The sequence below is a fragment of the Nocardioides aurantiacus genome, from assembly GCF_003752505.1.
GTDB lineage: Bacteria > Actinomycetota > Actinomycetes > Propionibacteriales > Nocardioidaceae > Marmoricola > Marmoricola aurantiacus.
Genome location: NZ_RKHO01000001.1, coordinates 113,548 through 167,327 on the forward strand (window position 1 = coordinate 113,548; position 53,780 = coordinate 167,327).

61 protein-coding genes and 1 tRNA gene (2 of these 62 only partly in view) are annotated in these 53,780 nt (G+C 72.2%); 33 read left to right on the forward strand and 29 right to left on the reverse strand.

All coding sequences use genetic code 11. The annotated features are described in order from the left end of the window. Positions 1–203, forward strand: the 3' end of a protein-coding gene (locus EDD33_RS00525) for an aspartate-semialdehyde dehydrogenase (RefSeq protein WP_246003624.1). Its footprint begins 784 nt before the window's first position; only the last 203 of its 987 coding nucleotides appear in the window; its start codon lies off the left edge, out of view; it ends in the stop codon at positions 201–203. Here the strand turns inward: EDD33_RS00525 and EDD33_RS20220 are convergent. The 3 genes from EDD33_RS20220 to EDD33_RS00540 form a co-directional block, all read right to left on the reverse strand. Beyond that, positions 200–1,273, reverse strand: coding sequence for a hypothetical protein (locus EDD33_RS20220; RefSeq protein ID WP_211332363.1), 1,074 nt, complete (start codon positions 1,271–1,273; stop codon positions 200–202). The two genes, EDD33_RS00525 and EDD33_RS20220, sit on opposite strands and share 4 nt — an antisense overlap. A 138-nt stretch (positions 1,274–1,411) precedes the next feature. After that, positions 1,412–1,488 (reverse strand) — tRNA-Pro (locus EDD33_RS00535). A 70-nt stretch (positions 1,489–1,558) separates the two neighbouring features. After that, positions 1,559–2,533, reverse strand: a complete 975-nt coding sequence (locus tag EDD33_RS00540) for a metallophosphoesterase (protein WP_123388679.1) — start codon at positions 2,531–2,533, stop codon at positions 1,559–1,561. 26 nt (positions 2,534–2,559) lie between these two features. Between EDD33_RS00540 and EDD33_RS00545 the strand changes: the two genes are divergently transcribed. Continuing rightward, positions 2,560–3,021 (forward strand): GatB/YqeY domain-containing protein, encoded by a 462-nt coding sequence (locus EDD33_RS00545; protein WP_342773571.1) that lies wholly within the window; start codon positions 2,560–2,562, stop codon positions 3,019–3,021. A 57-nt stretch (positions 3,022–3,078) separates the two neighbouring features. On the opposite strand, the gene EDD33_RS00550 is transcribed toward EDD33_RS00545, so the two are convergent. Continuing rightward, a complete protein-coding gene (locus EDD33_RS00550) occupies positions 3,079–5,337 on the reverse strand; it encodes a transglycosylase domain-containing protein (RefSeq protein WP_123388681.1) in 2,259 nt (752 codons plus the stop codon). 193 nt (positions 5,338–5,530) lie between these two features. Here EDD33_RS00550 and EDD33_RS00555 point away from each other — a divergent pair, with 193 nt between their 5' ends. Next, positions 5,531–5,836, forward strand: coding sequence for a WhiB family transcriptional regulator (locus EDD33_RS00555; RefSeq protein WP_123388682.1), 306 nt, complete (start codon positions 5,531–5,533; stop codon positions 5,834–5,836). Positions 5,837–5,889: 53 nt separating this feature from the next. On the opposite strand, the gene bagB is transcribed toward EDD33_RS00555, so the two are convergent. After that, on the reverse strand, positions 5,890–7,128 hold the full coding sequence (bagB, locus tag EDD33_RS20225; RefSeq protein ID WP_123388683.1) for an ArsA family ATPase: 1,239 nt from the start codon (positions 7,126–7,128) through the stop codon (positions 5,890–5,892). Beyond that, positions 7,125–8,141: an ATPase BagA gene (gene bagA / locus EDD33_RS20230; RefSeq protein WP_246003284.1), complete on the reverse strand. Its 1,017-nt coding sequence runs from the start codon at positions 8,139–8,141 to the stop codon at positions 7,125–7,127. The genes bagB and bagA overlap by 4 nt, the downstream gene beginning before the upstream one ends. A 140-nt stretch (positions 8,142–8,281) precedes the next feature. On the opposite strand from bagA, the gene EDD33_RS00570 reads away from it, so the two are divergent. From EDD33_RS00570 to EDD33_RS00580, 3 genes are all read left to right on the forward strand, one after another. After that, positions 8,282–9,052, forward strand: a complete 771-nt coding sequence (locus tag EDD33_RS00570) for a CoA transferase subunit A (protein ID WP_123388685.1) — start codon at positions 8,282–8,284, stop codon at positions 9,050–9,052. Continuing rightward, positions 9,049–9,675, forward strand: coding sequence for a CoA transferase subunit B (locus tag EDD33_RS00575; RefSeq protein ID WP_123388686.1), 627 nt, complete (start codon positions 9,049–9,051; stop codon positions 9,673–9,675). Before EDD33_RS00570 ends, EDD33_RS00575 begins: the two co-directional genes overlap by 4 nt. Before the next feature lie 99 nt (positions 9,676–9,774). Then, entirely contained in the window at positions 9,775–10,863 is a 1,089-nt protein-coding gene (locus tag EDD33_RS00580; protein ID WP_123388687.1) for an alkene reductase, read from the forward strand. 78 nt (positions 10,864–10,941) lie between these two features. Here EDD33_RS00580 and EDD33_RS00585 read toward each other — a convergent pair whose 3' ends face one another. After that, positions 10,942–11,658 (reverse strand): alpha/beta hydrolase, encoded by a 717-nt coding sequence (locus tag EDD33_RS00585; RefSeq protein WP_123388688.1) that lies wholly within the window; start codon positions 11,656–11,658, stop codon positions 10,942–10,944. A 46-nt stretch (positions 11,659–11,704) separates the two neighbouring features. Between EDD33_RS00585 and sp36 the strand changes: the two genes are divergently transcribed. From sp36 to EDD33_RS00605, 4 genes are read left to right on the forward strand one after another with little or no spacing between them, the layout of a single operon-like run. Then, positions 11,705–11,860, forward strand: a complete 156-nt coding sequence (gene sp36, locus EDD33_RS00590; RefSeq protein WP_123388689.1) for a Sp36 family protein — start codon at positions 11,705–11,707, stop codon at positions 11,858–11,860. Next, positions 11,857–12,327, forward strand: coding sequence for a RidA family protein (locus EDD33_RS00595; protein WP_123388690.1), 471 nt, complete (start codon positions 11,857–11,859; stop codon positions 12,325–12,327). Before sp36 ends, EDD33_RS00595 begins: the two co-directional genes overlap by 4 nt. Positions 12,328–12,329: 2 nt before the next feature. After that, positions 12,330–13,196, forward strand: a complete 867-nt coding sequence (locus EDD33_RS00600; RefSeq protein ID WP_170169661.1) for an NUDIX hydrolase — start codon at positions 12,330–12,332, stop codon at positions 13,194–13,196. Next, a complete protein-coding gene (locus EDD33_RS00605; RefSeq protein WP_246003285.1) occupies positions 13,193–13,996 on the forward strand; it encodes an MBL fold metallo-hydrolase in 804 nt (267 codons plus the stop codon). The genes EDD33_RS00600 and EDD33_RS00605 overlap by 4 nt, the downstream gene beginning before the upstream one ends. A 28-nt stretch (positions 13,997–14,024) precedes the next feature. On the opposite strand, the gene EDD33_RS00610 is transcribed toward EDD33_RS00605, so the two are convergent. After that, complete coding sequence (locus EDD33_RS00610; protein ID WP_056542524.1) at positions 14,025–14,702, reverse strand: Crp/Fnr family transcriptional regulator; 678 nt, start codon at positions 14,700–14,702, stop codon at positions 14,025–14,027. 197 nt (positions 14,703–14,899) lie between these two features. Here EDD33_RS00610 and nth point away from each other — a divergent pair, with 197 nt between their 5' ends. From nth to EDD33_RS00630, 4 genes are all read left to right on the forward strand, one after another. Next, the gene (gene nth / locus EDD33_RS00615; RefSeq protein ID WP_123388691.1) at positions 14,900–15,622 is read left to right on the forward strand and encodes an endonuclease III; all 723 of its coding nucleotides are present in this window, start codon (positions 14,900–14,902) and stop codon (positions 15,620–15,622) included. Continuing rightward, complete coding sequence (locus tag EDD33_RS00620) at positions 15,619–16,161, forward strand: TlpA family protein disulfide reductase (protein WP_170169662.1); 543 nt, start codon at positions 15,619–15,621, stop codon at positions 16,159–16,161. The genes nth and EDD33_RS00620 overlap by 4 nt, the downstream gene beginning before the upstream one ends. Further along, positions 16,158–16,817, forward strand: coding sequence for an NUDIX hydrolase (locus EDD33_RS00625; RefSeq protein WP_246003286.1), 660 nt, complete (start codon positions 16,158–16,160; stop codon positions 16,815–16,817). The genes EDD33_RS00620 and EDD33_RS00625 overlap by 4 nt, the downstream gene beginning before the upstream one ends. Positions 16,818–16,891: 74 nt before the next feature. After that, positions 16,892–18,067, forward strand: a complete 1,176-nt coding sequence (locus tag EDD33_RS00630) for a MarP family serine protease (protein WP_123388692.1) — start codon at positions 16,892–16,894, stop codon at positions 18,065–18,067. Positions 18,068–18,076: 9 nt separating this feature from the next. Here EDD33_RS00630 and EDD33_RS00635 read toward each other — a convergent pair whose 3' ends face one another. After that, positions 18,077–18,478 (reverse strand): phage holin family protein, encoded by a 402-nt coding sequence (locus EDD33_RS00635; RefSeq protein ID WP_056542511.1) that lies wholly within the window; start codon positions 18,476–18,478, stop codon positions 18,077–18,079. Between the two features lie 274 nt (positions 18,479–18,752). Here EDD33_RS00635 and EDD33_RS00640 point away from each other — a divergent pair, with 274 nt between their 5' ends. Continuing rightward, positions 18,753–19,757 carry a TerC family protein gene (locus EDD33_RS00640; RefSeq protein WP_123388693.1) on the forward strand — a complete coding sequence of 335 codons (1,005 nt, stop codon included), beginning with the start codon at positions 18,753–18,755 and terminating at the stop codon, positions 19,755–19,757. A 105-nt stretch (positions 19,758–19,862) separates the two neighbouring features. Further along, positions 19,863–20,411 (forward strand): NADPH-dependent FMN reductase, encoded by a 549-nt coding sequence (locus tag EDD33_RS00645; RefSeq protein ID WP_123388694.1) that lies wholly within the window; start codon positions 19,863–19,865, stop codon positions 20,409–20,411. 85 nt (positions 20,412–20,496) lie between these two features. Here EDD33_RS00645 and acs read toward each other — a convergent pair whose 3' ends face one another. The 8 genes from acs to EDD33_RS00685 all read right to left on the reverse strand — a co-directional run bounded on the left by acs (position 20,497) and on the right by EDD33_RS00685 (position 29,659). Beyond that, a complete protein-coding gene (acs, locus tag EDD33_RS00650) occupies positions 20,497–22,494 on the reverse strand; it encodes an acetate--CoA ligase (RefSeq protein ID WP_123388695.1) in 1,998 nt (665 codons plus the stop codon). A gap of 131 nt (positions 22,495–22,625) precedes the next feature. Beyond that, positions 22,626–24,254, reverse strand: coding sequence for a solute symporter family protein (locus EDD33_RS00655; RefSeq protein WP_123388696.1), 1,629 nt, complete (start codon positions 24,252–24,254; stop codon positions 22,626–22,628). Further along, on the reverse strand, positions 24,251–24,703 hold the full coding sequence (locus tag EDD33_RS00660; RefSeq protein ID WP_211332365.1) for a DUF485 domain-containing protein: 453 nt from the start codon (positions 24,701–24,703) through the stop codon (positions 24,251–24,253). The genes EDD33_RS00655 and EDD33_RS00660 overlap by 4 nt, the downstream gene beginning before the upstream one ends. Before the next feature lie 229 nt (positions 24,704–24,932). After that, positions 24,933–26,459: a sodium/solute symporter gene (locus EDD33_RS00665; RefSeq protein WP_246003287.1), complete on the reverse strand. Its 1,527-nt coding sequence runs from the start codon at positions 26,457–26,459 to the stop codon at positions 24,933–24,935. A gap of 3 nt (positions 26,460–26,462) precedes the next feature. Beyond that, positions 26,463–26,855: a hypothetical protein gene (locus EDD33_RS00670; RefSeq protein ID WP_123388697.1), complete on the reverse strand. Its 393-nt coding sequence runs from the start codon at positions 26,853–26,855 to the stop codon at positions 26,463–26,465. Next, positions 26,852–27,649 (reverse strand): LytR/AlgR family response regulator transcription factor, encoded by a 798-nt coding sequence (locus EDD33_RS00675; protein WP_123388698.1) that lies wholly within the window; start codon positions 27,647–27,649, stop codon positions 26,852–26,854. The genes EDD33_RS00670 and EDD33_RS00675 overlap by 4 nt, the downstream gene beginning before the upstream one ends. Beyond that, the gene (locus EDD33_RS00680; protein ID WP_211332366.1) at positions 27,646–28,773 is read right to left on the reverse strand and encodes a sensor histidine kinase; all 1,128 of its coding nucleotides are present in this window, start codon (positions 28,771–28,773) and stop codon (positions 27,646–27,648) included. The genes EDD33_RS00675 and EDD33_RS00680 overlap by 4 nt, the downstream gene beginning before the upstream one ends. 10 nt (positions 28,774–28,783) lie before the next feature. Beyond that, positions 28,784–29,659 (reverse strand): class I SAM-dependent methyltransferase, encoded by an 876-nt coding sequence (locus EDD33_RS00685; RefSeq protein ID WP_123388700.1) that lies wholly within the window; start codon positions 29,657–29,659, stop codon positions 28,784–28,786. 26 nt (positions 29,660–29,685) lie between these two features. Here EDD33_RS00685 and EDD33_RS00690 point away from each other — a divergent pair, with 26 nt between their 5' ends. Further along, positions 29,686–30,438, forward strand: coding sequence for a Fic family protein (locus EDD33_RS00690; protein ID WP_246003288.1), 753 nt, complete (start codon positions 29,686–29,688; stop codon positions 30,436–30,438). A 308-nt stretch (positions 30,439–30,746) separates the two neighbouring features. Here EDD33_RS00690 and EDD33_RS00695 read toward each other — a convergent pair whose 3' ends face one another. After that, positions 30,747–31,541 (reverse strand): HAD family hydrolase, encoded by a 795-nt coding sequence (locus EDD33_RS00695; protein ID WP_123388701.1) that lies wholly within the window; start codon positions 31,539–31,541, stop codon positions 30,747–30,749. 139 nt (positions 31,542–31,680) lie between these two features. Here EDD33_RS00695 and ssd point away from each other — a divergent pair, with 139 nt between their 5' ends. Together ssd and EDD33_RS00705 are read left to right on the forward strand one after the other, a co-directional pair. Next, positions 31,681–32,790: a septum site-determining protein Ssd gene (ssd, locus tag EDD33_RS00700; RefSeq protein WP_123388702.1), complete on the forward strand. Its 1,110-nt coding sequence runs from the start codon at positions 31,681–31,683 to the stop codon at positions 32,788–32,790. Between the two features lie 7 nt (positions 32,791–32,797). Next, positions 32,798–33,439 carry an ATPase, T2SS/T4P/T4SS family gene (locus tag EDD33_RS00705; RefSeq protein ID WP_342773572.1) on the forward strand — a complete coding sequence of 214 codons (642 nt, stop codon included), beginning with the start codon at positions 32,798–32,800 and terminating at the stop codon, positions 33,437–33,439. 385 nt (positions 33,440–33,824) lie between these two features. Here the strand turns inward: EDD33_RS00705 and EDD33_RS00710 are convergent, their stop codons facing one another. Next, on the reverse strand, positions 33,825–34,565 hold the full coding sequence (locus tag EDD33_RS00710) for an NYN domain-containing protein (RefSeq protein WP_123392839.1): 741 nt from the start codon (positions 34,563–34,565) through the stop codon (positions 33,825–33,827). A gap of 418 nt (positions 34,566–34,983) precedes the next feature. Here EDD33_RS00710 and EDD33_RS00720 point away from each other — a divergent pair, with 418 nt between their 5' ends. Next, the gene (locus tag EDD33_RS00720) at positions 34,984–35,400 is read left to right on the forward strand and encodes a hypothetical protein (protein WP_123388704.1); all 417 of its coding nucleotides are present in this window, start codon (positions 34,984–34,986) and stop codon (positions 35,398–35,400) included. Here the strand turns inward: EDD33_RS00720 and EDD33_RS00725 are convergent. The 4 genes from EDD33_RS00725 to EDD33_RS00740 form a co-directional block, all read right to left on the reverse strand. Further along, positions 35,397–36,041, reverse strand: coding sequence for a hypothetical protein (locus tag EDD33_RS00725; RefSeq protein WP_123388705.1), 645 nt, complete (start codon positions 36,039–36,041; stop codon positions 35,397–35,399). The genes EDD33_RS00720 and EDD33_RS00725 overlap by 4 nt on opposite strands. A gap of 2 nt (positions 36,042–36,043) precedes the next feature. Next, a complete protein-coding gene (locus tag EDD33_RS00730; RefSeq protein ID WP_123388706.1) occupies positions 36,044–36,433 on the reverse strand; it encodes a hypothetical protein in 390 nt (129 codons plus the stop codon). Positions 36,434–36,511: 78 nt separating this feature from the next. After that, positions 36,512–37,612: a hypothetical protein gene (locus tag EDD33_RS00735; RefSeq protein WP_123388707.1), complete on the reverse strand. Its 1,101-nt coding sequence runs from the start codon at positions 37,610–37,612 to the stop codon at positions 36,512–36,514. 320 nt (positions 37,613–37,932) lie between these two features. Next, complete coding sequence (locus EDD33_RS00740) at positions 37,933–38,415, reverse strand: hypothetical protein (protein ID WP_123388708.1); 483 nt, start codon at positions 38,413–38,415, stop codon at positions 37,933–37,935. A gap of 658 nt (positions 38,416–39,073) precedes the next feature. On the opposite strand from EDD33_RS00740, the gene EDD33_RS00745 reads away from it, so the two are divergent. Genes EDD33_RS00745 through EDD33_RS00755 form a run of 3 tightly spaced genes read left to right on the forward strand, consistent with a single transcriptional unit; the run spans position 39,074 to position 40,918 of the window. Continuing rightward, on the forward strand, positions 39,074–39,448 hold the full coding sequence (locus EDD33_RS00745) for a hypothetical protein (RefSeq protein ID WP_123388709.1): 375 nt from the start codon (positions 39,074–39,076) through the stop codon (positions 39,446–39,448). Beyond that, complete coding sequence (locus EDD33_RS00750; protein WP_123388710.1) at positions 39,445–39,633, forward strand: hypothetical protein; 189 nt, start codon at positions 39,445–39,447, stop codon at positions 39,631–39,633. The genes EDD33_RS00745 and EDD33_RS00750 overlap by 4 nt, the downstream gene beginning before the upstream one ends. Further along, complete coding sequence (locus EDD33_RS00755; RefSeq protein WP_123388711.1) at positions 39,626–40,918, forward strand: AAA family ATPase; 1,293 nt, start codon at positions 39,626–39,628, stop codon at positions 40,916–40,918. Before EDD33_RS00750 ends, EDD33_RS00755 begins: the two co-directional genes overlap by 8 nt. A 306-nt stretch (positions 40,919–41,224) precedes the next feature. Here EDD33_RS00755 and EDD33_RS19615 read toward each other — a convergent pair whose 3' ends face one another. Next, complete coding sequence (locus EDD33_RS19615) at positions 41,225–41,653, reverse strand: hypothetical protein (protein WP_148076901.1); 429 nt, start codon at positions 41,651–41,653, stop codon at positions 41,225–41,227. Positions 41,654–41,828: 175 nt separating this feature from the next. On the opposite strand from EDD33_RS19615, the gene EDD33_RS00760 reads away from it, so the two are divergent. After that, entirely contained in the window at positions 41,829–42,512 is a 684-nt protein-coding gene (locus EDD33_RS00760) for a recombinase family protein (protein WP_123388712.1), read from the forward strand. Here EDD33_RS00760 and EDD33_RS00765 read toward each other — a convergent pair. Continuing rightward, positions 42,501–42,938, reverse strand: coding sequence for a hypothetical protein (locus EDD33_RS00765; RefSeq protein ID WP_148076902.1), 438 nt, complete (start codon positions 42,936–42,938; stop codon positions 42,501–42,503). The two genes, EDD33_RS00760 and EDD33_RS00765, sit on opposite strands and share 12 nt — an antisense overlap. A gap of 121 nt (positions 42,939–43,059) precedes the next feature. On the opposite strand from EDD33_RS00765, the gene EDD33_RS00770 reads away from it, so the two are divergent. Continuing rightward, complete coding sequence (locus tag EDD33_RS00770; protein WP_123388714.1) at positions 43,060–43,281, forward strand: helix-turn-helix domain-containing protein; 222 nt, start codon at positions 43,060–43,062, stop codon at positions 43,279–43,281. Between the two features lie 6 nt (positions 43,282–43,287). On the opposite strand, the gene EDD33_RS00775 is transcribed toward EDD33_RS00770, so the two are convergent. The 3 genes from EDD33_RS00775 to EDD33_RS20430 all read right to left on the reverse strand — a co-directional run bounded on the left by EDD33_RS00775 (position 43,288) and on the right by EDD33_RS20430 (position 45,318). Continuing rightward, positions 43,288–43,557 carry a hypothetical protein gene (locus EDD33_RS00775; RefSeq protein WP_123388715.1) on the reverse strand — a complete coding sequence of 90 codons (270 nt, stop codon included), beginning with the start codon at positions 43,555–43,557 and terminating at the stop codon, positions 43,288–43,290. 79 nt (positions 43,558–43,636) lie between these two features. Next, positions 43,637–45,157 (reverse strand): recombinase family protein, encoded by a 1,521-nt coding sequence (locus EDD33_RS00780; RefSeq protein WP_123388716.1) that lies wholly within the window; start codon positions 45,155–45,157, stop codon positions 43,637–43,639. Then, the gene (locus tag EDD33_RS20430) at positions 45,157–45,318 is read right to left on the reverse strand and encodes a hypothetical protein (RefSeq protein WP_246003704.1); all 162 of its coding nucleotides are present in this window, start codon (positions 45,316–45,318) and stop codon (positions 45,157–45,159) included. The genes EDD33_RS00780 and EDD33_RS20430 overlap by 1 nt, the downstream gene beginning before the upstream one ends. A gap of 129 nt (positions 45,319–45,447) precedes the next feature. On the opposite strand from EDD33_RS20430, the gene EDD33_RS00785 reads away from it, so the two are divergent. The 6 genes from EDD33_RS00785 (at position 45,448) to EDD33_RS00810 (ending at position 48,808) form a co-directional block, all read left to right on the forward strand. Beyond that, entirely contained in the window at positions 45,448–45,978 is a 531-nt protein-coding gene (locus EDD33_RS00785) for an ATPase, T2SS/T4P/T4SS family (RefSeq protein WP_425463828.1), read from the forward strand. Beyond that, positions 45,975–46,805: a type II secretion system F family protein gene (locus EDD33_RS00790; RefSeq protein WP_123388717.1), complete on the forward strand. Its 831-nt coding sequence runs from the start codon at positions 45,975–45,977 to the stop codon at positions 46,803–46,805. The genes EDD33_RS00785 and EDD33_RS00790 overlap by 4 nt, the downstream gene beginning before the upstream one ends. Continuing rightward, positions 46,802–47,554, forward strand: a complete 753-nt coding sequence (locus EDD33_RS00795; protein ID WP_123388718.1) for a type II secretion system F family protein — start codon at positions 46,802–46,804, stop codon at positions 47,552–47,554. Before EDD33_RS00790 ends, EDD33_RS00795 begins: the two co-directional genes overlap by 4 nt. Before the next feature lie 149 nt (positions 47,555–47,703). Beyond that, on the forward strand, positions 47,704–47,931 hold the full coding sequence (locus tag EDD33_RS00800) for a DUF4244 domain-containing protein (protein ID WP_123388719.1): 228 nt from the start codon (positions 47,704–47,706) through the stop codon (positions 47,929–47,931). A gap of 110 nt (positions 47,932–48,041) precedes the next feature. Then, positions 48,042–48,443 carry a TadE family type IV pilus minor pilin gene (locus EDD33_RS00805; protein ID WP_123388720.1) on the forward strand — a complete coding sequence of 134 codons (402 nt, stop codon included), beginning with the start codon at positions 48,042–48,044 and terminating at the stop codon, positions 48,441–48,443. Then, positions 48,440–48,808, forward strand: a complete 369-nt coding sequence (locus EDD33_RS00810) for an Rv3654c family TadE-like protein (RefSeq protein WP_123388721.1) — start codon at positions 48,440–48,442, stop codon at positions 48,806–48,808. Before EDD33_RS00805 ends, EDD33_RS00810 begins: the two co-directional genes overlap by 4 nt. On the opposite strand, the gene EDD33_RS00815 is transcribed toward EDD33_RS00810, so the two are convergent. Further along, positions 48,805–51,168 (reverse strand): DEAD/DEAH box helicase, encoded by a 2,364-nt coding sequence (locus EDD33_RS00815; RefSeq protein WP_246003289.1) that lies wholly within the window; start codon positions 51,166–51,168, stop codon positions 48,805–48,807. The two genes, EDD33_RS00810 and EDD33_RS00815, sit on opposite strands and share 4 nt — an antisense overlap. A gap of 127 nt (positions 51,169–51,295) precedes the next feature. Here EDD33_RS00815 and EDD33_RS00820 point away from each other — a divergent pair, with 127 nt between their 5' ends. Both EDD33_RS00820 and EDD33_RS00825 read left to right on the forward strand, forming a co-directional pair. Next, on the forward strand, positions 51,296–51,631 hold the full coding sequence (locus EDD33_RS00820; protein ID WP_056542486.1) for an STAS domain-containing protein: 336 nt from the start codon (positions 51,296–51,298) through the stop codon (positions 51,629–51,631). A 170-nt stretch (positions 51,632–51,801) separates the two neighbouring features. Continuing rightward, on the forward strand, positions 51,802–53,780 hold the 5' portion of the coding sequence (locus EDD33_RS00825; protein ID WP_123388722.1) for a sodium-translocating pyrophosphatase. The gene runs 322 nt beyond the window's last position; 1,979 of the gene's 2,301 nt are visible here — the first part of the coding sequence; it begins with the start codon at positions 51,802–51,804; the stop codon falls past the right edge of the window.

Consider the following 53,780-nt stretch of genomic DNA (forward strand, 5'->3'; position numbering starts at 1 on the left):
CCGGCGCCCCGGGTGTCGAGCTCAGCGACATCCCCAACCCGCTCCAGGCGGCCGGCCGCGACCCGTCGTACGTCGGACGGCTGCGCCACGACCCGGGCGTGCCCGACGAGCGCGGTCTCGCGCTCTTCGTCAGCAACGACAACCTCCGCAAGGGCGCGGCGCTCAACACCGTGCAGATCGCGGAGCTGCTGGCCGCGCGCTAGTCGCCGAGGTCGACCACGGCGGTCGCCGCGAAGTGCGCCAGCACGAAGGTGATGGCCGTGGCCACTGGCAGCACCACCGCCGCCGCGGCCGAGGTCACCGCGGTCGCGGGGAAGAACATCGCCGCGACGACGACGAGGCCCACCCCCACCAGGGCTGTGCCGGCCGGCTGCACCACGCCGAGGACACGCAGCAGGGCGGCCCCGAGGAGCACCTCGGCGACCAGGACCAGCAGCAGGGCCAGCAGTCCCGGTCCGCCGCCACAGCTGGAGACCCCACGCACGACGTCGCAGCCCTGCAGCGCCAGCCACGCCAGCCCGACGCCCGCCAGGGCCGTCACGGCTCCGGCGACCGCCGCAGCCAGCCGGGACGCGACCTGCGGCACACGCAGCGACGGGCGCCTCCGCCGACCCTCCTCGGTCGTGTCGCCGTCGGATCCCCCGGAGCGGTCCCGGTCGAGGTCCTCGGTGACGGGCGGCGTCGCGGTCAGCACGCTGGTCGCGTCGTCGTCGTAGGTCATCTCGGGGCCGCGCGACGCCCGCGGCGGTGGGGGTGTCACCGTCCGGGCCACGGGCTGGGGCGACGGCCGGCGCGTGGGCGCCGCGGCCGGCGCGGGAGCCGGGGCGGACCGGGGAGCGGGCTCGGCCGCCGGGCGGTCGGCGACGGGAGCGGGTTCGACCACCGGGGCCGTGCGGGCCGCGGGAGCGGGCTCGGCGACAGGGGCAGGAGCCGCGGGGGCCGGACGGGAGACCGGCTGGGTCGGGGCCGGCTCGGCCGGGGCGGCGGTCTCCCGCCCGGGGGGCGCCCCGGGCGGGAGCCGCTTGGCGCGGGCAGCGGGCCGCAGCCCGGGAGCGGGCTGAGAAGTGGGCCCCTCGGTGTCGTGAGCGCCGGAGCCAGAGCCGGGCGGTGCCTCGGTGGGTGCCTCCGTGGGTGCCTTCGTGGGTGTCTCCGTGGCCGCCTTCGTGGGCGTCGGGGTGTCGGCGTCCTGGTCCCGGCGCTTCTTGCGCCGCCCGAAGAAGGAGGGGAGCTCGAGGTTGGGCTCGTTGCGCTCGTCGCGACCTGCACCTGCCATGGGGGCATCGTGCCACGGCAGGGCCGTGGTGCACCGGGTTCGCCGAGCATCGTCCCGGCGTCGGGTCGCGAGGCCCCACAACGGCCCGGGAAGCGATCGACCCCGGCCCTCACAGGGTGAGGACCGGGGTCGTGCTGCTGGTCGGGGTGACAGGATTTGAACCTGCGGCCTCGTCGTCCCGAACGACGCGCGCTACCAAGCTGCGCCACACCCCGAAGGCCCGGCGAGTCTATACAGAGCCCGCCGGCGGCGCCGAACCGGGTCCGCGACGTCCGGACCCCGGGCTCAGTGGTCCCGGGCCGTCCAGGTCATCAGGGTCGCCTCGGGCCGGCAGCACAGCCGCACCGGGGCGTACGGCGAGGTGCCGGCGCCCGCCGACACGTGCAGCCACGAGGTGCCCACCTGGCCGGGTCGGGAGTCGGCCGGGTGCCGGTGCAGGCCCTTGGCCCGGGCGGGCTCGAGGTCGCAGTTGGTGACCAGGGCGCCCTTGAACGGCAGGCACACCTGGCCGCCGTGGGTGTGGCCGGCGATGGTGACGTCCCAGCCGTCGCGGGCGTACTGGTCGAGCACCCGGAGGTACGGCGCGTGCGCGACCGCCACGCGCACGTCGGCGTCACGGGGGGCCGGTCCGGAGACGGCGGTCAGGTCGTCGTACTCCAGGTGCGGGTCGTCGACGCCGACGAAGGCCAGGTCGAGGTCGTCGACCCGGAGCCGCCCGGAGGTGTTGGTCAGGTCGAGCCAGCCGGCGCCGGTGAAGGCGTCGCGCAGGTCGCCCCACGGCAGCCGCGGGGTGTGGGTGTTGCGCCGGCCGTCGTCGGGCAGGAGGTACCACAGCGGGTTGCGCGGCTTCGGCGCGAAGTAGTCGTTGGAGCCGGGCACGAAGACCCCCGGCACGTCGAGGAGCCGACCCAGTCCCTCGAGCACCGGACCGACGGACTCGGCGTGGGCGAGGTTGTCGCCGGTGTTGACGACCAGGTCCGGCTCGAGGTCGGCCAGCGAGGCCAGCCATCGACGCTTGCGGCCCTGCGAGGGGGTCAGGTGCAGGTCGCTGACGTGGAGCACCTTCAGCGGCCGGTGCCCGGGCGGGAGGAGCGGCACCTCGACCCGGCGTACGACGAAGCTGCGCACCTCGATGCCGGCGGCGTAGGCGAGGGTCGCGGCGCCGGTGAGCGCACCCGCGCCGAGGACGGCCCCGGTCAGGCGGAGCGCCCGGGCTGCTGCCGCGGGCTCGACGGGGCCGGAAATGCGGTGCGGCTGCATGGAGCCAGGCTGCCACAATGGTCTCCATGACCCTCAAGGAGCGACTGCGCAGCGACCTCACCACCGCCATCAAGGCCCGTGACGAGCTCCGCTCCTCCACGCTGCGGATGGTGCTCACCGCCGTCACCACCGAGGAGGTGGCCGGCAAGGAGCACCGTGAGCTGACCGACGAGGACGTCCTGACCGTGCTGACGCGCGAGGGCAAGAAGCGTCGCGAGGCCGCCGAGGCCTTCGGCGACGCCGGGCGCGAGGAGCAGGCGGCCAAGGAGCGTGCCGAGTCGGCCGTGATCGCGGAGTACCTCCCCCAGCAGCTCGACCAGGCCGAGATCGAGGCGCTGGTGACGCAGACCATCGACGAGCTGGGCGTGCGCGCCGACGGCCCGCGTGCCATCGGACGCGTCATGGGCGTGCTCACCCCCCGCACCAAGGGCCGTGCCGACGGCGGGGCGGTGGCGGCCGTGGTCAAGGCCCAGCTCACCGCCGGCTGAGCACCCCGACGGGCAGTCCCTCGCCGCCCGCGGGCGGAGCAGGACCGTCCGCGCGGCCTACCGCGACGGGTAGAGCGTCACCGTGGTGCCGCGCTCGAGCTGGGTGCCTGCGGCCGGCTCGGTGGCCGCGACGGTGCCGCGGCGTCCCTCGCCGTCGCGCGGGTCGCCGATGGAGACCTGGAAGCCCTGGCCCGACAACGTGTCCAGCGCGCGCTTCTCACGCATGCCGGAGACGTCCTCGACCGGCACCGTGACCGGGGCGTCGCCGAAGGAGGGGGAGGTGAAGTCCTCGTAGGGCAGCTCCTCCTGCACCCCCCGCATCGCGTCGGCCCACATCGGTCCGGCCAGCGTCGAGCCCGCGGCGGAGTAGACGTAGCTGCCGCCCACGACCTGACCGTTGAGGCTGACCCAGTTGCCGTCCTGGTCGGCGCCGGCGATCATCGCGGCGGTCGCCATGGTGGGGGTGTAGCCCGCGAACCACACGGCCATGTTGCCGTTGATCGTGCCGGTCTTGCCGGCCGAGGGCACCGTGAGCGCCAGCGCCTGCCCGAAGCCGCCGGGCTCCAGGACGCCGCGCAGGATCTGGTTGACCGCGTCGGCGGTGGACTCCTTCATCACTCGCTGGCAGCGCGACGGGTAGTCCTTGAACACCTCGCCCTCGGCGTTGAGGATCTGCGACACCGGACGCGCGTCGCAGTGGATGCCGCGGGCCGCGAAGGTGGCGTACGCCGAGGCCATCTCCAGCGGGCTGACGTCGGCGATGCCGAGGGTGAACGAGGGCACCCGCTCGCGGTCGGGGTCGGCGAGGTCGACGCCCATGGCCTTGGCCAGTGCGTAGGGCTCGCACAGGCCGGTGCGGCGCTCGAGCTGGGCGTAGAAGGTGTTGACCGACTCCCGGGTGCCGGTGGTCATGTCCTTGCGGCCGCTGGTGGTGCTGTTGCCCGGCTCCCACGGCGTGGTGACCGGGTAGGAGCCCTCGCAGGACATGAAGTCGCTCTGCGGGATCGAGATCTTCTCGGGGGAGTTGAACGACGTCGAGAGCGGCAGCCCCTGCTCGAGGGCGGCGGCGAGCACGAAGACCTTGAACGTCGACCCCGCCTGGAAGCCGTTGGAGTCGCCGTACTTGGAGTCCACGACGTAGTTGAGGTAGGTCTGGCCCTTGCCCTTCTCGCGGCCCATCGGGCGGCTCTGGGAGACCGCCCGCACCTCGCCGGTGCCGGGCTGCACCATCGCCAGACCGCCGATGGCGGTGTCGGTGGGGTCGACCGCCTCGCTCGTCGCCTCGTCGGCGGAGCGCTGGTAGTCGAGGTCGAGGGTGGTCTTGATGGTGAGCCCGCCCGCGTTGAGCAGCTGCGCGCGGTCCTGCTGGGTGCGGCCCAGCGCCGGGTCCTCGAGGAGGTAGCGGCGCACGTAGTCGCAGAAGAAGGGTGCCGAGGTGCCCAGGCAGCCGTTGCGGGTCCGGGAGACCTTGAGGCCGAGCTCGCGGTCGCTCAGCGTGTCGGCGCGCTCCTGGGGGATCACGTCGAGCTCGGCCATCCGGGCCAGCACCACGTTGCGGCGGGCCTCCGCGCGCTCGGGGAAGCGGGTGGGGTCGAAGCCGACGGGGTTCTTCACCAGGCCGGCCAGCGTCGCGGCCTGCTTGATGTTGAGCTTCGAGGCCGGGACGGAGAAGTAGTGGCGGGCGGCCGCCTGGACGCCGTAGGCGCCGTCACCGAAGTAGGCGAGGTTGAGGTAGCGCTCGAGGATCCACGTCTTGGAATAGTTCTCCTCGAAGGCGATCGCGTGCCGGAGCTCCTGGATCTTGCGCTGGTAGGTGTTCTCGGTCGCCGCCGCGCGCTCCTCGTCGGTCGTCGCCTGCGTCACCAGCGTCATCTTGGCCATCTGCTGGGTGATCGAGGAGCCGCCCTGGGTGCTGCCGCTCGCGGTCTGGTTGTTGACGAAGGCGCGTGCGGTGCCCTTGAGGTCGAGCGCGCCGTGCTGGAAGAAGCGGTAGTCCTCGATGGCCACGATCGCCCGGCGCATCACCGGGGAGACCTTCTCCAGCGGGACGTTGACGCGGTTCTCGTCGTAGAAGGTGGCGACGAGGTCACCGTCGGCGTCGAGCACGCGGGTCCGCTCGGCGAGCGGGTCGGCCTTCAGCTCCTCGGGCAGGTTGTTCATCGAGGCCGAGGTCGCCTTGGCGCCGGCACCGAGGGCGCCGACCAGCGGGACGGCCAGCCCGGCGGTGAGCACACCGAGGACGACGGAGACGGCGACGATGACTCCGAGGTGGGAGACGACCGTGCCGAACGAGACGTGGGGACGGCGTCGAGACATACCACAAGGGTACGGGAGCGCGGTGACGATCCGACCGAGCGGCGCAGCCGATCTAGTCCGAACGGACTATGCAGATCTGCCCTCTCCGTGTCTGTTTCGATCCTCTCAGTCTCTTTAGTCTGATTCCTGGGTGAAAACGGACGTATCGGTACGAGCCGTGAAAATGCCCGGGACTTGGACTCTGGAGGGAACTATGTCCTGGAACGAGATGTGGGCCAACGTGGCGCTGTGCAAGACGTCGCGGCCTGACGAGCTGTTCGTGCGTGGCGCGGAGCAGCACAAGGCCAAGGTGGTGTGCGGGGCGTGCCCCGTGCGCGCCGAGTGCCTCGCCGAGGCGCTGGACAACGAGATCGAGTGGGGCGTCTGGGGCGGCCTGACCGAGCGCGAGCGGCGGGCGCTGCTGCGCAAGCGGCCCAACGTCACCTCGTGGCGACAGCTGCTCGAGACGGCCAAGACCGAGCACGAGGCCACCGTGGGTGGCGGGATCCAGGCGGTCTGACCGACCGGTGCGTGCCGCGGGTCGGGTCGGGGAGGGCGCGACCCGCGGTGTGATCAGCGCGGTCGGGTGTCGCGGCGGGCTGCGGGCTGGGCGCCCAGCAGGTCGCCGATGCGGCGCAGGCCGTCGAGGTCGTGCACGTCGGTCGACAGCGCCGGCAGCACCGCCGTCGGCACGTCGGGGTGCGAGGTCGCGAACCGCCCCGTGAGCCCCCGTTCGCGCTCGACCAGCGTCAACCGGTCGGCGTGCAGCCGCAGCAGGCCCGCGGCGAGGTCGTGCTCCTCGGCGTCCCCGTCCGCACCCGCGCGCAGTCGCTCGACCGCGGCCAGGGCGGCATGGGCGGTCAGCCCGCCCGCCGGCGCGCTGCTGGCCCGGTTGACCACCAGGCCGGCCAGGGGCATGTCCTCGGAGCGCAGCCGCTCCACGAAGTACGCCGCCTCGCGCAGCGCGTCCGGCTCGGGCGCGGCGACCACCAGGAACGCCGTACGCCGGTCCTGGAGCAGCTCGAAGGTGCGCTGCGCCCGTGCCCGGAACCCGCCGAAGAGGGTGTCGAAGGCGGCGACGAAGGCCTTCATGTCCTGCAGCACCTGGGCGCCGATGATCTTGGTGACCGCGTTGGTGACCATCCCGAACCCGGCCGTCATCAGCCGGGCCGGACCCCGTGCCGGGGCCAGCAGCAGCCGCATGAACTTGCCGTCGAGGAAGCTGGAGAGCCGCTCGGGGGCGTCGAGGAAGTCCAGGGCGCTGCGCGAGGGCGGGGTGTCGACGACGATCAGGTCGTGGGCACCCGTACGCCGCGCCTCGGCGTCGAGCTGTCCGAGCTTCTCCATCGCCATGTACTCCTGGGTCCCGGCGAAGGAGCTGGACACCGCGACGTAGAACGGGTTGGCCAGGATCTGGGCCGCCTTCTCGGGGCTGGCCTGGCTCTGCACGACCTCGTCGAAGGTGCGCTTCATGTCGAGCATCATCGCGTCGAGCGAGCCGCCGGCGGCGGTGTCGATGTCGGACACCGGGCGGGGGGTGTTGTCGAGGGCCTCGATGCCCATCGACTGCGCGAGCCGCCGTGCCGGGTCGATGGTCAGCACCACGACCTTGCGGCCGCGCTCGGCGGCACGCAGCGCCAGGGCGGCGGACGTGGTCGTCTTGCCGACGCCGCCGGAGCCGCAGCACACGATGATGCTCCGCGAGCGGTCGTCGAGCAGCGCGTCGACGTCGAGCACGCGGGCGGGGTCGTGGGTGGCCACGAGCGGGCCCACCCGGGCGCGGGCGCGACGGGCGCGGGGTGCGGCGCTCATGCGAGGCCCTGGGTGCACAGCTGCTCGGCCAGCTCGTAGAGCCCGCCGAGGTCCCGGCCGCCCACGCCGGAGGCCAGTCGGGTCAGCTCGACCACCGGCACCCCGAGGTCGTGGACCAGCGCGCGCTGGCCGTCCTCGAGCTCGCGTCGCTCGGCGTGCTGCACGCCCTCGTCGAGCAGGCCCGCGAGCAGGTCGTCGGTGACCTCGACGCCGGCCGCGGTGAGGACGCCGCCGAGCCGGGAGCGGTCGACCGACCCGGAGACCAGGGCGGCGCGGTCGTCGTGGTCGAGGTCCTGCGGGCGGACCTGGTTGACCACCACCGCGCCGACGGGCAGTCCCGTGCCGCGGAGCTCCTCGATGCCGTCGGCGGTCTCCTGCACGGGCATCTCCTCCAGCACGGTGACGAGGTGGATCACGGTGCGCTCGGAGCGCAGCAGCGTGGTGACGGTGTCGGCCTGCGACTTGATCGGGCCGACCTTGGCCAGCCCGGCCAGCTCGTCGTTGACGTTGAGGAACTGGGCGATCCGACCGGTGGGCGGGGCGTCGAGCACGATCGCGTCGTAGCTCCGCGCGCCCTTGTTGCGGCTGTTGCGGTGGGCCGCCTCGTAGACCTTGCCGGTGAGCAGCACGTCGCGCACGCCGGGGGCGATGGTGGTGGCGAACTCGATCACGCCGAACCGGTCGAGCGCCTTGCCGGCGCGACCGAGGCGGTAGTACATGTCGAGGTACTCCAGCAGCGCCGACTCCGGGTCGATGGCCAGCGCGTAGACCTCGCCCGACCCGGCCTGGGGCCGCACGAGCAGCCGCTCCTCGTAGGGCAGCGGGGGCACGTCGAAGAGCTGGGCCACCCCCTGGCGTCCCTCGACCTCGCACAGCAGCACGGTCTTGCCGCGGGAGGCGAGCGCGAGGGCCAGGGCCGCCGCGACGGTGGACTTGCCGGTGCCGCCCTTGCCGGAGACGACGTGGAGCTGGACCCCCGGGAACAGCTCGGGCGGACGGGAGGGGGAGGGCACGCCCCGAGCGTAGAGGCCGGGCGGCCCCGACCGGGCGGAGTGTGCGGCGACCCACACCGGTCCGGAGCAGGGTGTGCGGCGGCGCCATGTGACCTGCGCCATGTCCGTGGCAGGATCGGCCGAGGAGGTGGTCGACGACCATGGACAAGGTGATTGCGAGCGCGGCCGAGGCCGTGTCCGACATCGGTGACGGCGCGACGCTCTCGGTGGGCGGGTTCGGGCTGTGCGGGATCCCGTCGGTGCTGATCCAGGCGCTGCTCGCGCAGGGCACGACCGACCTGGAGGCCTACTCCAACAACGCCGGCGTGGACGACTGGGGGCTCGGGCTGCTGCTCGGCGCCGGTCGGATCCGACGCATGGTGGCCTCCTACGTGGGGGAGAACAAGGAGTTCGCCCGGCAGTACCTCTCCGGCGAGCTCGAGGTCGAGCTGACCCCGCAGGGCACGCTGGCCGAGCGGATGCGCGCCGGCGGCGTCGGCATCCCGGCCTTCTTCACCGCCACCGGTGGCGGAACCCAGGTCGCCGACGGCGGGCTGCCCTGGCGCTACGACGAGGCCGGCAACGTGGTGGTCGCCTCCCCGCCCAAGGAGACCCGGACCTTCGGGACCCCCGACGGTCCGCGCGAGTTCGTGATGGAGGAGGCGCTCGTGGCCGACTTCGGGCTGGTCCGGGCGTGGCGCGGCGACCGCCACGGCAACCTCGTCTTCCGCGACTCGGCGCAGAACTTCAACCCGCTCGCCGCCATGTGCGGCCGGGTCACCATCGCGGAGGTGGAGGAGCTGGTCGACCCCGGCGACCTCGACCCCAACCAGGTCCACACCCCCGGCGTCTTCGTCCACCGGGTGGTCGAGCTGACTCCCGAGCAGGCGGCCGACAAGCGCATCGAGAAGAGGACGGTGACCCCGCGATGAGCTGGAGCCGCGAGGAGATGGCCGCACGGGCGGCCTCCGAGCTGACCGACGGGTCCTACGTCAACCTCGGCATCGGGCTGCCGACCCTGGTGCCCAACTACGTCGACGACGACGTCGAGCTGGTGCTGCAGTCCGAGAACGGCATCCTCGGCGTCGGGGCCTACCCGCTCGAGGGCGAGGAGGACGCCGACCTGGTCAACGCCGGGAAGGAGACGGTCACGCTGCGGCGTGGGTCGTCGATCTTCGACTCCGCCCTGTCCTTCGGGATGATCCGCGGGGGCAAGATCGACGCCGCCATCCTCGGCGCGATGCAGGTCTCGGCCGCCGGCGACATCGCCAACTGGATGATCCCCGGCAAGATGGTCAAGGGGATGGGCGGCGCGATGGACCTCGTCCACGGCGCCAAGCGGGTGATCGTGCTGATGGAGCACACCGCCAAGGACGGCTCCTACAAGATCGTCGAGGAGTGCTCGCTGCCCTACACCGGTCGCGGTGTCGTGGAGCGGATCATCACCGACCTGTGCGTCCTCGACGTCACGCCCGAGGGGCTGCGGCTGGTCGAGCTGGCCCCCGGGGTCACCGAGGACGAGGTCCGGGAGAAGACCGAGCCGACCGTCCGCTGAGGCGGCGTACGCCGACCTCGGGAACGATGTCGGGAATGTCTGGGTGGGCCCCGACGTTCTGGAGTGGTCAAACTTTCCACTACTTCGGAGGTCCACCTCGTGACCCGTGCATTCGATCCCGTCCGAATCGGCCGCTGGGAGCTCCCGCAGTCCTTCGTCATGGCCCCGCTGACGCGCAACCGCGCCGGTGAGGGCAACGCCCCCACCGAGCTCAACGCCACCTACTACGGGCAGCGGGCGGGCGCCGGGCTGATCATCACCGAGGGCGTCGCCCCCAGCCACGTCGGCCAGGGCTACCTCAACGTGCCGGGCCTCTACACCAAGGACCAGGTCGCCGGCTGGCGCACGGTCGCCGACGAGGTGCACCGCCACGGCGGCACCGTCGTCGCGCAGCTGATGCACGCGGGCCGCATCGCCCACGCCGACAACAAGGACGGCGTCGACACCGTCTCCGCCAGCGCCGTGCGCGCCCCCGGCGAGATGGTCACCGCGCAGGGCCCCAAGCCCCACGACGAGCCGCGCGAGATCGCCACCGACGAGCTCGCCTCGGTCGTGGAGGAGTACGCCACCGCCGCCCGCAACGCGGTCGACGCCGGTCTGGACGGGGTCGAGGTCCACGCGGCCAACGGCTACCTGCTCCACCAGTTCCTCGACCCGACGATCAACCTCCGCAAGGACGACCACGGCGGGTCGCCGGAGAACCGGGCGCGCTTCGTCGTCGAGGTCGTGCAGGCCGTGGCCGCGGCCATCGGCGCGGACCGGGTGGGCGTACGCCTGTCCCCGGGCCACCAGTTCAACGGCATCGGCGAGGAGCCGGGCGACGACCTCGAGGCGACCTACCGCGCCGTCGTCGACGGCATCGCCCCGCTGGGCCTGGCCTACCTCTCGCTGCTCGCCAGCCCGCTGGAGCCGCTCGAGGCGCTGGTCAAGGACCTCAAGGCCCGCTTCGGCGGTCCGGTGCTGCTCAACAGCGGCTTCGGCGACGTGACCAGCCTGGACTCGGTCGAGGAGCTGCTCGCGACCGGTCTGGCCGACGCGGTCGTCGTCGGTCGGCCGTTCCTGGCCAACCCCGACCTGGCCAAGCGCTGGGCCGAGGGCGCGGAGCTCAACGAGCCCGACGCGGACACCTTCTACGGCGGCGGGGCCGAGGGCTACACCGACTACCCCACGCTCGACCAGGCCAGCTGACCCACGCTCGGACCCGACGAGGCCCGGGACGCGCACACCGCGCGTCCCGGGCCTCGTGCCGTCCCCGCGCGATGTCGGTCAGCCGGGCAGCTGCGCGACGACCGTCGGCCAGGCGTCCGACCCGGGGTCGATCAGTGACATGTGGTCGGTGTCGAGCTCGGTCAGGTCGATCCAGGGGTGCCGCTCGACCAGCCCGCGGCTGAGCGGGAGCGGGACCGCCTCGTCGGCGGAGCCGTGCACCACCCGGACGTCGTACGGCGGGCGCCGGTCCAGCAGCGTGACCGGGTCGGCCTCCCCGACCGGCTGGTCGCCGAGCAGTGCCGCGGTCGCGCCGTCGCCGAGGTCGAGCCGCAGCGCCTCCGCGAGGTCGGCCACGGGTGCGAGGGCGACGACGCCGTCGAGCGGTGCTCCGGTGGCGGCGAGCCACAGCACGAGCTGGCCCCCGGCGGAGTGGCCCATCGCCCAGGTGGGGCCGGAGCGCACACCGATCCGGCCGAGCAGCTCCGGCAGCAGGTCCAGCGCCCGGCGTACGTCGCGACCGGTGGTGGGCCACCCGCCGCCGGCGCCGACGCGGCGGTACTCCGGGGTCGCCACCACCCACCCCAGGTCGGCCAGCGCGCGGGCCTGCTCCCGGGTGTGGCGACGGTCGTGGGCCGACTTCCAGAAGCCGCCGTGCACGAGCAGCACCGTCCGCGCGGCCTGCCGGGGGAGGCGACCGCCGGGGAGGTGCACGTCGAGGACGCCGTCGTCGTGGTCGGCCCAGCGCAGGGTGGCGTCGGGGAGGGCACCGGTCATGCCGGGCAGCCTAGGAGGGGCCCGCGGGACGCCCTAGGGTGGCGTCATGACCCAGTGGGAATACCTGACGGCGCCGGTGCTGGTCCACTCGACCAAGGCGATCCTCGACAACTTCGGCTCCGACGGCTGGGAGCTGGTGCAGATGGTCCCGGGGATGAACCCCGAGAACCTCGTGGCCTACTTCAAGCGGCCCAAGCAGTGACCGCCGGCGCGGCCACCCCCGAGGAGCGCCTCGAGCAGCTCGGCCTGGCCGTGCCGCAGGTGGCGGCGCCCGTCGCGGCGTACGTACCGGCGGTGCGCAGCGGTGCCCACGTCTTCACCTCGGGTCAGCTGCCGATGCGTGACGGCCAGCTGCTGCTCACCGGCAAGGTCGGGGCCGAGGTCTCCCAGGAGGAGGCCGTCGACTGCGCCCGCCAGTGCGCGCTCAACGCGCTGGCCGCGGTGCGCGCCGAGGTCGGCGAGCTCTCGGCCGTACGCCGGGTGGTCAAGGTCGTGGTCTTCGTCGCCTCCTCGCCCGACTTCACCGCCCAGCCGCAGGTCGCCAACGGCGTCTCGGAGCTGCTCGGCGAGGTCTTCGGCGAGACGGGCCGGCACGCCCGCTCGGCGGTGGGGGTGTCCGTGCTCCCGCTCGACGCCCCGGTCGAGGTCGAGCTCGTCGTGGAGGTCTGAGCGTGGCCCGGGTGCAGCTGCCCGCGGCCTTCGTGGAGAGCGCGCGCGCCTTCACCACCGGCGAGAAGCAGCCGGTCGAGCCGCGCAACGCGGCGACCGTGGTGCTGCTGCGGCCCGGGCGCACGGGCGGGTCCGAGGTCTACCTGCTGCGGCGGCAGACCTCGATGGCCTTCGCCGGCGGCATGTGCGTCTTCCCCGGTGGCGGGGTGGACCCCCGCGACTTCGACGACCACGACGTGCGCTGGGCCGGTCCCGACGCGGCGACCTGGGCCCACCGGCTCGGCACCGACGAGGCGACGGCCCGGGCGCTGGTGTGCGCCGCGGTCCGCGAGACCTTCGAGGAGTCCGGGGTGCTCCTGGCCGGTGAGTCCGCCGAGACCGTCGTCGCCGACGTGACCGGCGAGGACTGGGAGCGCGACCGGGCGTCGCTGGAGGGTCGCGAGCTCGCCTTCACCGATTTCCTGGAGCGGCGTGGGCTGGTGCTGCGCACCGACCTGCTGGCGCCCTGGCGGGCCTGGCTGACCCCCGAGTTCGAGCCGCGGCGCTACCGCACGTGGTTCTTCGCCGCCGTCCTGCCCGAGGGCCAGCGCACCCGTGACGTCTCCACCGAGTCCGACGCCGTCGCCTGGCTGCCGGCGCTGGACGCCGTGGCCCAGGCCGACGCCGAGCAGATCCTGATGCTGCCGCCGACGTGGATGACCTGCCTCGAGGTGGCCCAGCACCCCGGCCCGGACGACGTGCTGGCCGCCGGCTCCGACCGCACGGTCGAGATGTTCGTGCCGGAGCTCGTCGAGGACCCGGACGACGCCGAGGGCGCCACGCTCACCACCCCGCCCTGGATGCAGGAGCTGCTGGAGCGTCGCCCGTGACCGAGGCCGCCGCCTGGACCGGCGGCCGCTTCGGCGAGCGCGCCCGGTGCCTGCTCGCCCCCAACGCCGACGAGATGACGCTCGACGGCACCAACACGTGGGTGCTGCGCGAGCCCGGCGCCCGGCGCTCGGTCGTGGTCGACCCCGGTCCTCCGGACGCCGGCCACCTCGACGCCGTCGCCGAGGCCGCGGGGGAGGTGGGGGTCGTGCTGCTCACCCACCACCACCTCGACCACTCCGAGGCGGCCCGCGAGTTCGCCGAGCGGATGGGGTGCGGCGTACGCGCGCTGGACCCGGAGTGGCGGCTGGGCTCCGAGGGCCTCGCCGGGGGCGACGTGGTGGAGGTCGACGGTCTCGAGGTCCGGGTCGTCGCGACCCCCGGCCACACGGCCGACTCGCTGTCGTTCGTGCTGCCCGCGGAGTCGGCCGTGCTGACCGGCGACACCGTGCTCGGGCGGGGCACCACCGTGGTGGCCCACCCCGACGGCCAGCTGGGTGCCTACCTCGGCTCGCTGGACCGGCTGCACGCGCTGGCGCAGGAGCAGGGCCTGACGTGGGTCCTGCCGGGCCACGGCCCGGTCCTCGACGACGCTCTCGGGGTGCTGGAGCGCTACCGCGCCCACCGCCGCGACCGGCTGGCGCAGGTCGAGGCCGCGCTCGCGGCGCTGCGCGAGGAGCAGCTGGACGAGGACGCGCTGCCGCGCCGCGTGGTCGAGGTCGTCTACGCCGACGTCGACCCGGTGCTCTGGGGTGCGGCCGAGCTCTCGGTGCGCGCCCAGCTCGCCCACCTGGCCCGCTAGGGCCCGGCAGGCGCGTCCGGACGCCCGGTCAGCGGGCCCGGCGACGCATCCGCTCGACGTCGTGGATCACGACCGAGCGGGGCTCCAGGCGCAGCCAGCCGCGCGAGGCGAAGTCGGCCAGCGCCTTGTTGACGGTCTCCCGCGAGGCGCCGACCAGCTGGGCCAGCTCCTCCTGGGTGAGCTCGTGGTGCACGTGGACGCCGTCGTCGGCGGTGCGGCCGAAGCGGTCGGCCAGGTCGAGCAGCGCCTTGGCCACCCGGCCGGGGACGTCGGAGAAGACCAGGTCGGCGACGACCTCGTTGGTCTTGCGCAGCCGGCCGGCCAGCTGGGAGAGCAGGCCGAGCGCGACGCCCGGGCGGCCCTCGAGCCAGCGCAGCAGGTCGTCGTGGGACAACGAGAGGAACGTCGTCTCGGTGACGGCCGTGACGGTGGCCGAGCGCGGGCCGGGGTCGAAGAGCGAGAGCTCGCCGAACATCTGGCCCGGACCGAGGATCGCCAGGAGGTTCTCGCGGCCGTCGGAGGACGTGCGGCCCAGCTTCACCTTGCCGTCGGTGACGATGTAGAGCTTGTCGCCCGGGTCGCCCTCGTGGAAGAGCACCTCACCCCGACGGAGCCGGTTCTCGCCCATGGAGGACCGCAGCGCGGAGGCCGCCTCGTCGTCGAGCGCGCTGAACAGCGGCGCCTGGCGGAGTACGTCGTTAGTCACGCGTCGGTTTCCCTTCCTCAGGGGCACCCCGGGCGTGGGCGGGTGCCGCGGGTCACAGTCTGTCCCATCGGCCACGCGATCGCCACGCGACCACACCGTGGGCCGGGAGCGGGGCCGGGAGCGTGACCGGGCCGCGGTGGTCCCGGCGCCCGCACCTCGCACCCGGCGCGGGCTGGTCGCGCCCGTACCCTGGGGCCGTGCCCGCCACCCCCGTCGCCCCGTCGAGCGGTCCCGCCACCACCCTCGTGCGCCGTGCTCGCAAGGTCGACCGCGTCCTCGCCGAGACCTACCCCGACGCCCGCTGCGAGCTCGACTTCGACAGCCCCTTCGAGCTCCTCGTCGTCACGGTGCTCAGCGCCCAGACGACCGACCGCCGGGTCAACGCCGTGCGGCCGACGCTGTTCGCGGCGTACCCCGACGCGCGGGCGATGGCGGCCGCCCCCCGCGAGGACCTCGAGCGCATCGTCGGCCCGCTCGGCTTCTTCCGCGCCAAGACCGAGTCGCTGCTCAAGCTCTCGGCCGCGCTGGTGGAGGACCACGGCGGCGAGGTGCCGCCCCGGCTCGACGACCTGGTCAAGCTGCCCGGCGTCGGACGCAAGACCGCCAACGTGGTGCTCGGCAACGCCTTCGGCGTCCCCGGCATCACCGTCGACACCCACTTCGGGCGACTGGCCCGGCGGCTGGGCTGGACCGAGGAGACCGACCCGGTCAAGGCCGAGCACGCGATCGGCGCCCTGTTCCCCCGGCGCGACTGGACGATGCTGAGCCATCACCTGATCTGGCACGGTCGCCGCGTCTGCCACGCGAAGAAGCCGGCCTGCGGTGCCTGCACGGTGGCGCACTGGTGCCCGTCGTACGGCGCGGGGCCGACCGAGGCCGAGGCCGCTGCCGCGCTCGTGAAGACCCAGGGGCCGGCGTGAGGCGCCGGCGCCGGTTCGCCCTCGCGGCGGCGTCGGCGCTGCTGCTGACCGGGTGCGCGTCCGGAGTGGACCCCGCCGACAGCTCGACCGGGACCGACCAGCAGCCGTCCCTGGAGGGCGAGACCAGCGGTGAGCTGCCCGACGTCCGGCTCGACCCGTTCGACGGGTCGGGGGAGCCGCTGGACCTCGGGTCGGTCAAGGGGCCCCTGGTGCTCAACGTGTGGGCGAGCTGGTGCGCGCCCTGCCGCGAGGAGCTGCCCTACTACCAGTCGTTCTCCGAGGCCTTCCAGGGCCGCGTCGACGTGGTCGGGATCGACTTCCAGGACACCCAGACCGGCCGGGCGAAGGAGCTCGTCGAGGACACGGGCGTGACCTACCCGCTCTACTCCGACCCCGACGGGGTGACCCGCACCCGCATCCTGCCGCGGATCGTGCTCGTCGACGCCGGGGGCGAGGTCGTCTTCCAGCAGTACGTCGAGATCGAGTCGGTCCGTCAGCTCGAGGACCTCGTCGCCGAGCACCTCGGGGTGCGTGCGTGAGCCTGCCTGACTGGATGGAGCCCATCCGCCGGGGCGCGGCGACCATCACGGCCGAGGACATCAGCCGCTTCGTCCCGCCCGAGGGGGCCAGCACCCGCAAGGGCGCGGTGCTGATGCTCTTCGGCGAGGGTGAGCGCGGCCCCGACCTGCTGCTGACCGAGCGGGCCCACACGATGCGCTCGCACCCCGGCCAGGTGTCCTTCCCCGGCGGCTCCATCGACGCCACCGACGCCTCGCCCGTCGCCGCGGCGCTGCGCGAGGCCGAGGAGGAGACCGGTCTCGACCCGGCCGGCGTCGACGTGCTCGCCTCGCTGCCCGAGCTGTGGCTGCCGCCCAGCAACTTCGCCGTCACCCCGGTGCTGGGCTGGTGGCGCGAGCCGGTCCCGGTCGGGGTCGTCGACGCGGACGAGGTGCACGCCGTGCTGCGCGTCCCGCTCGAGGAGCTGCTCGACCCGCAGCACCGCGTCACCGTCACCCACCCGATGGGCTACCGCAGCCCGGGGTTCCTGATCGGCGAGCAGCACGACCTGGTGCTCTGGGGCTTCACGGCCGGGCTGGTCAACAAGCTCTTCGACCACGTCGGGCTGACCCGTCGGTGGGACCCGCACGTCGAGCACCCATTACCGGACTACATGCTCGGCCTGGGCCAAGATTGAGCGCCTGACCCCTCCGGGCGTCCCTCCGGCCCGTCCCTGCAGCCGTCCCCTCCCGCCGAACCGAGAGCGCAGCCATGAACCTCCTCGACTGGTGCCTGGTCGCGCTGGTGCTCGCCTACGCGCTCTCGGGCTACTGGCAGGGGTTCGTCACCGGCGCCTTCGCCACCGCCGGCCTCGTGCTCGGCGGCTTCGCGGGCATCCTGCTCGCCCCCCAGCTGCTCGGCGACGCCGCGCCGTCGCTGTGGGTCTCGCTCGGCGCGCTGTTCGTGGTGCTGGTGCTGGCCTCGATCGGGCAGGCGATCTTCCAGTGGGTCGGCAGCCGGATCCGCGACCGGATCACGTGGCAGCCCGTCCGTGCGGTGGACGCCCTCGGTGGGTCCGTGCTGAGCGTGGTCGCGGTCCTGATCGTGGCCTGGATGCTCGGCGTCGCGATCAGCGGCTCCCGGCTCCCCGGCATCGGCCCCCAGGTCCGCGAGAGCAAGGTCCTCGTCACCGTCAACGACGCGATGCCGGTGCAGGCCCAGCAGGTGCTGCGGTCCTTCGACTCCGTGGTCGGCAACAGCTTCTTCCCCCGCTACCTCGAGCCGTTCGCCCCCGAGCGCATCGTCGAGGTGGCACCGGCCCGGCCGCGGGTGCTGCGTGACCCCGACGTCCGCGAGGCCGGCCGCAGCGTCTACAAGGTGCGCAGCAGCAACCGCTGCGGCAGCGGTGTCGAGGGCTCGGGCTTCCTCTACGCCCCCGAGCGGCTGATGACCAACGCCCACGTCGTCGCCGGGGTCACCGAGCCGCAGGTGGTCACCGACAGCGGCGAGACCCTCGACGCCACGGTCGTGCACTACGACCCCGACATCGACGTCGCCGTGCTCGCCGTGCCCGGGCTGGACGGTCCCACCCTGCGCTTCGACCTGCAGGGCGACGAGCGCCAGCAGGGCGCCGTCCTCGGCTACCCCCAGGACGGCCCGTACGACGCCCGCGCCGTGCGGATTCGCGCCGACCAGCGGCTGCGCTCGCCCGACATCTACGGCAACGGCACCGTCGTGCGCGAGGTCTACTCGCTGCGCGGCCTGGTGCGCCCCGGCAACTCCGGCGGCCCGTTCGTGTCCACCGACGGTCGTGTCCTCGGCGTCGTCTTCGCGGCCTCGGTCAGCGACGCCGACACCGGCTACGCCCTCACGGCCCGCCAGGTCGGCCGCGCCGCCGCCGTCGGCATCGACGCCACCGCCCGGGTGTCCAGCGGCAACTGCACCTGAGCGGTCGGCTCAGCGCTTGCCCTTGAGGGCGCTCGGGAACTCCTTGGCCTGGCCGATGGCGCGCTCGGGGGCCTTGACCTGCTTGAGCTTCTTGACGCCCACGAAGCCGAGCACGCCGGCGATCAGCAGGTAGAGGAAGAAGACGATCAGGAAGCCCCAGGCGAGGTCGAGCCCGGTGAAGGAGATGAAGTGGGCGATCGCCACCGACAGCATGATGATCGCGAGCAGGGCCAGGAAGGCCGCCGCGGCGAACAGGCCGATGCTGATGCCGCCGGCGCGGACGGAGACCTTGAGCTCGGACTTGGCGAGCGCGATCTCCTTCTGGATCAGGCCGGAGACGTCGCGGCTGGCGTCGACGACCAGCTTGCCGATCGTGGGTTCCTCGGTGACTGCGGGCTCGCGGTGTGCCATGGGGTGCTGCCTTCGGTTGGGGACGCCGGGGTTCGCTGAGACCCTACCGTCACGACTGCGCCGCGCCGCCGCGGTTGGTCCCGGGGACGCTGCAGTGAGAGAGTGGTCGCCCGGGAGGGGAGTATTCCCTCGCGACGCGCTCGTCAGCACGGCCAGGACGCACCCTGACCCGGACGCGTCGGTCAGCGGCGCGACACGGCGGCCGGTGGCGGAAGAGACCTCCGGACAACGTCTGCGTCCCGGCGCAGCCAGAACACCTAAGGTCGTCTCTCTCGTGGTCGTCTCCCCCCTCGTCTGGTGGCTCACGATCGGCATCACCGTCGCGGTGCTGCTCTTCGACATCCTCATCATCGGCCGTCGCCCGCACGAGCCCTCCCGGCGCGAGGTCAGCGTCGCGCTCGCGGCGTACATCGGGCTCGCCATCGCCTTCGGCATCGGCGTGTGGGTCTTCGCCGGTCACCAGTACGGCACCGAGTTCTTCGCCGGCTGGCTGACCGAGTACTCCCTCTCGGTCGACAACCTGTTCATCTTCCTGATCATCATGGCCAAGTTCGGGGTGCCCAAGGAGCTGCAGCAGTCCGCGCTCCTCGTCGGCATCGTGCTGGCCCTGATCATGCGCGGCATCTTCATCTTCGTCGGCGCCGCGGCCATCGAGCAGTTCAGCTGGGTCTTCTACATCTTCGGCGTCTTCCTGATCTGGACCGCCGCCAAGCTCGCCAAGGAGGGCGCCAGCGACGAGGAGGAGGAGTTCGAGGAGAACCGCCTCATCAAGTTCGTCGAGAAGCGCTTCCCCGCCACCGCCGAGTGGCACGGCTCGAAGATCTTCACCACGGAGAACGGCAAGCGGGTCATCACGCCGATGTTCATCGTGATCATCGCGCTCGGCACCACCGACCTGCTGTTCGCGCTCGACTCGATCCCGGCGATCTACGGCCTGACCGAGGAGCCGTTCCTGGTGCTCACGGCCAACATCTTCGCGCTGATGGGCCTGCGGCAGCTCTACTTCCTCATCGGCGGGCTGCTCGAGCGCCTGGTCTACCTGTCCTTCGGGCTCGCCTTCCTGCTGTTCTTCATCGGCGTGAAGCTGATCCTGCACGCCATGCACGAGAACGAGCTGCCGTTCATCAACGGCGGCGAGCACATCGAGTGGGCCCCCGACATCCCGACCCTGGTCTCGCTGGGTGTCATCATCGGCACGCTGGTCCTCACGACCGTGCTGAGCCTCGCCAAGACCGGCCTGCCCAGCAAGGACGAGAAGCCGGGCGTCAAGAGCCTCTGAGGCCCACCCCGGCCCCTCGGGGCCGGGGTGACCCGGCTCACGGAACAAGGGCGCCGGCCGACCTGTTCTGTTGAACGTTCAAACGTCAACGGAAGAGGCCTCCCCATGAAGATCCTGATGCTCGTCGGCAGCCTGCGCGCCGGTTCGTGGACCGGTGAGCTCGTCGCCACGGTTCCGGGCCTGCTGCCCGAGGGCGTCCGGGCCGAGGTGTACGCCGGCCTCGGCGACCTGCCCCACTACGACCAGGACCTCGACGGCGACGCGGCTCCGGCCTCGGTGCTCGCCTTCCGTGAGGCGCTGGGCGGCGCCGACGCGCTGGTCGTGGCCACCCCGGAGTACAACGGCTCGATCCCCGGCGTGCTGAAGAACGCGATCGACTGGGCCTCGCGCCCCCGCGGTGCCGCGCCGATCGACGGCCTGCCCGCCGCGGTCCTCTCGGTCAGCCCCTCGCCGCGCGGGGCCCAGTGGGCCCGTGAGGACCTCGTGAAGGTGCTGCGCGTCGCCGGCGCCCAGCCGCTGGACGACGCCCTGGGCGTCGCGACGGTGCACGAGACCGTGGTCGACGGCGCGATCACCGACGCCGACGTCGAGGCGGCCCTGCGGCTGCTCGTCGGTCGGCTCGTCGACGCGGGCCGGGAGCGCGTCGCGGCCTGAGCCCCGCGCGCGGCGTACGTCCCCCGGGACGCCAGGCGCCCCGGTCGCCGGAGCGGACCGGGGCGCTTGACGCGTCAGCCGCGGGTCAGTCGTCGGAGGAGCTCTTCATGCCCTTGCCGATGAGGTCCATCACGGTCGAGTCGGCCAGCGTGGTGACGTCGCCGACCTCGCGCTTCTCGGCGACGTCCTTGAGCAGCCGCCGCATGATCTTGCCCGAGCGGGTCTTGGGCAGCTCGGGGACGACCATCACCTGACGGGGCTTGGCGATGGCGCCGATCTCCTTCTGCACGTGGCTGCGCAGCTCCTGGATCAGCGACTCCGGGGCCTCCTCGCCGTCGGCCAGCGCCGACTCGCGCAGGATGACGAAGGCGCAGACGGCCTGGCCGGTCGTCTCGTCGGCGGCGCCCACCACGGCCGCCTCGGCCACCTTGGGGTGGGAGACCAGCGCCGACTCGATCTCGGTGGTCGAGAGGCGGTGGCCCGAGACGTTCATGACGTCGTCGACGCGGCCGAGCAGCCAGATGTCGCCGTCGTCGTCCTTCTTGGCGCCGTCGCCGGCGAAGTAGAAGCCGTGGTCGGCGAACCGCGACCAGTAGGTGTCCTTGAACCGCTCGTCGTCGCCCCACAGGGTGCGCAGCATCGAGGGCCAGGGCTCCTTGACGACCAGGAAGCCGCCGGAGCCGTTCGGCACCGACTCGCCGTCCTCGGTGACGACGTCGACGACGATGCCGGGGATCGACTTCATCGCCGAGCCCGGCTTGCCGTGGGTGACGCCGGGCAGGGGCGAGATCATGATCGACCCGGTCTCGGTCTGCCACCAGGTGTCGACGATCGGGGCGGTGCTGGCGCCGATGTTCTCGCGGTACCAGACGTAGGCCTCGGGGTTGATCGACTCCCCGACCGAGCCGAGCAGCCGGATCTTCGACAGGTCGTGGTCCTGGGCGATCTCGCCGCCCCACTTCATGAACGTCCGGATCGCGGTGGGGGCGGTGTAGAAGATGGTGACGCCGTACTTCTCGCAGATCTCCCACCAGCGTCCCTTGGTCGGGGTGTCCGGGGTGCCTTCGTACATCACCGAGGTCGCCCCGTTGGCCAACGGGCCGTAGACGCCGTAGGAGTGACCGGTCACCCAGCCGACGTCGGCGGTGCACCAGTAGACGTCGGTCTCGGGCTTGAGGTCGAAGATGCCCCAGTGGGTGTAGGCGCACCCGACGAGGTAGCCGCCGGTGGTGTGCAGGATGCCCTTGGGCTTGCCGGTGGTGCCGGAGGTGTACATCACGTAGAGCGGGTGCTCGGCGTCGAAGAACTCGCACGCGTGCTCGGGCGAGGCGGAGTCGACGGCGTCGTGCCACCAGACGTCGCGCTCGTCGTCCCAGGCGACGTCCTCGCCGGTGCGGCGTACGACCAGGACCTTGCGGACCTGGTGGCCGTCGTTGTCGGCCGCCTTCTGCACCGCCTCGTCGACGGCGGGCTTGAGGGCCGAGGGGGCGCCGCGGCGGTAGCCGCCGTCGGCGGTCACGACCACCTTGGCGTCGCAGTCGGCGAGCCGGCTGGCGAGCGCGTCGGAGGAGAAGCCGCCGAAGACCACGGTGTGCGGCGCACCCAGGCGGGCGCAGGCTAGCATCGCGATCGCGGTCTCGGGGATCATCGGCATGTAGATCGCGACCCGGTCGCCGGTCTGCACGCCCAGCTCGACCAGGGCGTTGGCGGCCTTGGACACCTCGTCCTTGAGGTCGGCGTAGGTCAGGTCGCGGGCGTCGTCCTCCGGTTCTCCGACCCAGTGGAAGGCGACCTTGTCGCCGTGACCGGCCTCGACGTGCCGGTCGACGCAGTTGTACGCCGCGTTGATCCGCCCGCCGACGAACCACTTGGCGAACGGCGGGTCGTCCCAGTCCAGGACGCGCTCCCACTTCTGGTCCCAGTCGAGGCGCTCGGCCTGCTTCTCCCAGAACCCGAGGCGGTCGGACTCGGCGTCGGCGTACGCCTGCTCGGTGAGGTTGGCGGACTCGACCAGGTCGGCGGGCGGCTCGAAGCGGCGCTCCTCGGTGGACAGGTTGGCCAGGGTCTCGTTGGACTCCGTCATGGGGTGCCTTCTCCTACTCGTCGACGACTGGTGGCGCGGCTCACGTGTCAGCCGAACCTACTCCCGAGCCCGCCCGCGGACGACCCTCCGATCGGGTCGTCCGCAGGCGGGGTGCGGGTGCTGCGTGGTGCCTAGTGCTGGACCGACGCCTCGGCGCCGGCGCCGGTGAGGGCGCGGACCTCGAGCTCGGTGTAGCGGTCCTCGGCGGCCGGCTCCTTGCTGGTGACCGAGCCGAGGTAGCCGAGCAGGAAGCCCAGCGGGATCGACACGATGCCGGGGTTCTCCAGGGGGAACCACGAGATGTCGATCGAGGCCGGCAGCAGCGAGAGGTTGGCCCCGGTCGCGGCGTCGGTCTTGCCGGACATGATGGGGCTGAAGATCACCAGGCCCACCGAGCTGATCAGACCGCCGTAGATGCTCCACACGGCGCCGCGGGTGTTGAAGCGTCGCCAGAACATGTTGTAGACGATCGCCGGCAGGTTGGCCGAGGCCGCGATCGCGAAGGCGAGCGCCACCAGGAAGGCGATGTTGAGCTTCTGCGCCGGGATGGCCAGGATGATGGCGACGAGGCCGATGGCGCCGGCTGCGATGCGCGCCACCTTCAGCTCCTCCTTCTCGGTGGCCTTCCCCTTGCGCCACACGCTGTTGTAGAGGTCGTGGGCGACGCTGACGCTCGAGGTGAGCGTCAGGCCGGCGACCACCGCGAGGATCGTGGCGAAGGCGACGGCTGCGATGACGGCGAGCAGGATCGCGCCCCCGGTCGAGCCGGAGCCGCCGCCGACGGTCTCGGCGAGCAGCGGCGAGGCCAGGTTGCCGCCCGAGGCGGTGACGCGCTCCATGTCGGAGTCGCCCAGCAGCGCGGCGGCACCGAAGCCCAGGACCAGCGTGAACAGGTAGAACACGCCGATCAGGCCGATGGCCCAGAGCACCGACTTGCGGGCGTCCCGCGAGGTCGGGGTGGTGTAGAAGCGGATCAGGATGTGCGGCAGGCCAGCGGTGCCCAGCACGAGGGCGAGGCCCAGGCTGAGGAAGTCGATCTTGCTGGTGGTGGAGACGCCGTACTTCAGCCCCGGCTCCAGGAACGCCGAGCCCTTGCCGCTGTTGCTGGCGGCGGTGCCGAGCAGGTCGGAGAGGTTGAAGCTGAACTGCGCCAGCACCAGGACCACGATCAGCGCCGAGCCGGCCATGAGCAGGACGGCCTTGACGATCTGCACCCAGGTGGTGCCCTTCATGCCGCCCACGGTGACGTAGAAGACCATCAGGACGCCGACCGCGAAGATGGTGACGTTGGTGGCGAACTGGCCGTCGATGCCGAGCAGCAGCGAGACCAGCGCACCGGCGCCGACCATCTGCGCGAGCAGGTAGAAGATCGAGACCACGACGGTCGACGTCGCGGCCGCGGTGCGGACCGGGCGCTGCTTCATCCGGTACGCCAGCTGGTCGGCCATCGTGTAGCGGCCGGAGTTGCGCAGCACCTCGGCGACCAGGAGCAGGGCCACGAGCCAGGCCACCAGGAAGCCGATGGAGTAGAGGAAGCCGTCGTAGCCCGAGAGCGCGATGGCACCGGAGATGCCGAGGAACGAGGCGGCCGACATGTAGTCGCCACCGATGGCCAGGCCGTTCTGGAAGCCGGAGAAGTTGCGGCCGCCGGCGTAGTAGTCGGCCGCGCCCGAGGTCTGGCGGCTGGCCCAGAAGGTGATGCCGATCGTCAGTGCGACGACGGCGAGGAAGAGGGTCGTGGTCAGGACCTGGGTGCTCATGCGCGGGCCTCCCGCTCGTCGGAGCCGCCGCGGCGGCCGCGCTCGTACGCCTCGTTGAGCTGGCGGGCCAGCGGGTCGAGCTTGCGGTTGGAGAACGAGCTGTAGGCGTAGGCCAGCAGGAACGTGGTCACGAACTGCAGCAGGCCGAAGACCAGCGCCACGTTGATGTTGCCGAACAGCTTGGCGCCCATGAAGCCCGGCGCCCAGTTGCTGAGGATGACGTAGAGCAGGTACCAGACCAGGAAGGCCACGGTCGCCGGGAACACGAAGCCGCGGTAGCGACGGCGCAGCTCGGTGAACTCGGCCATGTCGTGCAGCCGGTCGTAGACGGGGTCGTGCCGGGCGGCCTGGTCCGAGGACTCCCGCTCGGTCCGGGCGCGGTCGGCGTCGGCCGCGGCGTCGCCGGCGGCGGTCCTCCCGTCGGGGGGTGGGGACGCGGTGTGGCTCATGGGGGCACCCTTCTGCGCAGGCGTGAGGACGGTCTGTGATCGCCGTCACGCTCGCACCGCGGGCGGGGAGGGGGCGACCCTCCCGGCCGGGTGTGCGGCAGGCGGGCGGGCGCGTCGGTGAACGGTCGAGGTCGTACGACGAACGGTCGGTCACCGGACAGCCCGAGGGTGCGGGGACTCGGGAGACGGTGGCACGTGCCACGGTCTCCCGAGCGTGCGACGAGACCGCTCAGCCCTGGTCGAGCCGGACCGTCTCCGGGGTGTGCAGCCGCACCAGGAACCGCGAGGTGTGGGCCGGCACCTCCGCGCGGGTCAGGCGCGAGACCACGACCATCGTGAGGAAGGCCAGCGGCACCGCCCACGCCGCAGGCTGGCCGACCAGCGAGGCGACCCACCCCCCGGTGCGGTCGACGACCAGGTTGTCCACGACCGCGGCGCCGGTGAGCAGGCCACCGGCGACGAGGCCGGCCACGGCGCCCCGCGCGGTCAGCCCGCGCCACCAGATGCCGAGCAGCAGCAGCGGGCAGAAGGTCGCCGCCGCCATCGCGAAGGCCAGGCCCACCACCGTGGCCACGCCGACCTCGCGGGTCACGAGGGAGAGCAGGTAGGGCACCACGACCGCCACCACGGCCGAGACCCGGAAGCCGGTCACGCCCTCCAACCGGCGCGAGGTGACGTCCTGGGTGAGGACGCCCGCCACCGCCACGGTCAGGCCCGAGGAGGTGGCCAGGAAGGCCGCGAACGCCCCGGCGGTCAGCAGCGCGGTCAGCAGGTCGCCGCCGAGGCCGCCGACCATCCGACCCGGCAGCGCGAGCACCACGGAGTCGCTGCCGGAGGCGGCGAGGTCGGGGGCGTAGAGGCGCCCGAGCGCGCCGTACACCGGGGGGAGCACGTAGAAGGCGCCGAGCAGCGCCAGCACCGCGAGCGTGGTCTGGCGGGCGGCCCGGCCGTCGGGGTTGGTGTAGTAGCGGACCACCACGTGGGGCAGGCCCATCACGCCGAGGAAGGTCGCGACCATGAGGGAGTAGGTCGAGTAGAGCGGGTGGTCGCCCGCGAAGTCGATCGGGTCGGCCCAGGCCAGGCCGTCGACGCCCGCGCTGACCAGGCCCGGGTCGGCCGGCGACCGGCCGCCGTCGCCGAGCCAGACCAGCACGAGGAAGACGAGCGGGAGGAGCAGCGCGGTGAGCTTCAGCCAGTACTGGAAGGCCTGCACGAAGGTGACCGAGCGCATCCCGCCGGCCAGCACGTTGAGCAGCACCACGACGGCGACGGCCAGCCCGCCGGCCCACGGTGGCAGTCCGGTCGTGGTCTCGAGCGCCACGCCGGCGCCCTGGAACTGCGGCATCAGGTAGAGGAAGCCGATCACCACGACGAGCAGCGCCGAGGCCCGTCGTACGCCGCGTGAGTGCAGCCGTGCCTCCGCGAAGTCGGGCAGCGTGTAGGCGCCCGAGCGGCGCAGCGGGGCCGCGACCAGGCACAGCAGCACGAGGTAGCCGGCCGTCCAGCCGACGGGGTACCAGAGCATCTCGGCGCCGTTGCTCAGCACCAGCCCGGCAATGCCGAGGAAGGAGGCGCCCGAGAGGTACTCCCCGCTGATCGCGAAGCCGTTGAGGCCCGGGCGCACCGAGCGGGAGGCGACGAAGAAGTCCGAGGTGGTGCGCGACAGCCGCAGTCCCCAGCTGCCGATCGCCAGCGTGGCGACGGAGACGAGCAGCACCGAGAGCAGCCCCAGGACGGTGCCCGAGTCGCCGAGCACGGGTCAGGACCGCTCGACGACGCGCGCGAACGCGCGCTCGTTGCGCTCGGCCAGGCGGACGTAGCGCCAGGCCAGGAGCACCAGCACCGGGTAGCAGCCGAAGGCCAGCAGGCCCCAGGAGACCGGCATCCCCAGCAGCTGCGCGCGGGTCAGCCACGGCACCAGCACGAACAGCAGCGGCAGCGCGCCGACGGTGAGCGCCAGCGCCAGCAGGACGCCCAGGCCCAGGCGCAGCTGGGCGCGCAGCAGGGTGCGGAGGTAGATCTCGCCCAGCTCGCTCTGTGCCTCCATCTCCGAGGCGGGCGTGGGGCGTGGGCGCTGCCGGGAGCGGCCGGTGCGCGGGCTGGTGACCCTGACCCGCTCGGTGCGCTCCGTGCGCTCGGGGTGCTCGTTCACGACGGCTCGCCCGGCGCCGCGGTGCCGCGCGGGCGCCCCCGTCGGACCAGCAGGTCGCGCAGCTCGCGGGTGTGGCGCCGGCTGACCTGGAGGTCGGCGCCGTCCACGACGACCCAGCAGCGGCCGGCGTCGACGTGCAGCTCCTCGACGTACGCCGTGTTGACCAGCCGCGAGCGGTGGATCCTGACGAAGCCGCCGGCCGCCCACTCCTGCTCGAGCTGGGAGAGCGGCACCCGGACCAGGTGGCTCTCGCCGTCGACGTGCAGCCGGGCATAGTCGCCCTCGGCCTCGACGTGGCGGATCCGCGAGACGGCCACGAACCGGGTGACGCCACCGCGCTCGACGGCCACCTGCTCCTCGGCCGGATCGGCGGCGACGGGCTCGGCGCGCGCGGCGGCGACCACCCGGCGCACGGCCTCGGCGAGGCGCTGCTCGCGCACCGGCTTCAGGACGTAGTCGACGGCGTGGAGGTCGAAGGCCTCCACGGCGTGCTCGTCGTGGGCGGTGACGAACACCGTGGCCGGCGGTGAGCGGAACTGGGCGAGCACCTGGGCGAGGTCGATGCCGGACAGCCCGGGCATCTGGACGTCGAGGAAGACCGCGTCCACCTCGAGCTGGCGCAGCAGCCGCAGCGCGTCGGTGGGGGAGTCGGTGGCGTGGACCTCGCCGACGCGCGGGTCGCGGCGCAGCAGCCAGGTGAGCTCGTCGAGCGCCGGGCGCTCGTCGTCGATGACCAGCACCGCGAGCGGCCGCTCGTCGGCCGCCGGACCCGGGACGCCCACGGGCGTGCTCACGGCGTCAGGCCGGGGGCGAACTTGGGCACGCGCACGACCACCCTGGTGCCGGCGCCCGGTGCGGTCTCCACGACGAGACCGTAGTCGTCGCCGAAGGTGGTGCGCAGTCTCTCGTCGACGTTGGCGAGTCCGACGGAGTCACCGGCCGCCTCGCCGGCCAGCACCGCGCGGATGCGCTCGGGGTCCTGCCCCGCGCCGTCGTCCTCGATGGAGATCACGCACTCGCGGTCCGCGTCGCGGGCCACGATGGTGATCACCCCGCCGCCCTCGCGCTCGAGGCCGTGCTGCACGGCGTTCTCCACCAGCGGCTGCAGGCACAGGAACGGGATCGTCACGCCGAGCACCTCGGGCGCCACCTGCAGCACCACCCGGAGCCGCTCGCCGAAGCGCGCCTGCTCGAGCAGCAGGTAGCGCTCGATCGAGCGGAGCTCCTCGGTCAGGGTCGTGAACTCGCCGTGCTGGCGGAAGGAGTAGCGGGTGAAGTCGGCGAACTCCAGCAGCAGCTCGCGCGCCCGGTCGGGATCGGTCCGCACGAAGGAGGCGATCGCGCCGAGGGAGTTGTAGATGAAGTGGGGGCTGATCTGGGCGCGCAACGCCCGCACCTCGGCGCGGGCGAGGCGGTGCCGCTGCTCGTCGAGCTCGGCCAGCTCCAGCTGCCCGGACACCCAGCTGGCCACCTCCTCGGTCGCCCGCAGCAGGCTGGCAGACGGGGTCTCCGCCAGCGCGACGAGCGCGCCCGCGACCCGGTCGTCGATGACCAGCGGCGTCGCGATGGCGTGCCCGACCAGGCAGCCCTCGGTGTCGCAGGCCAGCTCGGCCCGACCGGCCACCACGGTCGCGCTGCTGGCCACCGCCCGGTCGGCGAGCGCCCGCGCCTGCGCGGTGTGGTGGGTCGAGAGGCCGTCGTACCCCAGGAGGGTCTCGGTGTCGGCGAGCGCCACCGCGGCGGTTCCCAGCAGCCCGCGCAGGTGGCGCAGCGCGAGGTCGGCGGTCTCGGCGGTCAGTCCCCGGCGCAGCGCGGGCGAGGCGAGCGAGGCGGTGTGCAGCGTGCGGAAGGTGGCGTGGTCGGCGTCGGTGCCGAGCTGGCGGGTGCGCCACCAGCGGCTGCGGAGGCCGTCGAGCACCACGGGGGACCTACCGGAAGTCGATCAGCTGCATGCCGGGGTCCTCCGGCGGGCGGCGGTCGGCGGGCCGGGTGACGGCCTGGTGCTCCAGACCGGGCGGGTCCACGTCGTGGTCGACGGGGGCGTGGCTGGGCTCGGGCGGCAGGTCCTGGTGGCGTACGACGGCCCGGAACGTCCGCGTCACCCAGGGCAGCTGCATGCCGTCGTGACCGCGGCCGTAGCCGTCGTACAGGCTCGCCACCTCGGCCAGCGTCCGCTCCCGGGTGCTCTCGGGCATCGTCGCGACGTGGGAGACCGAGCGGGCGAGCTCCTCGAGCGAGCGGGCGGTGTGGGATTGCCAGAAGCGGAACCGCTTCTCCTCCACGAACCCGAAGTAGGGGCTCTCGAGCAGCGCCTTGGTCGGCAGGTCGCCGTCGCGGTCGCTGGCCGGGTCGAGCAGCCGCCGCAACCGGCGTACCCAGGGGATGGAGGTGTCGTAGGTGTTCCAGACCAGGGCGATCACGCCGCCCGGACGCAGCACGCGCGCGATCTCGGGCAGCGCCAGCTCGGCGTCGAACCAGTGGAAGGACTGGCCGCACGCCACCACGTCGACCGACCGCGACCGGACCGGGATCGCCTCGGCGGCAGCGGCCGCGTGGGGCACCGGGACGTTGCGTCCCAGCCGGGCGAGCATCGGCAGCAGCGGCTCGGTGGCCAGCACGTGGTGGCCCGCGCGGTGCAGCACCTCGGTCAGCTTGCCGGTGCCGGCACCGAGCTCGACGACGTGCGCGCGGCCACCGCCGGTGAGCCAGGCGACCGCGTCGTCGGGGTAGGACGGCCGGGCGCGGTCGTAGGCGTCGGCCACGGAGCCGAACGACGTCGCGGGGCTGGGGGTCGGCTCGCTCATGCTGCGCCGAAGATACCCTCACCGCCGTGTCCCCCGTCCCCCCCGAGCCCCCCTCGTCCCGACCCGCGACCGGCGCGCCGGGCCCGGACCCCCTGGAGTGGCTGACCGGGCTCGAGGGCGTGCCGTCGGGCTTCGCCTCGACCCGCGACGGCATCGACGCGCTGCTGCGCGACCGTGGCCTGCGGCGCAGCACCCCGGCGCAGACCGCGGAGTCGCTGCTGCGCGGCGCGCACGCGAGCGCGGCGCTGGAGGGCTCGACCTCGACCCTCGAGGAGGTCCGCGACGGCGCCGGCGACGAGGCCGCCGCCGCAGCGGTCCGGGTCAGCACCGAGCTGCTCTCGCTCGTCCCCGTGCTCGGCCGGGCGCCGCTGCAGGCGCTGGCCCGGGTCCACGCCCTCACCGGCGCGCCCGACCCCGGCCGCCCGGTCTCGCCCGAGGCGGCCGAGCGGCTCGGCTCGCTGGGTCGGACGGTGCTGGCCACCCGCGTGCCCGCGCTGCTCGTCGCCGCGCTGGTGCACGCCGAGGTCGTCAGCGCCGCGCCCTTCTCGGCCCACAACGGCCTGGTCGCCCGGGCCGCCGAGCGGCTGGTCCTGGTCGCCCGCGGGGTCGACCCCGCCTCGCTCGTCGTCCCCGAGGCGGGTCACCTGGCGCTGCGGGCGGAGTACGAGTCCAACCTGCGCGGCTACGCCACCGGTGGCCGCTCGGGCCTGCACGCCTGGCTGTTGTACGCCGCGGAGGCGCAGGCCCGCGGCGCCGAGAGCAGCCCGCTGCGGGGGTGACCCGGCACCGCCGATCGAGCCCCGGCACACAGGTGAGCGGCACCGGGAGTGCGTAGCTGTGTCCTACGCGTCCTCGATGCCGCTCGACACACGACGCCATGGCTACCAGGCGTGCACTCTCTAACTGCGGCCTCCGGGCGTGCCCGGGGGACCTGCGCCCTGTAGGAAGGGTGGATCGCCGCGTGGGTACCGGCGCCGTGTGTGGTCCTGTGGAGTTGTTCCTCCTTTGTACGCCGCCGTGAGGTGCGCCACAAGACTTGACTTCCGGACGGGCGAGGAGTTCGCAGGTCAGGGCCGGACCGGGCGCCTCAGGCCGGTCGACGGCGTACGCCGAGCCAGCCGACCACCGCCACCGAGAGCAGCGCGGCGACCCCGACGGCGGCGGCCGTGCGGCGCACCGGCGGGAACCGGACCCGGCTGCGCAGCGCGACCGGCTTGTCGAAGACCAGCACCGGCCAGCCGCGGCGGTGCGCCAGGCGGCGCAGCTCGCGGTCGGGGTTGACGGCGAAGGGGTGCCCGACGGCGCTGAGCATCGGCTCGTCGGTGATGGAGTCGCTGTAGGCGTGGCAGCGCTGCAGGTCGTAGCCGCGCTCCTCGGCGAGCTGCCGGACGGCCACCGCCTTGTTCTCGCCGTAGGCGTAGAAGGTGATGCCGCCGGTGTAGCGCCCGTCGGCGACCTCCATCCGCGTCGCGACCACGTGGTCGGCCCCCAGCATCGCCCCGATCGGCTCGACCACCTCCGACCCGCTCGTGGACACGATGATGACGTCGTGGCCGGCGTCGTGGTGCTCGGTGATCAGGCGCACCGCCTCGGCGTACACGAGCGGGTCGACGATGTTGTGGAGCGCGTCCGCGACGATCTCCTGCACCGTGCGCACGTCCCAGCCGGTGCTGAGCCGGCTCATGAACTGCCGCAGCCGCTCCATCTGGTCGTGGTCGGCCCCCAGCATGAGATAGCTGAACTGGGCGTACGCCGATCGCAGCACCGCCCCGCGACTGATCAGCCCGCCCGCCTGGAACTCCCGGCTGAAGGCGAGCGTGCTCGACTTGGCGATGATCGTCTTGTCGAGGTCGAAGAAGGCGGCCGTCGGGCCCGGGCTCATGGTCGGAGTCTAGGTGGCCATCCCTTTCGTCCCGGTCCGTTCGCGCCAGTTCGCCTCCACAGGCGCCCCCGGAGGCCCGCCCGTCCACAGCCGTCCGCGTCCACGCCCGGGGTGGGGCCTCCCCGCCGACGCTGGGCGCATGGACACCCCGGACCCGCTCCCGTCCCGCACCCCTGGGCCCGACGCCGCCCCGCTGCTGCTCTCCGCCGACCCCCTGCTCGTCTCCGACGTGCAACGGCTGGCCGCCGCCGCTGGTGTGGTCCCGCTGGTCGTCCACGACTCGGTGCAGGCGCTGCGGGCGTGGAGCGCGGCCTCGGTCGTGCTGGTCGGGGCCGACTGCGCCGCGGGGATCGCCGACTGCCGGCCGCCGCGCCGCCCACGGGTGCACCTGCTCGGCCGGGCCCCGGTCGGCGACGGCCAGTTCCGCCACGCCCTGGCGCTCGGCGCCGAGACGGTCAGCGAGCTGCCGGCCTCGGAGACCTGGCTGGTGGAGATGCTCACCGACGTCGGTGACGGCGGCGGGGTCCCCGGCGTGACGGTGGGGGTGGTCGGGGGCAGCGGTGGTGCGGGGGCGACCGTGCTGGCCGCCGCCGTCGCCCGGGCGGCCGCGGAGATCGGCCCCACGCTGCTCGTCGACGCCGACCCGCTGGGGGCCGGGCTCGACCGGGTGCTCGGGCTCGACGGTGCCGACGGCATCCGCTGGGACGCGCTGCACCGCACCACCGGACGCCTGAGCACGCGGTCGCTGCGCGAGGCGCTGCCGCGGTCCGGCGACCTGTCGGTGCTGACCTGGCCGCCCGACCGCGGCGGTCGGCTGCAGGCGTTCGCGGTCCGCGAGGTGCTCAGCGCGGGGCGTCGCGGGTTCGCCACCGTCGTGGTCGACCTGCCCCGGCACCCCGACCCGGTCGCGGAGGAGGCCACGGTGCGGTGCGACCACGTCGTGGTGGTGTCCCGACTGACCGTCCCGGCGGTCAGCGCCGCGTCGCGCGTGGCCGCGCGGCTGCCCGAGCCGCTGCCGCGGCGCCACCTGGTGACCAGGGGAGGGGCGGGCGGCGTGACCCCGGAGTCGGCCGCCCGGCTGCTGCGGCTCCCGCTGCTCGCCGCGATGTCGGACCAGCGCGGGCTCGACGAGTCCATCGACCTCGGTGCCGGACCGGGCCGGGCGGGTCGCGGTGTCCTGGTGCGCACGGCGCGGTCGGTGGTGCGGGCCCTGGCCGACCCCGTCGGCGGCGCCGGCGCGGTGGCGTGAGGTCGCCGTGGCCGACCTGACCCGGGTGGACGAGCACCCCGGCCCGTCGTACGCCCCGGCGGCGGCGGTCGCCGCCGACCTGCTCGACGGGGTCCGCGAACGCCTCGCCCGCGACGCGGCCCCGCTGTCGCCGCAGGTGGTCGCCCGCGCGCTGCGCGACCAGGGCCACCCCGTCGGCGACGCGACCGTGCTCGCGGTCCACGACGCCCTGCAGCGCGACGTCGTCGGCGCCGGGCCGCTCGAGCCGCTGCTGCGCCTGGAGGGGGTGACCGACGTGCTGGTCAACGGGCCGGGTGCGGTCTACGTCGACCGCGGCCGTGGCCTCGAGCTGACCGGGGTGCGGTTCCCCGACGACCAGGCCGTACGCCGCCTCGCCCAGCGCCTCGCCGCCACCGCCGGCCGCCGGCTCGACGACGCCTCGCCCCACGTCGACCTGCGGCTGCCCGACGGCAGCCGCTTCCACGCCGTGCTGGCCCCGCTCGCGCGCCCCGGCACCACGCTGTCGCTGCGGGTGCCGCGCTCGACGGTGTTCACCCTGGCCGAGCTCGTCACGGCCGGGGCGGTGCCCGAGGCGGGGGCCGCGCTGCTCCGCCAGGTGGTCGAGCGCCGCCTGGCGTTCCTGGTCTCCGGCGGCACACGGCCAGGGTAGTAACCACTAACCCTAGGAACGCGCAGTCGCCCGCGCGCGCCCACTATCGTCAGGTCCGCGTAGCCCTTCGGGTCGCCGTCGGCGACGGACCTGACGATAGTGGGCTTGTCAAGCCTGTTTCTGGAAACGCAAAACCCGGCCCACGAGGGGCCGGGTGAGTGGAGTTGCGATCAATACCCGGCCCACGAGGAGACAGGTGAGTACAAAAAACCGAACCCGCAAGGGGGACGGTGGGTAACCGGGAGCGTAGCCGACCTGCGGTGTTCGACCAAGTCAACACACGTCGAGGCAAGTAAAAACCCGGCCCACAAGGGGCCGGGCGGGTATGGCCAAAGCATAGCGTCCTGCAAGCGGTCCTGTCGAAGTTTCCGGTGTCGGGTGGGTCTCACCACCCTGCCGGGCGGGTGTAGTGCCCAGCAGGGTCGGGCAGCTGGTTCCCGAAGAAGTCGGCGGCACCCAGACGCTCCCACCAGTGGCTGCCGACACCGAAAGTTGCATCGCTCTTGAGGGCGCCAGCCGTATAACTCTTGTTGTTGGGGTTCACCACCCCGACGGGGACGCGCTTGCGTGCTTCCATGATCGGGAATGCGAGATCGCTGTCGTTCGAGATGACTACGGCCGCATCGACCTGCTGAGAGAGCACGTCAAGAAGCAGATGCGAGGCGACGTTGACGTCGCTGCCCTTCTCCTCCAGGTGCAGGTACTGCACCAAGAATTGCGCGTCCTTCACAGGGTTCCCCGCGCTGTCCTTCACCATCACGGGCCAGTTGGACGTCACGATCTCGGGCTTGCGCTTCTTGCCCTCGTTCGCAAGCAGCCCCATCTTGGTCCGGGCGACGTAGTTGCCGTACTCGATGTGATCGACAGACCGCGAGGCGCGGATCGCCTTGAGGTACACGTCCTGGTCGGCGTGGCCCGAGGGGTTGGTCTTCGCGTCGACTCGCGCGGTGCAGTAGATGATCTTCTCGATCTGGGGAGTCTGAGAATGCCACTCGGGCCTGCGATTGAGGACTGCCTGGGTGACGGCGCGGACGTCGAGCCACCGCCAGCCAGCGGTCCCCCGGTTGCAGCAGGCCCGCCCGCCGTAATACAGGTTGTAGCCGTCGACGTAGACCCCAACTCGCATGCCGGGGACCATACGTGACCCCCGCATCGCGGTGTGCGGTTCGTCCGGACAGGTGAGACCCGTCTGGGGTCAGGCTGAATCGGAGGGGCTTCGGCACCCAGACGGCTACCACCACTTGCGTCGCGCGCGCCCGTTGCTGGCCAGCCCCACAGTAGGAGGGCTACGGCCGGCTTCAGACCTCACGATGGTCCTTCAAGGCAGCACAACCAGGCAATGCTGCGAAGAAATGGATGGAGACCATCATGATTCAGTCCGACACCGAGGACCTGGGGCCTTGCCCGGTCTGCGGGCGCGCTTTGCGGTACATCAAGCGCTCACAGTTCGACGACACCATCCCTGACACTCGTGACCTGCCGTTGTCTCCGGGCTGCACGTTCTGCCTGCAGGTGCCCGGGTCGCCGAGCGGGGACGGGCGGCCGTGATCGAGCCGACGCTGCGGCGGCCGCCTACTAGGACCATGTCTTTCGGGGAGCAGATCGCTGCGAGCAAGAACGCCCGCAGAAGATGGGACGAGGCGCTCGCGGCTTGGGATCGAATCGGGCCGAAGAAGTGCCGCATGTGCGGGGCCGCGCCCCGTTCGTGCGGAGCCGAGTGCCCGTTCAAGATCGCTGACGCTCATCAGCAGGATGCCGATGAGAGGTGGTTCCTGAGGCACCGCCTCGACGAAAGGATTCGGCCCACCACGTGGGCCGAGAGGGTCGGGACGTTCGTGCGTACTGGAATCGTTCTCGATGACTACGTTCGTCTTTCGTACTGGGGGAACAGGCGTCGCGATGGGTCGATCAGCGTGGGGTGGGTTTGGACCTACGACGTCCGGCCGGAGGAGATCGCCTAGATGAGCCGTGCGAGGTCGTCGGCGAGCCACTTGGGTGGACGGTGGGACAGGTTGCCTTCGACGTGCACGGTGTGGCTGGGGTGCGGTTCGCCCTCTACGACCAAGGCGTCGATCACGTCCTCTGGGTCGTCAGCGGCGATCTGACGGGCCGGGAGGGCAGGGCGGGGGTTTTGGTCCGTCGCGTCGTCGTCCAGGGCGGGCGGCGTGTAGGCGGTGGGTGACGGGGGAGGGTGCACGGTGCGCGGGTCGTAGGTCGCGTCGGGGTCGGCCAGCAGGTCGCGGAACAGGGTTTCGATGGGGTCGGCGGGGCCGACGCCGACCAGCACCTTGGACGTGGCTCCGAGTCCGCCGCGGTCAAGCAGGTCGTGCAGGATCTTGACCTTTTCCCGGGCCTCGACCGTGGTGTCGTCCAGCATCGAGTGGAGTCGCTTCACGGCGTCGTCCACCGACATCTGGATGCGGGTGGCGGCAGCCTGTTGCACTGCCGGAGCGAGCCCGCCGTGGGAGCCGCAGACGTTGGTCCCCAGTAGGGCTTCGCGGCGGCAACGGTCGCCGGTCTTGTAGTTGGCGGTGCATCGCAGGACGTGGGTGGGGGCGGTAGCCCACCAGTCCTCGTTGTGGGTGATCTTCTTGCGCGCCACGCTCAGTCCCATACAACGGATGTGCGGGCGATCGGACGGTCTAGCAGGGCGCGGCAGAGCCAGCAGAAGTGCACGGCGACGGCGGACTCGCCGCAGGGGATGAGCAGGCGGCTGCGGCTGCGCCGCTTGTCACCGCACACGTCGCAGACCGTGGCGTTGTGCCTGCGGTCCTGCACGATGGCGTCCATCAGCGGCATCGGCGGCACGGTGGCGTCAGCGTGCAGCAGCAGCGGCACGCCCATCGCCAAGTCGTCCGGGATGGGTGTGGCGAGCGTGGCTCGCACGATGGTGTCGACGCGCTCGTCGTTGAGGGCGACGGTGTTGGGCTCGGCCCAAGCAATCAGGCGGTCGCCGTCCACGGTGTCCGCGGGGTCGGTGATGTCGTCGTTCATTGCTACTCCTCGGCGCAGACTTCGCAGACTGGTGCCGTCCCGGCGGAGGAGTCTGCGTACCTCCGCCGGGACGGTGTTCTAGGCGACGTAGAGCGCGGGGGGCGCGTAGGTCGGGTTGGCGGAGACCTGCATGACGAGCCCGGCGAGGCGGTGGCGTACGCCGGTGCCGAAGCCGGTGGTCCAGTAGGAGTCCACGAGCGGGTAGTCGGCGTTGCCGCCCGAGACGGGGGTGAGGCCGGGGAACCTGGGGTGGCGGCGCAGCATGATCGGGTTGGTGTTGGCCAGAGCCCCGCCCGAGGCGAGGGCCACGAGGTAGCCCGCGGGGATGCGGGAGGTCTCGATGATGAGCGCGTCGTCGTAGGCACCCTTGACGGGAAAGCCGGCGAACGAGGCGGCGGGCTGATCGCCGACGAGGGCGCCCTCGGTGTAGAAGCGGGCACCCTGGGCCGGGATGAAGTCGGCGCGGGCCCCGTCGGCGACGCGGAACGTGGAGCAGCGGTTGCCCTCGGTGGCGTTGACGAACAGCACGACCTGGGTGCCGTTCTCCTGGGAGTAGCCGTGGGACTTCAGGTCGTCGATCGCCTCGTCCAGGTCGCCGGAGTTCAGGGCGGCCGCGCCCGTGGTGCGGAAGTGGGTGTGGGTGCCGTTGAACGAGTTGCCGGCGTAGGTAGGCGGGGTCCAGCCGTCGCCGTTGGCGAACGCGAACACGTCGTAGACGGCGTTGGTGCGGGTGTCGGTGACCTTGCGGTTGGTGGGGGAGAACACCGTTCGCATGACCTCGCCGAACAGGTTGTCCTGGTCGGCGGCGATGATCGCGTTGGCGTTGGCCTGGACCTCGGTGGTGGTCGCGTCGGCGAGGTAGCGCCAGGTGGCGGCCCAGCGGGCGTCGTACCACTTGAACGTGGCGCCCATGTCGAGCACGTCGTGGAGGGTGCGGCTGGACTTGGCGATGCCGAACTCCGAGGCCTCCTCGAAGATGTCCTCGCTGCCCGCGACGGTCTGCAGCACCGAGGTGACCGGGGTGGTGACGGTCTGGGTGAACAGCGACAGGAAGTTGGCCTGCTGCTCGTTGTGGATCGCGGCGACTGCGTTGAGTTCCGCGAAGAGGTCGTTGAGGTTGCGTCCGTCTGCGGTGGTCCGCATGAGGTCGCTGAACACGCTGTAGCCCTGACGAGCCATGGGGGTCTCCTAGGTAGGGGAGTAAGTGGGGTCGGTGCCGCGCACCACGCCGGAGCGATTGATCGCTACGGGACTGGTGGGCATCCCGCCCGTGCTACCTAGTGACCGGCCACTGGCCGGAGCGCGCACTATCGCGACTGTCCTGCTGGGCTGCTCGCCCTGTCACTGACCACATGCGGTGCGTGACGCGTCAACCATAACTCGGAACCGGGGCGGTTCCGTCTGAAACTTTGCGCAGCCCGATTCTGAAGCAACGGCTACATGCGACGGTCGCCCCGACGCCAGGCGTCGGAGCGACCGTCGTGGCCGGTGCCACGGGACTAGCCGTCAGCCCACTTCTCGATCGCGGCGATGTTCTCGAGCGCCTGGTCGTAGGCCTTGCCGTTGATCGGCACCCGGACGTCGGGCTCGTGCACGTCGACGCCGGGCAGGGTCTTCATGAAGTCGCGCTGGGAGGCCTTGGCGTTGTTCAGGTCGATGGAGCTCAGGTAGAGCGACACCGGGTGCTCCTTGCCCGCGTACTGGAACAGGATGTACGCGCCCTTCAGGTTGACGGAGAAGACAGTCCAGCCCCGCTCGATCAACCCCGCGGCGATGTCACGAGATCGGGTGCTGGGCGTGTAGCCCTTCTGGCGCTTGAGCATCTCCTCCATGTCGGCGGCGACCTTGGCGTCGAGCGTCGGCCAGTCGCTCGACGTCGTGGCCGTCGGCGCGGCGCTCGCCACCGTGACGTTGCCGTCCTTGCTGAGGGTGATCGTGCCGCTGAAGCCGACCGGGATGTGGAAGTGCAGGTCATCGGGCATGGGGTGCTCCTCGGGGTTGTAGGGCTCGTTGACTCATATTAGAGCAGATGCGAGCACATGAAGCAATGAGAACCAACAAGCGGCAACACGCAACACGAGCAGCGAGGGGGAATCGGTGAGCGGTCCGTAGCCAGGGGTCTTGGCCGGAGTTTCGGAATTCGTTGTTATTGCACCCGCAAATTGCGTAATACGTTGTCAGAGCCGGTCATCTTGACGGATCCAGTCGTCTTGTGATAGGTTGAGACCATGAACAACCACCCGTTCATCAACCAGAAGGAAGTGATCGACGACTGAGAGGAGGAACCCATCGTGTTGGAATGCATCTTGTTCTTGATGGCAATGACTGCCTTCATTGAGGCAGTGAATAGAAGTAAGCCGAACGGCTGAAACGAAGTCGTAGGGGCGGCGCCGCATCAGCGGTGACCGCCCCACGGCTCTTTGGGCGTCCTGCTGGCAACCTGTGAGACGCAAAGTGACCGCGGGTTCCGATCGGAAACCGAGTACGGTTGTCCCCAGCCGTTAGGAGCCGATGCCCGCTGGGCCGAAACGCTTGAGGCTTACCGGGTGGGTCCACGCCCGGCTGACAAACAACGACGGCACGTCATGAGGAACCCGGCCCGGGTGCCCCTCGCAGATCACTCTCTGCTGAGGAGCACTAATGGGCCGCGAGCATTCCGACCACGACCACGACCACGACCCCGACGCCGCCGTTCGCAAGGCCGGAGCCCGTGTGGGCGGGCTGAGCACCTGGGGACGGACCCCGTCGCCGGAGGAGCGGGCCGACGCGCTGCGGCGCTTGGCGGTCGCTCGGATCGACCGCGAGATTCGCGAGCAGCGGGCCAAGTCGCCGTCGCCGGACCCGACTGAGATCGGCTACCTCGTCGGGCTGCTGCTGATGTGGGGGCAGTCCGACCCGGAGGCGGTCGAGCGGCTGGAGCGGGCGATCCGCGAGGCCGTCTACTGCACCCCTTCGGTCACCGCCGAGGACCGCGCCCGGCTGGCCGCCATTCTCCGTAGCGGCGGCGAGCGGTGAGCCGCCGCAGCCTGCCCGCCAACGACGCCCGCACCGATCGCAAGAACGCCAAGCGGACTGCGCGGCGTCCCGCCCACCAGGACAAGTACGCGGGGCGGCGCGGCAGCCCGCAGGACCGCAACCTCAACGAACAGCTGGGTGCCCTTGCCCGGCACTTCAACGGCGAGCGGGCGGACCGTGGCTGAGCCCGAGCAGCCCAACCTGCACCGACTGATCGACAGCCTGAACATCGCTGGACTCGACACCGACGCGATCGCCGAGTTGCTCGCGGATCAGATGGGTGAGAACAACGTGGACTACATCCTGGAGAAGGTGGCCGAGGCCCGTCCGAGTTGGCTGGCACGGCTCCAGGAAACGGACCACGACCGCGTAGCGCAGGCACAGATGTACGGCTACGACAAGGAACGCGAGCGTCGGCGCCGGCGCATCAAGTACGAACTCGATGCTGAGGAGCGCTCGCAGGAGGGTCTCGGTGAAGCGCGGTACGCCGACGGTGGGGCCTTCATCCATGACATCCCGGCCGTACCGCCGTCACTGTGGGGCACCGGCAATCAGGTCGTCTGGATGAAGGGCGAGGCGTTGATGATCGTGGGTCCTCCCGGCGTGGGTAAGACGACGCTGACTGCGCAGGTAGTGAAGGCGCGGTTGGTCGGCGGCAAGGTGCTCGGTATGGAGGTCGAGCCGGGCGAGAGGGTCCTGTACCTGGCGATGGACAGGCCGCAGCAGATCGCTCGTGCACTTGCTCGCACCCTGCGCGACGTCCCCCGGGACCTCCTGGCCGAACGGTTCGTGCCGTGGGAGGGGCCGCCGCCGGGTGATTTCGCCGCGAACCCGGAAGCGATGCTCCGCATGGCCAGGCAGCAGCGGGCCGACACGATCGTCGTGGACTCGTTGAAGGACGCAGCCATCGGCCTCACTAACGACGAGGTCGGCGGCGGGTACAACCGCGCCCGGCAGATGTGTCTCGCTAACGACGTCGAGGTCATCGAACTGCACCACAACGTGAAGCGCGGTGCGGACGGCAGGCCCCCCAACAGCCTGGAAGACGTTTACGGCTCTCGGTGGCTGACGGCAGGAGCAGGGTCGGTCGTGTTCCTGCACGGGAAGCCGGGTGACCCGGTAGTTCGGTGGCTGCACTTGAAGCAGCCCGCCGAGGAGGTCGGCCCGTTTGACGTCACCCACGACCACGCCCTGGGGTTGTCGCAGGTGTACGGCGCGCTCGATCTCGTCGAACTCGCCAACGCCGCAGGCAAGGATGGCGTCACTGCGGAACAGGTCGCCCGACTCATGTTCGAGAAGTCCAAGCCGGACAAGTCCGAGCGCATGAAGGCCATGCGGCGGCTCGACGCTCTCGCCCGAGACGGGAGGGTCGGGCGTGTAGACGGCGACGCCGCTACTAAGCAGCCGACCCGGTGGGTCTCAGAGGCGTCCGGAACGGCGTGGGACGAGGATGGCGAAGGCCTCATCTAGCGAGCCGGGACCGTACGGCCGGACCGTACGGCTGCCTCCGCGGCGGTGGCTGGTTGGAGGACCGTACGGGTGAGTACGGCGGTGGCGGTTTGCGCAGATCAGCGGACCATACGGCTGACCATACGGACCGTACGCGCCAGGGACCGTACGGCTCCCGCCCCCTCTAGAGGGGCGGGAGCCAACGTCCGCGCCGGTATGAGCGGGGGGTGAGAGGAAGAACCTGAAGGATGGGCGGTCGAAACCCCGGCTCGCGAGCGGCCGTGGGTGGGCACGGCTCGCAGCCGAGACACCATGACGTAGCAATCGCTAGCCGATGCGGCCGACCACGCTAGATCTGGTCGTCACCGACCTACCGGTCGAGAGGTGAATGCGGGATCGGGCATCGAGGAAATCTAGCTCGTTAGTCCCTGCCGTCCTACGAAGCGTCTCGATGTCCCCCGTCCAGGCAATCGACCGCCGTGCCAGCACGGGGTGAGGCAATGTCGGCCCAGCGAGGGAGATTCCGCGCCAGGCGCCACCACCCTCAGAGATCTCGATCCGGTCAACCTCAACATCGACCCCGCCATTGTTACGGACACGAATCTCGAACTGTCTCGTCTCGGGCTTGTTGGAGAGATCGACCTGCACGCGGTAGCCGTCTCGTGAAAGCAGTTTGAGACTGACCCCAAGTCCACCCAGGCCAGTAATCGTGCCCAAGGTTGCAAGACCCCGGGCGTACCAATCGACGTCCGCCACTTGCGAATTCTCACACGGACCGGATGCGTCGCGCCGGTCGATGACCCCTCACGCGCGTGAGCGCGAGGCGCGCCACGAGACGCCTCATGTCTCCCCATTGGCGTCCGATTTGCCCCACCGTACGGTTCGTCGCGGGTAAGGGGACCCATGCCCGCGACGACCCCTGGGAGACGCGATGAACGACAAGCCGCTGCGCGTGCTGGGCTACGTGCGCAGGTCTACCGACAAGCAGGCAATGTCACCCGAGACGCAGGCTCGCCGGCTGCGCGAAGCCGCCACGGCGTACGGCTGGGACCTCACCATCCGGGAGGAGGACGCCGCGAGTGCGAGGACGTTGGCCGGTCGGCCTGTGCTCGCAGAGGCGCTGGTAGCACTCGATAATGGGCGGGCGGATGCCCTCGCGGCCGCAGCGCTAGACCGGCTGGCGCGAAGCACCCGCGACTTCGCCGATGTGCTGGACCGCAGTGAGCGGCAGGGGTGGTCGGTCGTCTGCCTGGACCTGGGGGTGGACACCAGCACGGACAGCGGTCGGCTCGTCGCCGACATCCGCGCAGCGGTGGCGCAGTGGGAGCGCCGGATTATTGCGAGTCGGACGCGTGAGGGCATGGCCACGATCCGGGCGACCGGAAAGCACATGGGTCGCCCGTCCCTCATCCCGCGCGACGTAGAGGAGCGCATTTATGGTCTGGCGCGGCCCGCCGAGGGAAAGGGGCAGTCCGCCACTGCCATCGCCGCGTTGCTCGAGGCGGAGGGTGTTGCGCGCCCGACGTCGCGGGCGAAGGCCTGGCACCACACTCATGTCCTCGCTGCTGTTCGGCGGGTAGAGCGGCGTCGGTTTGTCGCCGCGTCAGTCGGCTAATGGAACAGACTTCCTACACCGGACGCGCTTGCCGGATGCGAGGTCTACCCACGGCCTCATTGCTTTGAACGGGATGTTCCGTTCGCGATGCACGTTGCGGAGCGCGTCGCCCTCAATAAAGAACCTGGCTCTGCTGTGCGGCTCTAGTCGGAATGGGATTTTCTCGGAGATGCGCAGCGGGTTCATCTGGTGAACGTTGCCGCCATCAGGCATCGAGAAGCCCCACCCCATGATGGTCGTCGCAGAGCGCCCCTTGTTCACGGCGTCGACCTCAACGTAGTGCTCAGGCTCGCCCGTGACGGCGTCCGTGATCGCATTCGTCACTTGCACCTTGACCACTGGGCCGGTCCGCTTCCAACTCCACGCCTGCCAGGCCAGTGATACGAGGCTTAGGCCCAGCGCGATGAGGGCGATCACCGTAGTCATGGCTGGGAGCATGGCAGCCGGCACCGACAACTGGCCCCGCGCTGTTTCGTGGGCCGATTGGTAGAGGTCACCCGCGGTTTCGCGACGATACGGTGGGTGCGTGTCGGATCCAGCGCCCCGCATGCTCGATCTGGACGCCGTCGCCACAGACCTGGCAATCAGCCGTGCGCAGGTCTACGCCCTGGTCCGACGTGGTGACCTCCCCGCAGGAAAGATCGGCGGGCGAGGTCAGTGGCGCGTGCGGCGCGCAGACCTTGAGGAGTACATCGAGCGGACGTGGGCGGCGACGGCGTCGTGGATCGCTGATCACCCGTTGTCGGAGGGCGACGACGAAGTCGAGTAGCCCGGCCTAGTACTCATCCCCCAGCAGCGGACCGTTCGGCACGAAATCCCCTTGCCTCAGGTGAGCCATCACCTCGCGCAGCGCCTTGATGTAGTCCTCATTGGAGCCCTCGTCGCTGCGCTCGCGCAACCGCTCGGTCCAGCCCTCTATCCAGGCTGCGATCTCCAGATGGTTCACGTACACGGCAGGATGGTCGCGCAACGTCTGGGCGATGCGTACCTCGTTGTAGTCCGAGAGGTTGTCGGTCGTGAACTTAAAAATCTCGGGAGTCGGCATGCAGACGACCCTATGGCCCCCCCTAGGTCCGCCGAACTGTTGCGCGGGCCGGAGATCGGCGTCAGACGACGCTCCGGCCCTACTCCGCCCAGCCCGCCAAGGCAGCGTCGCCGGGATGATCCAGCTGACCAGCGGGCATCCACTCAAACGTCATACGCGCAAGTTTGGCGGTGTCCGTCCACGCACCCTTCGCGCCCCGCCTAATCACGATCCGATCGACAGCGTGTCCCAATAGTGTGCGGCGCTCCTCGTCCGACGTGGCCAGATCCCAGTCCTCTTGGAAGGTTCGTGGGTCGCCCCCGACCGGCACGTGGCGCACCTGCGGCGGCTCGTGACGCGCGTGCTCCTGGATCTCCTTCAATCTGGTCATCTCGTTGACGATCTGGGCGGCGCGTTCCGGGGTCGCGGCCACCATCTCGCGACCGAGGTCCGCGAGCCGGATCGACGCCTCCTGCATCGCGATAGAGCCGCCCTCGACGACCTCCTCAACAACGTTGAGGTGGAGCAGGTTCCCGCGCTCTGCCAGGACGTGGGCGACGATCAACTCCTCGGCGTTCGAGAGGGTCTGGAAGCACTTCTTGCAGGTATACGCGGGGCGAGGCCCGGTGCCCGAGCCGACCGTGCCGCGCCACATCCGCACCGGCTCGTCGTGGCGCGGGTCTCCGCACCACATGAGCCCGGACAGGACCCCCGAGTGCTTGCGGCGCATGGCGCGGGGCTGCCGCCGGGCCGTGGGCTCGGCCAACTTGGCCTGCATCGCTCGCCACTGGTTTACCGGCATGACCGCCAGTGAGTCATCGACTACCGGCAGGCCGTCGTCGTCCCGAACGACGTCCTCGCCTCGGCGGTTCTGGGTGTCGGTGTGGCCGGGGTTGTGCGGCACCATGCCTGCCAGCAACGGGTGCCGCAGGATGCGGTCCACGGAGTTGTAGGACCACGTGTCAAGGCCCTTCTTGGTCGGTGCGCCGACCTCGTCCAGCCACTGCATCGTGCTGTAGATGGACATGCCTGCGAGGGTCCGTCGGACCATCTCGCGGACGTAGCCGATCTGCTCGACATCGTGCACCAGCACGTACCCAGGCCCCGCGGGGTTGGGCGCGGCGCGGTAGCCGTACAACACCGCCCCGCCGACGTACCGACCCGACCGCAGCAGGTAGTCCCGGGCAGCCGCGACGCGGGCGCGGATCGTGGCGGCCTCCATCTGTCCGAACACCGCGAGCATGATCGCGAATGCCTCGCCCTGGGCGGTTGTCATATCGATGGGATCCTCGACGGCGACGATGCCCGCGTCGCGACCCTTCAGGGCCTCGTTCGCATTCAGGAAGTCGATGACCCGGCGGGCGAGACGGTCCACCTTCCATACGACAACCGCGTCGTAGGGCGCGCGAGACTCGAGCAGTGCGTGCCACCCCACTCGATCCTCGGGCTTGTTGCGGGTGGCAGAGACCCCCTCGTCCCGGAAGACCCCGACGACCTTCCAACCGCGTGCAGCGGCGTAGGCGGTCCCGGCCTCGACCTGCCGCTGGAGCGAGACAGACTCCTCCGTAGACAGTGAGATGCGGACGTACAGAACGCACGTGCGAATCTTCTTCGGGCTCATTAGTCCTCGTCCTCCAGCACGGTGACGTTCCAGTAGGACAGGGCAGCCTCGATCTCCGCGAGCGGGGCATCCCAGTCAGGGTTGGTCAAGATGTTGCCTGCCAGGTAGTGCTCGCTGCTGAGGTCGAGCGCCTCGCTGCGGGTCAGGATCACGTCTCGCATCTGCGGTCTCCGGTTCCTTGCCCGCCGGCCGCGGGGTCGGACTTCAAGCGTACGGGTGACATTACTGGTTCCACTAGCGGCGGCACCGGGTCGGGCAAGACGACGCTGCTCAACGCGCTCCTGTCCGCGGTGGACCCCGCCGACCGGATCGTGCTGGTCGAGGACGCAGCCGAGCTCCGGCCCTCGCACGCGCACGTGGTCTCGCTCGAGGCGAGGCCGGCCAACATCGAGGGCGCGGGGGAGGTGACCCTGCGCACCCTGGTGCGGCAGGCGCTGCGGATGCGGCCCGACCGGCTCGTCGTGGGCGAGGTCCGCGGGGCCGAGGTCGTCGACATGCTCGCGGCGATGAACACCGGCCACGAGGGCGGCTGCGCGACCCTGCACGCCAACTCCGCCACCGACGTCCCGAGCCGGGTCGAGGCGCTGGCGCTGGCCGCCGGCCTCAGCCGGGAGGCGACCCACAGCCAGCTCCGCTCGGCCGTCGACGTCGTGGTGCACCTCGGTCGTGGCCGTGACGGTCGTCGCCGGGTCCGTGAGGTGGGTGTCGTCGGCGAGGGCGAGCGGGGCGTCGAGGTGCAGGTGGGGGTGGGGTTCGCCGACGATGGCCGGCTGCTGCCCGGGCCGGGCCTGGACCGCCTCACCGCACTGGTCGAGCCGTGAGCGGCTGGCCCGCTCCCGCCGCCGCGACCTGGTCGGTCGCCGTGGGGCCGGCGGGCCTGCTGGCGGTCGGCCTCGCCGCCGTGGCGGCCGCGCTGGCGTTCCGTCCCCGGGTCGTCCTCGACGCCCCGCGTGAGGCCCCCGGGCCGGTGGCGTCGCGGCTGGTGGTGGCGGCCGTGGGGCTGCTCGCGGCGGCCGCCTGGAGCTGGCTCGGTCCCCGACAGCTCGTGCTCGTCGGCCTGGGCCTGGCCGTGGCCGGGGCGACGGTGCGGTCGGTCCGCCGTGGACGGCGGCGGGCGGATGCCGACCGCCGCCGGGGCGAGGTGCTCGAGGTCTGCGAGGCGATGGCGGCCGACCTGGCGGCGGGCCAGCCGCCGGTCCGGGCGCTCGAACGTGCGGCCGACGAGTGGCCCGAGCTCGCACCGGTCGCCGTGGCGGCCCGGGTGGACGCTGACGTGCCGGGTGCGCTGCGGGCGGTCGGGCTCCTCGCCGGTGCAGGCGAGCTGCGCGGGGTCGCCGCCGCCTGGCAGGTGGCGCACGAGACCGGCTCGGGGCTGGCCCCGGCCATCGCCCAGGCGGCGTCCGCGGCCCGGGGCCGGCGGCGTACGTCGCGCCTGGTCGCCGCCGAGCTGGCCGGCGCCCGGGCCACGGCGCGCACCCTCGCGGCGCTGCCCGCCCTCGTCGCCCTGATGGCGATCGGGATCGGGACCGACCCCGTCGGGTTCCTCACCGGCACGACCGGGGGGCTGGTGTGCCTGACCCTCGGCCTGGGGCTCAGCTGGCTCGGCCTGGCGTGGCTGGAGCGCATCGGCGACCGGGTGCTGCGGTGACACCGGCCGCCGCGGTCGTGGTGGCCCTCCTCGTGGGGGCCTGCGTCCTGCTCGCGGCCCCGCCCCGGGCACTCGCGCTGCCGGCTCCGACAGGCACGGGGGGCCGGGCTTCCCGCGCCTCCGGCAGCGGGGACGAGCGCGCCCTCCTCGCCCGGCTGCGGGCGCCGCTCGCGTGCCTCGTCGCGCTCGGCGCCTGGGCGCTGCTGGGCGGGGTGGTCGGGACGGTCGCGGCCCCGGTGGCGGGAGCGGTCGCCTGGCGGGTGTTGGGCCGGGCCGAGGACCCGGCGCTGGCGCGACGGCGCGAGCGGCTCGACGAGGAGCTGCCGACGGGTGTCGACCTGCTCGCCGCCTGCCTCGACGCGGGAGCGGCGCCCGAGGCCGCGCTGGTGACGGTGGGTCGGGCGCTGGGCGGCCCGGTCGAGGAGGAGCTGCTGGCCGTGCACGCGCGGCTCGAGCTCGGTGTCGACCCCGCGACGGTGTGGCACGACCTCGCCTCCCATCCCCAGCTGGGGCCGCTGGGCCGCACCGTCGCGCGGGCGCACGACAGCGGCGCGTCGGTCGCGACGGCCGTGCGCGGCCTGGCCGCGGAGCTGCGCGAGCGCGCGGAGGCCGAGGTCGAGGCCCGCGCCCGGAGCATCGAGGTGAGCGCCGCCGCACCCCTCGGCCTGTGCCTGCTGCCGGCCTTCGTGCTGCTCGGCATCGTGCCCCTCGTGGCCGGTGCGTTCGCCTCGATGTCGGTGTTCCGGTAGCCACCTCGTCCCCACAGGTGCCTGCCGCAGCCGCGTTGTCCACCGATCGCGTCGACCCCCTCGCCGACCGTCGGGCGCCGGAGCAGCCTCCTCGCTGTCAACCAAGCAGCCCGGGGTCCCAAGGCCCGGGCCGATCCAAGGAGAAACCCATGAAGAACGCATCCCTCGCCCCCGTCGGTGACCAGACCACCTCCGAGCTCCCGGTGGCGGCCGCGCGGCTCCGCGGCGAGGACGGCGCGACCACCGCCGAGTACGCCACGGTCACCGGGGCCGGCGTCGGCTTCGGTGCGCTGCTGTTCAAGTTCCTCACCAGCGACGCGGGTCAGGAGCTGCTGCAGACCATCTTCCGCGGCATCGGCAGCCTGCTGCCCTTCTAGGTCGCACCCAGACGGCCGGCGGGGTGGGTCGGGCTGCCCACCCCGCTGGTCTCCAGCACCCAGCAACCAGCCCCAGCCGGGCACCCAGCCCAGTAGAGGAGGAGCACCGCATGCACCACCACCGACCCGGCGCCACGGCCCGGCGCAGCGCGCCCGCCGCCGGCGACGAACGGGGCGCCGTCACCGCCGAGGCCGCGATGGCGCTGCCCGTCCTCGTGCTGTTCACCCTGGCCATGGCCTGGCTGGTCTCGCTCGGCGTGACCCAGGTCCGGGCGCTGGACGCCGCCCGCGAGGTCGCCCGTGCCGCGGCCCGGTCCGACTCCGCGGGCGAGGCGGCAGCGCTCGGCCGGCGCGTCGCCCCCGCCGGCAGCCGGGTCAGCGTCGAGGTCGGTGAGGACCTCGTCGTGGCCCGCGTCTCCGCCCCGGTCCGGGGTCCGGGTGGCCTGTTCGGCGCCCTCGGCTCCCACACCGTCGAGGCCGAGGCGGTCGCCGCGGCGGAGCCCGGGTCGTGAGGCGGCCTGCCTCCGGCCGTGACGAGCGCGGCCTCGCGGTGGTGGTCTCCACCGCCCTGCTCGGAGTGCTGGTCACGGTCACCCTCGCCGCCGTCGGGGTCACCTCGGTCGTGCTGGGCCACCGAGCCGCCCAGTCGGCCGCCGACCTCGCCTCCCTCGCCGCCGCCGGCGCCGTCCAGGACGGTGGCGACGCCTGCGGTGCGGCCCGCCGGGTGGCGGTGCGCAACCACGCGCGGGTGGTGCGGTGCCAGGTGGAGGGCTTCGTGGTGACGGTCGAGACCGAGGCCCGGACGGGCCGGTTGCCGGGCGGAGCGCTCGAGCTGCGGGCCCGGGCTCGGGCCGGCCCGGTGGGGCAGCTGCCCTAGCCCGCGCGGCCGGCCGGTCGGGGCTCGGGTGCCCGGGGCGGGTCGGCCGGGGCGCCGGCGAGCAGCACGTCGAGGAGGGCGACCGCGCCGGCCTTGTCGAGCGGGTTGTTCTGGTTGCCGCACTTGGGCGACTGCACGCAGGAGGGGCAGCCCTCGGCGCAGCCGCACGAGGCGATGGCCTCGCGGGTGGCCCGCAGCCAGCGGCCCGCGGCGGCGTACCCCCGCTCCGCGAAACCGGACCCACCCGGGTGTCCGTCGTGGACGAAGACGGTGAGCATGCCGGTGTCGGGGTGCAGCGCGGTGGAGACGCCGCCGATGTCCCAGCGGTCGCAGGTCGCGAACAGCGGGAGCAGGCCGATCGAGGCGTGCTCGGCCGCGTGTGCGGCGCCGGGCAGGTCGCGCTCGTCGACGCCGCACTCCGCGAGCACCGCGGGGGGCAGCGTCCACCAGACCGCGCTCGTCTGCAGGGTGCGCTCGGGCAGGTCGAGCGGCTCCTCGGCGATCACCTCGCCCGAGGGCACCCGGCGCTTGAGGAAGGAGACGACCTGGTGGGTCACCCGCACGTCGCCCAGCGTCAGCCGCGCCCGACCCCACGAGGTCGACTCGCGCTCGCCGAGCACCTCGATGTCGACGACCTCGCGGGCCGAGGTGGAGTGGTCGGGGTCGTCGCGGTGGAGCACGGCCACCGACTCCTCGAGGTCGAGCTCGGAGACCATCCAGGTCTCGCCCTGGTGGAGGTAGACCGCGCCCGGGTGGACCGTGCCGTGGGAGGCGGCGTGGTCGACGGTGCCGAGCACCCGTCCGGTGACGTCCTCGACGAGGCGCACGGCCGGCCCGCCCGTGGAGCGGATGTCGGCCAGGTCGCTGGCCCGGCTGCGGTCGGTCCAGAACCAGCCGTGGGGGCGTCGGCGCAGCAGGCCGCCCGCCGTCAGCGCGTCCACCGCCGTGCGGGCGCCGGGGCCGAAGAGCGGCAGGTCCTCGTGGCGCAGCGGCGACTCGGCCGCCGCCGCGCACAGGTGGGGTCCCAGGACGTAGGGGTTGTCGGGGTCGAAGACACATGCCTCGACGGGGGCGCCCAGCAGCGCCTCGGGGTGGTGAACGAGGTAGGTGTCGAGCGGGTCGTCGCGGGCCACCATCAGCCCGAGCGCGTCGGTGGCGGCCCGGCCGGCGCGGCCGACCTGCTGCCACAGCGCCGCCCGGGTGCCGGGGAAGCCGGCGAGGAGCACGGCGTCGAGCCCGCTCACGTCGATGCCGAGCTCGAGGGCGTTGGTGGCCGCGACCCCGGTCAGCCGGCCGTCGCGCAGCGCGTCCTCGAGGGCCCGGCGCTCCTCGGGCAGGTAGCCGCCGCGGTAGGCCGCGATCTGGTCGACCAACGCGGGGTCGACCTCGGCGAGCTGACGCCGGGCGGAGAGCGCCACCGTCTCCACCCCTCGGCGGGAGCGGACGAAGGCCAGCGTGCGGACCCGGTCGACCACGAGGTCGGTCAGCAGGCCGGCGACCTCGCTGGCCGCCGAGCGCCGCACGGGCGCGCCGTTCTCGCCGACGCCGGGGACGAAGGGCGGCTCCCACAGCGCGATCGCGGTGCGTCCCCGCGGTGACCCGTCGTCGGTGACGGCCGTGACGTCGAGGCCGGTCAGCCGTCGGGCCGATACCTCGGGCTCGGCGACGGTGGCCGAGGCCAGCACGAACGTGGGGTGGGCGCCGTGCAGCGCAGCGACCCGTCGCAGTCGTCGCAGGACCTGCGCGACGTGGGCCCCGAAGACACCGCGGTAGTGGTGGCACTCGTCGACCACGACGTAGCGCAGCGCGCCCCAGAACCGCGACCACCGCTCGTGGCCGGGCAGCATCGAGCGGTGCAGCATGTCGGGGTTGGTCAGGACGTACTCCCCGTGGTCACGGGTCCACTCGCGCAGCTCGGGCGTGGAGTCGCCGTCGTGGGTCGAGGCGCGCAGGTCCGGCAGGCCGAGGCGGCGCACGGCGGCCAGCTGGTCCTGGGCCAGCGCCTTGGTGGGGGAGAGGTAGAGCACCGCGGCGCCGCGCTGGCCCTTGGGGCCGCGCTGCGACTCGACGGCGTGGAGCGCGGGCAGCAGGTAGCCCAGCGACTTGCCCGACGCGGTGCCGGTGGAGAGGACCACGTGGGTGCCGCCGTGGGCCAGGTCGGCGGCCCGGCGCTGGTGGGTCCAGGGCAGTGTCACGCCGCGCCGGACGACGGCGTCGCGCACGTCGGGGTGGAGCCACTCCGGCCAGGGCGCGTGCCGCGCCTCGCGGGCCTCGAGCACCTCGAGGTGGGTCAGGCCGTCCTCGCGTCCGGGCGCGCCACTGAGCCGCCCCACGAGTGCTTCGACGTCCAGGACCTGCACCTGCACAGTCTGTCAGCGGGGTCGGACAGTTGCCCGGCGGTGGCACCGCGCCGCGTGGTTCAATGACTGCCGTCGACCGGTACGCAAGGAGCGAGGACCGCCAGGAACTCGTTCGGAGGTGAGATTCGTGGATCTTTCGCTGCAGACACGCGAGGTGGCTGACCGCACCATCGTCGCCGTCGGTGGTGAGATCGACGTCTACACCGCCCCCAAGCTGCGGGACAAGATCACCGAGCTGGTCGGCGAGGGCCACCACCACCTCGTGATCGACATGGAGGGCGTCGACTTCCTCGACTCCACCGGTCTCGGCGTCCTGGTCGGCGGCCTGAAGAAGGTCCGCGCCCACGACGGCTCGATGGCGCTGATCTGCTCCCAGGACCGGCTGCTCAAGATCTTCCGGATCACCGGCCTGGCCAAGGTCTTCACCATCCACGACTCCGAGGAGCAGGCGCTCAGCGCCTGACCCGGACCGCTCACGCGGCGCCCCTCACCAGCCCCGGACACCCTGTGCTCCGGGGCTGTTGCACGCCCGCCACGCCGACACACCTGGGGGTGTGTCACAGGTCACAGCACTGTGACCCATGACACGTAGACTCCGGCGCGGTCACCTTCTTCCATCCCCCGAGGAGCGACATGGACGGGCAGAACACCGTCGTCGAACTCTCCGGTGGCAACCTCGTGCTGGTCGTCCTGGTCCTCCTGATCGCGCTCGGCGCGCTCGGCATGGCCGTGGTCTTCCGCAAGGAGGTTCTCGCCGCCGGTGAGGGCACCGACAACATGAAGAACATCGCGCACGCCGTGCAGGAGGGCGCCAACGCCTACCTGCAGCGCCAGTTCAGGACCCTGGGCATCTTCGCCGCCGTGGCGTTCGTGTTCCTGCTGGCCCTGCCGGCCGACGACATCGGGGTCCGCATCGGGCGCTCGGTGTTCTTCCTGGTCGGTGCCGGCTTCTCGGCGGCGATCGGCTACCTCGGCATGTCGCTGGCGGTGCAGGCCAACCTGCGTGTGGCCGCCGCGGCCAACACCGTGGGACGCGACCCGGCGATGCGGATCGGCTTCCGCACCGGCGCGTTCGTCGGCATGGCGACCGTGGGCCTCGGCCTGCTCGGTGCCGCCACCGTCGTGCTGGTCTTCCGCGACTCCGCGCCCGAGGTCCTCGAGGGCTTCGGCTTCGGCGCGGCCCTGCTGGCCATGTTCATGCGGGTCGGCGGCGGCATCTTCACCAAGGCCGCCGACGTGGGCGCCGACCTCGTCGGCAAGGTCGAGAACAACATCCCCGAGGACGACCCGCGCAACGCCGCCACCATCGCCGACAACGTCGGCGACAACGTGGGTGACTGCGCCGGCATGGCCGCCGACCTCTTCGAGTCGTACGCCGTGACGCTGGTCGCCGCCCTGATCCTGGGCTCGCAGGCGTTCGGTGACGACGGCCTGGTCTTCCCGCTGGTGATCCCGGCCATCGGGGCGCTCACCGCCGTCCTCGGCGTCTACATCACCAGGCCGCGGGCCGGCGAGAACGGCCTGACGACCATCAACCGCGCCTTCTACATCTCGGCCTCCGTCGGAGCCGTCGCCTCGGTGCTGGCGGCGTTCGTCTACCTGCCGGGCAGCTTCTCGGAGTTCGCCAACGTGGGCGGCGCCGACATGGCGACCGCGTCCGGCGACCCCCGGGTGATCGCCTCGCTGGCCGTGGTCATCGGCATCGTGATGGCCGCGGGCATCCTGGCGCTGACCGGCTACTACACGGGCACGGAGTACGGCCCCGTCAAGGGCGTCGGCGAGTCCTCCCTCACCGGAGCCGCGACCGTCATCCTCTCCGGCCTCTCGGTCGGCTTCGAGTCGGCCGTCTACACCACGCTGGTCATCGGCGCGGCGGTCTTCGGGGCGTTCCTGCTCGGCGGCGCGACCGTCACGGTCTCGCTGTTCGCGGTCGCCCTGGCCGGCTGCGGCCTGCTGACCACCGTCGGCGTCATCGTCGCGATGGACACCTTCGGCCCGGTCTCCGACAACGCGCAGGGCATCGCGGAGATGTCGGGCGACGTCAGCCCGGAGGGGGCGCAGATCCTCACCGAGCTGGACGCGGTCGGCAACACCACCAAGGCGATCACCAAGGGCATCGCGATCGCCACCGCCGTGCTGGCGGCGACCGCGCTGTTCGGGTCCTACTCCACCTCGGTGATCGAGGCCCTGGCCGAGGCGTCGCCGACGCGCGACGAGCTGTCCAGGCTGACCTTCGACGTCTTCAACCCGGGCGTCCTGGTCGGCGTGCTGCTGGGTGCGGCCGTGGTGTTCATGTTCTCCGGCCTGGCCATCAACGCGGTCGCCCGCGCGGCCGGCGCGGTGGTCTACGAGGTGCGTCGCCAGTTCCGCGACATCCCCGGGATCATGGAGGGCACCGGCCGTCCGGAGTACGGCAAGGTCGTCGACATCGTCACCCGCGACTCGCTCCGCGAGCTGGTGGCGCCCGGCGTCCTGGCGGTGCTGTCGCCGATCGCCGTCGGCTTCGGTCTCGGCGTCGGCGCCCTGGCGGGCTTCCTGGCCGGTGCCATCGGCACCGGCACCCTGATGGCGGTGTTCCTGGCCAACTCCGGTGGTGCCTGGGACAACGCCAA

What these genes read in the sequence shown, in the direction of transcription:
- EDD33_RS20220 (WP_211332363.1), bottom strand. Translation starts at nt 1,273, where the DNA reads ATGGCAGGTGCAGGTCGCGACGAGCGCAACGAGCCCAACCTCGAGCTC.
- EDD33_RS00540 (WP_123388679.1), bottom strand. Translation starts at nt 2,533, where the DNA reads ATGCAGCCGCACCGCATTTCCGGCCCCGTCGAGCCCGCGGCAGCAGCC.
- EDD33_RS00545 (WP_342773571.1), top strand. Translation starts at nt 2,560, where the DNA reads ATGACCCTCAAGGAGCGACTGCGCAGCGACCTCACCACCGCCATCAAG.
- EDD33_RS00550 (WP_123388681.1), bottom strand. Translation starts at nt 5,337, where the DNA reads ATGTCTCGACGCCGTCCCCACGTCTCGTTCGGCACGGTCGTCTCCCAC.
- EDD33_RS00555 (WP_123388682.1), top strand. Translation starts at nt 5,531, where the DNA reads ATGTCCTGGAACGAGATGTGGGCCAACGTGGCGCTGTGCAAGACGTCG.
- bagB (WP_123388683.1), bottom strand. Translation starts at nt 7,128, where the DNA reads ATGAGCGCCGCACCCCGCGCCCGTCGCGCCCGCGCCCGGGTGGGCCCG.
- EDD33_RS00570 (WP_123388685.1), top strand. Translation starts at nt 8,282, where the DNA reads ATGGACAAGGTGATTGCGAGCGCGGCCGAGGCCGTGTCCGACATCGGT.
- EDD33_RS00575 (WP_123388686.1), top strand. Translation starts at nt 9,049, where the DNA reads ATGAGCTGGAGCCGCGAGGAGATGGCCGCACGGGCGGCCTCCGAGCTG.
- EDD33_RS00585 (WP_123388688.1), bottom strand. Translation starts at nt 11,658, where the DNA reads ATGACCGGTGCCCTCCCCGACGCCACCCTGCGCTGGGCCGACCACGAC.
- sp36 (WP_123388689.1), top strand. Translation starts at nt 11,705, where the DNA reads ATGACCCAGTGGGAATACCTGACGGCGCCGGTGCTGGTCCACTCGACC.
- EDD33_RS00630 (WP_123388692.1), top strand. Translation starts at nt 16,892, where the DNA reads ATGAACCTCCTCGACTGGTGCCTGGTCGCGCTGGTGCTCGCCTACGCG.
- EDD33_RS00635 (WP_056542511.1), bottom strand. Translation starts at nt 18,478, where the DNA reads ATGGCACACCGCGAGCCCGCAGTCACCGAGGAACCCACGATCGGCAAG.
- EDD33_RS00645 (WP_123388694.1), top strand. Translation starts at nt 19,863, where the DNA reads ATGAAGATCCTGATGCTCGTCGGCAGCCTGCGCGCCGGTTCGTGGACC.
- acs (WP_123388695.1), bottom strand. Translation starts at nt 22,494, where the DNA reads ATGACGGAGTCCAACGAGACCCTGGCCAACCTGTCCACCGAGGAGCGC.
- EDD33_RS00655 (WP_123388696.1), bottom strand. Translation starts at nt 24,254, where the DNA reads ATGAGCACCCAGGTCCTGACCACGACCCTCTTCCTCGCCGTCGTCGCA.
- EDD33_RS00660 (WP_211332365.1), bottom strand. Translation starts at nt 24,703, where the DNA reads ATGAGCCACACCGCGTCCCCACCCCCCGACGGGAGGACCGCCGCCGGC.
- EDD33_RS00685 (WP_123388700.1), bottom strand. Translation starts at nt 29,659, where the DNA reads ATGAGCGAGCCGACCCCCAGCCCCGCGACGTCGTTCGGCTCCGTGGCC.
- EDD33_RS00695 (WP_123388701.1), bottom strand. Translation starts at nt 31,541, where the DNA reads ATGAGCCCGGGCCCGACGGCCGCCTTCTTCGACCTCGACAAGACGATC.
- ssd (WP_123388702.1), top strand. Translation starts at nt 31,681, where the DNA reads ATGGACACCCCGGACCCGCTCCCGTCCCGCACCCCTGGGCCCGACGCC.
- EDD33_RS00710 (WP_123392839.1), bottom strand. Translation starts at nt 34,565, where the DNA reads ATGCGAGTTGGGGTCTACGTCGACGGCTACAACCTGTATTACGGCGGG.
- EDD33_RS00730 (WP_123388706.1), bottom strand. Translation starts at nt 36,433, where the DNA reads ATGAACGACGACATCACCGACCCCGCGGACACCGTGGACGGCGACCGC.
- EDD33_RS00735 (WP_123388707.1), bottom strand. Translation starts at nt 37,612, where the DNA reads ATGGCTCGTCAGGGCTACAGCGTGTTCAGCGACCTCATGCGGACCACC.
- EDD33_RS00740 (WP_123388708.1), bottom strand. Translation starts at nt 38,415, where the DNA reads ATGCCCGATGACCTGCACTTCCACATCCCGGTCGGCTTCAGCGGCACG.
- EDD33_RS00745 (WP_123388709.1), top strand. Translation starts at nt 39,074, where the DNA reads ATGGGCCGCGAGCATTCCGACCACGACCACGACCACGACCCCGACGCC.
- EDD33_RS00760 (WP_123388712.1), top strand. Translation starts at nt 41,829, where the DNA reads ATGAACGACAAGCCGCTGCGCGTGCTGGGCTACGTGCGCAGGTCTACC.
- EDD33_RS00765 (WP_148076902.1), bottom strand. Translation starts at nt 42,938, where the DNA reads ATGACTACGGTGATCGCCCTCATCGCGCTGGGCCTAAGCCTCGTATCA.
- EDD33_RS00770 (WP_123388714.1), top strand. Translation starts at nt 43,060, where the DNA reads ATGCTCGATCTGGACGCCGTCGCCACAGACCTGGCAATCAGCCGTGCG.
- EDD33_RS00775 (WP_123388715.1), bottom strand. Translation starts at nt 43,557, where the DNA reads ATGCCGACTCCCGAGATTTTTAAGTTCACGACCGACAACCTCTCGGAC.
- EDD33_RS00780 (WP_123388716.1), bottom strand. Translation starts at nt 45,157, where the DNA reads ATGAGCCCGAAGAAGATTCGCACGTGCGTTCTGTACGTCCGCATCTCA.
- EDD33_RS20430 (WP_246003704.1), bottom strand. Translation starts at nt 45,318, where the DNA reads ATGCGAGACGTGATCCTGACCCGCAGCGAGGCGCTCGACCTCAGCAGC.
- EDD33_RS00800 (WP_123388719.1), top strand. Translation starts at nt 47,704, where the DNA reads ATGAAGAACGCATCCCTCGCCCCCGTCGGTGACCAGACCACCTCCGAG.
- EDD33_RS00805 (WP_123388720.1), top strand. Translation starts at nt 48,042, where the DNA reads ATGCACCACCACCGACCCGGCGCCACGGCCCGGCGCAGCGCGCCCGCC.